This window comes from Pseudoxanthobacter soli DSM 19599 (genome assembly GCF_900148505.1).
GTDB classification, from domain to species: Bacteria; Pseudomonadota; Alphaproteobacteria; order Rhizobiales; family Segnochrobactraceae; genus Pseudoxanthobacter; species Pseudoxanthobacter soli.
Genome location: NZ_FRXO01000003.1, coordinates 398,437 through 456,107, shown reverse-complemented (window position 1 = coordinate 456,107; position 57,671 = coordinate 398,437). Strand labels below are relative to the sequence as shown.

The window sequence follows — 57,671 nt, the reverse complement described above, 5'->3', positions numbered from 1 at the left end:
CGATCTCGGCGGCTACCCCGTGACCGTTGCGGATACGGCCGGCCTGCGGGAGACGGCGGGCGAGGCCGAGCGCGAAGGCATCCGCCGCGCCCTGAGCCGCGGCCGCGATGCGGATCTCGTGGTGTGGCTCGACCCGCCGGACGAAACGGCGCTGGAGCCACCGGGGGAGCTCGGGGGATCACTCTGGCGGATCCGGACCAAGGCGGACCTGGAACCGGGCCATGAGCTTCGGTCCCCCGTAGAGGGATCATCGGCGGACGGCGCGGCTGGCGTTCCCGGGCGGATCTCCGTCAGCAGCGGGGAGGGGATCGGCGATCTCGTTGCCGCGATCGGCGCGGCGGCCGCGCAGAGCCTGAAGGGCGGCGAGGACGCGTTGGTCACCCGCGCGCGCCACCGTGCTGCGATCGAGGATGCCGTGGCCTGTCTCGACCGGGCGACGATGGCCGGCTTCATTGCGCCCGAACTGCGCGCCGAGGAACTGCGCCGCGCCGGGGATGCGCTTGGCCGCGTGGTCGGCGCCGTCGGCGTCGAGGCGGTGCTCGGGCGGATCTTCTCGTCGTTCTGCATCGGAAAGTGAAGGCGGGTCCGGACGATTGTCAGGAACACGTTAAGGGACCATTCACCAAGGTGCGGTGTTTGCCCCGATGTTTCACGTGAAACAATCCGTCTCGCCGATGCGGACTGTACGTCATGTTTCACGTGAAACACACGCGCCTCCGCGGCGCAGGGAAAACGGCGTCGCGCTTTGGCCGCCGATGCTGTAAGACGAAGCCATGCAGAACATCGAGGATGCGGAGGTCGCCGTGCAGCGACGGTACGATGTCGTGGTGATTGGTGGCGGGCACGCCGGCTCGGAGGCCGCCGCGGCCGCCGCGCGGGTGGGCGCCCGGGTGGCTCTCGTCACGCAGGATGCGGCGACCATCGGCGTGATGTCGTGCAACCCGGCGATCGGCGGTCTTGGCAAGGGCCATCTCGTCCGCGAGATCGATGCGCTGGACGGCCTCATGGCACGCGTCGCGGACCAGGGCGGCATCCAGTTCCGCGTTCTCAATCGCCGTAAAGGGCCGGCCGTCCAAGGGCCGCGCGCACAGGCCGATCGCAAGCTCTACCGCGCGGCGATGCAGGCGGCGATCACGGCCGTGTCCGGGCTCGAGATCGTTCAGGGCGAAGCCGTCGATCTCGTGGTTTCCCAAGGTCGTCTTTCCGCCGTGGTGTTGCGTGATGGCCGGACGCTGACGACCGGCGCGGCTGTCGTGACCACGGGCACGTTCCTCGACGGACTGATCCACATCGGCGACGTCAAGATGCCGGCGGGCCGGATGGGCGAGCCGCCGGCTATCGGGCTCGGCGATGCCCTCGGCCGCATCGGCCTGCGTCTCGGCCGGCTGAAGACCGGCACGCCGCCGCGCATCGATGGCCGCACCATCGACAAGGCCGGTCTCGACGTCCAGCCGGGCGACGATCCTCCGGAGCCGTTCTCGGCCCTGACGGCGTCGATCACCACGCCTCAGGTCGTCTGCCACGTCACCCGCACGACGGCCGAGACCCATTCGGTCATCCGCACTCATCTGCATCGCTCGGCGATGTACTCGGGCGAGATTTCCAGCCGCGGGCCCCGCTACTGCCCGTCCATCGAAGACAAGATCGTGCGTTTCGGCGATCGCGACGGCCACCAGATCTTTCTCGAGCCCGAAGGCCTCGACGACCATACGGTCTATCCGAACGGCATCTCGACCTCGCTGCCGGAAGATGCCCAGCGGGCGCTGATCGCCACGATCCCCGGGCTGGAGCGGGCGGAGATCCTGCGGCCCGGCTATGCCATCGAATATACCCACGTCGATCCGACGGAGCTGACGCCCGCTCTTGAGACCAAGCGCTGCGCCGGGCTGTTCCTGGCGGGGCAGATCAACGGCACTACGGGTTATGAGGAGGCGGCGGCGCAGGGTCTGCTGGCGGGCCTCAACGCCGCCCGTGTGGCGGGCGGGTCTGATCCTGTGGTCATCGGCCGGGAGGACGCCTATCTCGGCGTCATGGTCGATGATCTCGTTACCCGCGGCATCACCGAGCCCTACCGCATGTTTACCTCGCGGGCGGAGTTCCGGCTGAAACTCCGGGCGGATAATGCCGACGAGCGGCTGACCCCGCTCGGCCTCCGGACCGGGCTCGTCGGCACGGAACGTGCCGCGGCCTTCGATCGCCGCCGCGCCGCGTTGGAGGCGGCGCGGGTCTGGCTGAAGTCCCTCAGCCTGACGCCCCAGGAAGCGGCGCGTCACGGGCTCGCGCTCAATCATGATGGCGTGCGCCGCACAGCGTTCGATCTCCTGAGCTTCCCCGATATCGATTTGGCACGGCTCGTTGCCGTCTGGCCGGAGCTCGGCGATCTGCCGCCTGCCATCGCTGCCACGGTCGAGACCGATGCGCGCTACGCCGTCTATCTCGATCGTCAGGCCGCGGACGTCGCGGCGCTGAAGCGCGACGCCGGCGTCGCGTTGCCGGTCGACCTCGATTATGCGGCGATCACGGGCCTCTCGAACGAGGTGAAGCAGAGGCTGGCGAGCGTTCGTCCCCAGACTCTGTCGCAGGCCGGGCGGGTGGAAGGCGTCACGCCTGCCGCGCTCACGCTGTTGCTGGCCTATCTGCGCCGGCGCCCGGAAGGGGGCCGCGATGCCGCCTGAGCCGAAGCAGAAGACAAGTGCGCCGGGGGAGGGGCCGGAGGCTCTTCTCGCGCTGCGGCCCGTCGCTCCTGCCGCGATGGATCGGCTCACGCGCTACGTGGCGTTGCTGCGGACATGGCAGAAGGCCAAGAACCTTGTCGGGCCGGGTACGCTCGATCATGTCTGGACCCGCCACGTCGCCGACAGCGCGGCGGTGCTCGACGCCGCGCCGGAGGCGCGCCGCTGGGTGGATCTCGGATCGGGCGCCGGCTTCCCCGGCATCGTGGTGGCGATCCTGCTCGCCGACGTGCCCGGCGCGCACGTCCATCTCGTGGAATCGAACGGCCGCAAGGCCGCCTTCCTCAAGGCCGCCATCCGCGAAACCGGCGCTCCGGCGACGGTCTCGGCGGCGCGCATCGAGGACGTGGTCACAAGGCCGGACGTTGTCGCAGGTGGGCCGGTCGAGGCGGTTTCGGCCCGCGCGCTGGCACCGCTCGACAAGCTGCTGGCGCTTGCCGCGCCGCTTTTCGAGGCCGGTGCGGTGGGCGTTTTCCACAAAGGGCGGGATCTCCGCCGGGAAGTCGCCGATGCCCGTGCCCATTGGAGCTTCGATCTGGTAGAACATCCGAGTGGGTCCGATCCGGACGGCCGGATCGCCCTCGTGCGCAGTCTCGCACCACGGCGTCCGGGAGTGCCTGAGCCATGAGTGTCTCCGCCAGCAATCATCTCGATCCCCGTCCGGCCGCCTCACGCGGCGGCTCCGCCCCGATGCCTCGGGTGCTGGTGGTCGCCAACCAGAAGGGTGGGGTCGGCAAGACGACGACGGCCATCAATCTTGGCACCGCGCTCGCCGCAATCGGCGAGAGCGTGCTGATCGTCGATCTCGATCCCCAGGGCAATGCCTCGACCGGCCTCGGCGTCGAGCGCAAGGACCGCCGGGTCTCGACCTACGACGTGCTGGTGGGCGAGGCGCCGCTCGGCGACGCCATCATCGAAACGGCGATCCCGCGGCTCCATCTCGCCGCTTCGACGCTCGATCTGCTCGGTCTCGAACTCGAAATCGCCAACGAGCGGGATCGCACCTTCAGATTGCGGAATGCCATTGCCGCCCACGCCGCCCAGGCGACCGGCAAGTTCGCCTATTCTTACGTGCTGGTGGATTGCCCGCCTTCACTGAACCTGCTCACCATCAACGCCATGAGTGCCGCCCATGGCGTGCTGGTGCCGCTGCAGTGCGAGTTCTTCGCGCTGGAGGGTCTCAGCCAGCTGCTTCAGACCGTGGATCAGGTCAAGCAGGCGCTGAACGCCGAACTCGCCATTCATGGCATCGTTCTCACCATGTACGATGCGCGCAACAATCTCGCCAATCAGGTCGTGGCCGACGTGCGCGAGACCATGGGCGACACGGTTTATGAAACCGTGATTCCGCGCAACGTCAGGTTGAGCGAGGCGCCGTCCTACGGCAAGCCAGCGCTGCTTTACGATATCCGCTGCTCCGGCAGCCAGGCCTATCTGCGGCTCGCCTCGGAGATCATCCAGCGCGAGAAGCGGTTCCGTGCCGTTGCCGCCTGACCGTTCGGTCACAGGCGGCCTATCCTGCGGCCGACGAATTTAGAGGACGTGAGACGATGGCGGAGGAGCAGGGACGCAAGCGGCTGGGCCGCGGGCTCGCCGCATTGATGGGCGATGTTTCCACGGATGCCGGCTTCACCGATCGCGGCGACCGCGGACGTGGCTTGAAGCGGGTGCCGACGGCGTTCGTAAAGCCCAATCCGCGCAATCCCCGGCGTCAGTTCTCCGAGGAGGATCTGGAAGATCTGACCAACTCGATCCGTGAGCGGGGCATCTTCCAGCCCATTCTGGTGCGCGCGGTGGCCGGCCAGGCGGACGCCTACGAGATCATCGCCGGCGAGCGCCGGTGGCGGGCCGCCCAGCGGGCCGGCCTGCACGAAGTCCCGGTTCTCGTGCGCGATGTCTCCGATCGCGAGGCGCTCGAGATCGCCATCGTCGAGAACGTCCAGCGTGCCGATCTCAATGCGGTCGAGGAAGCGGCCGGCTACCAGCAGCTCATCGCCGAGTTCGGCTACACCCAGAACGACCTCGCCGGCGTCATCGGCAAGAGCCGCAGCCATGTCGCCAACACGATGCGCCTCCTGAAGCTGCCCGATGCCGTGAAAGACCATGTGGTGGCCGGCCGGCTGTCGGCCGGTCACGCCCGTGCCATCCTGATGGCGCCCGATCCGGAGGCACTTGCCCGCCGCGTCATCGCCGAGGATTTGACCGTGCGCGATACCGAGGCCTTGGCTGCCTCACCGGTTGCCCAGGCCGTGGCAGCGGTCGGGCGCGCCGTCGCCGAGAAGGATGCCGATACGCGGGCGCTGGAGACGCGGCTTTCTGAGGTGCTGGGGCTGGCTGTGTCGCTGACCCATAAGCCGAACGGCGCCGGGGAACTGCGCATTCGCTACCGGTCGCTCGAGCAACTCGACGATATCAGCCGTCGGCTGGAAAATTCCTGACGAGGATACCCGGCACGGTTGGGGCGGAACCGCGCTTATGCGGCCCGACCGGGACGTCATGCGCTTTGCGCGAGCGGGTCGCCGGGCATAAGCGTGATCTGGCCGCCGGACACGATGCTGTCGAGCGGGGCGGGGCGGCCGAGCAGGTAGCCCTGAGCCTCGTCGCAGCCTTCCGCCCTCAATAGCGCGAGCTGGGCATCCGTCTCGATGCCTTCGGCGAGCACGGGAATCTTCAGGCTGCTGCCGAGCGCCAGGATGGCGCGGATGATGGCCCTCGCCGTGGGGCTGTCCTCCACTTCCCGCATGAACGACCGGTCGAGCTTGATCTTGTCGAACGGAAACGACCGCAGGATATCGAGCGACGAATAGCCCGTGCCGAAATCGTCGAGCGCGATTGAGACACCGAGACGCTTGATCTCCCGCAGCATGTGAAGCGAGCGCTCCCGATCGACGAAGATGGTCGATTCCGTCAGTTCGAGTTCCAGCCGTTCCGCATCGAGCCCGGTTTCTCTCAGGGTGCGCCGGATCAGGTCCGGCAGGCCGGCGGTGCCGAACTGGATCGGCGACAGGTTTACGGCGATCTTGTACGGCGGCGACCAGGTCGCAGCGGTCGCACAGGCGGTCCGAAGCACCCATTCGCCGATCGGCAGGATCAGGCCGCTTTCCTCGGCGATGGGAATGAAGTCGGACGGCGGCACCAGCCCTCGGACAGGATGCCGCCAGCGGACCAGCGCCTCGTATCCGCGGATTTCGCCTGTCAGGACGGATGTCTGAACCTGATAGTGCAGGTCGAGCTGGCCTTTCTCCAACGCTTCCCTCAATTCGGCGGCGAGCTTGCGCCGGGTGCGAACGAAATCGTCCATCGACGGCTCGTAGAAGCAGATCGACCGGCTGACATCCCCTTTCGCGCGGTACATCGCGAGATCGGCGTTGCTGGCGAGCGTCGTGCGGGTGGTCGCGTCGTCCGGATAGAACGCAACGCCGATGCTGCCGCCGGCAACCACCTCGCCGTCGTCGAGGGTCATCGGCTTCGACAGCACCGTCTCTATCCGGCGAAGGAAAGCCTGAAGCATTTCATCGCTTTCGACCCGCCGGAACGCAGCGAATTCGTCGCCGCCCATCCGCCCGATGACCTCGCCTCCACGCAGCACGCCCATCATGCGGCGCCCGAGGATCTTCAGCACTTCATCGCCGGCCGCGTGTCCGCGCCGGTCGTTGATCTCCTTGAAGCGGTCGAGATCGATCGCGATGAACGCGACGCGGGCGCCGACGGCATCGGCGGCGAGAAGCTCACGGTCGAGCCGCTCGTTGAAGCCGCTTCGGTTCGGCAGCCCGGTCAGCCCGTCATGGGTCGCGGCCTCGCGAAGCCGCTCGACGGATTCCGCACGCGTACTGCCGTCGATGAAATAGCTCGCGAAGCCGGCGGCCACGACCATCAGGGCGACGCAGGCCACGGCCAGTGCCAGGGTCCGCGCCGCTTCCGGATTCGTGGCCGCGTTGTCGATATCGAGCGGCGCGATCCGCAGCGCCGTCATGCCGGTAAAATGCAGGCTGAGAATGGCGAAAGCCAACAGCCCCGCTCCGACCAGCGCACGGTTTCTCAGGCGACCGCGGACGACGATAAAGGCAGCGAGGGCCGAAAACGCGACCGCGAGGCAGATCGAGGTGACGAGATAGGTCACGTCCCAGCTGACGATGCCGTTAACGCGGTAGGCGAGGATGCCGCTGTAGTGCATCACGCTGATCCCCAGGCCGACGATTCCGCCGCCGACGAGCGCGGCCGTCGTCGAGTTCCGGTCGGAGGCGACGACGAAGCCGAGCGCGGAACCGAAGAACGCGACGAGCAGCGACACGACCGTCAGGACCGGATCGAAGCCGTATGGGACACCGGGATCGTAGCCGAGAATGGCGATGAAATGGGTGCACCAGATGGTGGTGCCTGCGGCGGTGGCCGTCAGGACGTGCCAGCTCATCTTCTGAGCGCCCTTTGCCGAAAGGGAGCGGTTGAAGAGTTTGATCGTCGTCCAGGAGCCGACGGAGCATATCAGGCCAGCAATGAAGACGAGCCAGATGTTGTGCTGGTAGGCGATGCAAGCCGCGACGCTCATAACGAAGAGTCTCTCGGTCCCGATAACCATGAGGGAAGGGTCGTTCTGACGCCGACGTGGGTCAGAAAGCTATCATGCCCCCATGGATGCATGAAATTTGCTTTCGATTTCTGGTAAGAGGAATCGAGCTGAGGCGCCGACGAAAGGGCGGCTCGACCCCCGAACAGCGGACGAAAGGAACAAAATGCGCGAGAGGCGAATTCGATCCATCAATTGTACGGAATGGAGCAAAAAAGTTCCGCAGACGCGCCGCCGCGACCATTCGGGTCTCATACTGCGTTGATACGAACGGGCGGCGGCACCGGTTCACCCCGGGATGCTCCTTTGCCGAACGGCCGGTCCAGCCCGGTTTTCGATGTACAGCCTGCAACGAAAAAAGCCGCCGTCCCGACAGGGAGCGGCGGCTGACTCGTGCGCGCTTGATGCGCGCTTCATATGCACCTGATGGACGGTCCGGCTGCGCGTGCCGGCGCGCGTTGCGCGCCTGTCGCGCGCTCTTTTACCAGCCCTGGCGCCACGGCCGCGGACCCCAGCCGGGACCGCCGCGATAATAGGGGCCGGGCGTGACGTAGGTCTGGGACACTACGTAGCCGGCCGGCTCCTCGTAATAGACCGGCGGGGGCGGCGGCGGAGCATAGACCTGCACCGGAGCGGCGTAGACCGGCGGCGGGGGCGGGGCGTAGACGGGGGCCGGCGCGGCATAGACCGGCGCCGGCTGGGACGCGAAGGCGGCGCCGGCGAGCACGCCGACCGCAAGCCCGATGCCGGCCGCCGCAGCGGCGGCACCGTCATTGTTGTTCCAGCCGCCCGCTTCCGCGGTGGAGGGCATGAAGGCGCCGGCGGCGACGGTGAGCGCCATCGCGGCGGCGAGTGCCGGCAGCAGCCGGCGCGGATGGCGGGGAGCGGCGACGGGCTGCAGGCTGGCGGCCTCGGGCCGGGAAATCATCTGGACGGCGCTCGACATCGGCATGGTCCTGTCGTCGTGGAACCGCAAGCGGCGGTCCGTGGTGCCTCTTCGCCGCTGCCGTCTCCGAAAGGGGAGGGCTCGGCGTCGGGGACAGAAATAGGTCCCACCGGCTGAACCGCACATGAACGTGTGCAGGCCCCTTCGCTTTGACCGCGGGCGCCCTCGGAGCGGAGCCGATCGCGCCCCCGAACGTTGATGGGACCCGGGATGGCCTCCATGACGGGTCGCCGGTATACAGCCAGGGAGGAACCGATGGTTTCGGTCGCACGATCGTCTTCCGCGTCGCTTTCGACGCCTGTCCGCGCTTCCGTGCGGGGCCTCGCGCGCGCAGGCCGGTTCGCCGCGATCGCGGTGGCAATGGTCGCGCTTGCCCTCGGCACGACCGCGCCTGCCGTCGCCGGGGCGAAAAAGACCGCGGTTCCCGCCAGCCTGAAGCCGTGGGCCGGACGCTGGAACGGGCCGGAGGGGCTGTTCCTGGAGATCGCGCCCGCATCGAAGCCCGGCACGGTCCGCATCGTCCTGAAGGACACCCTCGACGATCAGGCGACCTATGTCGGGCGGCTCGACGGCGACGTCATCCGCTTCGTGCGCAATGGGACGGCGGAGGCGATCCGCCATGGAACCGGCGCCGAAACCGGGTTCAAATGGCTCGCGGGCAAGAAGAACTGCCTGATCGTCGTCGAGGACAAAGAAGGCTATTGCCGCTGACGCGGGTGGCGGCGCCGGAAACCGCTCCCTATCTGTTCGAAATGGGATCGGCGGAGCGCTCACGCGCCGTCCGCTCCCGGGAGAAGGACGCGGATTCCGGCGAAGGCCGGTTTTTCCTTGCCAATCCTGGGTTCGCGGGTCTATAGCATCGCCATTCCACCTTCTCGTTCGGATCCGGTTGGGCCGGGTGAGAGTGGGTCCCACCGGGGCCCGCTCCCGTCGGTGTTTGCCGATAGGCCTGCGGCGAGAGGGAACACGACCATTCTGAGGCGCCGGACAGCCGCCACCGTGACGTTCCCGTCACGGCACGCCGCGGGCCGATGCGCGATGTGGAGAACGGACGGGCAGTGAGCGATATCGCGGACCCGAACAACACCCGATCCCTCCCGGCCGAAGGCGCGGTGGAACCGCGGCTCGTGACCGAGAACGGCATCGATGCCCGCGTCGCGGCCATCGTCGAGCCGGTGATCGAGGATCTCGGCTACCGGCTCGTGCGGGTGCGCGTCACCGGCGAGAACGGCTGTACCCTGCAGATCATGGCTGAGCGGCCGGACGGCACCATGTCGGTCGAGGATTGCGAGGCGGTCAGCCGCGAAGTCTCGCCGGCGCTCGATGTCGACGATCCGATCGACAAGGCCTATCATCTCGAGGTGTCCTCGCCGGGCATCGACCGGCCGCTGGTGCGGCGGTCCGATTTCGAGCGTTGGTCCGGCCATGTCGCCAAGGTCGAGATGCGCGTGGCACAGGCCGGTCGCAAGCGTTTCCGCGGGATCCTGGCGGGCGTCGACGGCGATCTGTTCGGCCTGACGCTCGATGAAGGCAAGGCGGGCGCCAAGGGCGCCAGCAAGGGCTCCCGGCCGAAGATGATGAAGAAGGCGCCGCCGAAGGCCGCGAAGGCCCCGGTGGAAGAAGCGGCCTCGGATGCCCCGCCCGCGGAAACCGTGTGGCTGCCGCTCGACGATGTCGGCGAGGCCAAGCTGGTTCTGACCGACGCGCTCGTCACCGAGGCGCTCAGGGCCGAGAAGCGCGCCGCGCGCGGCGCCGAGGCAGATGCCGGCGACGGCAGCGAAACCGAATTGAACTGAACAGGAGGCGGTCCGCGAGGATCGCCATCCGGAGAGGAAAGCCATGGCTGTCAGCGCGAACAGGCTCGAGCTTCTGCAGATCGCGGATGCGGTGGCCCGCGAGAAGGTGATCGACCGCAACATCGTCATCGCGGCGATGGAGGACGCCATCCAGAAGGCGGCCCGCTCGCGCTACGGCTCGGAAACCGAGGTCCGCGCGGAGATCAATCCGCGGACCGGTGAAATCCGCCTGCAGCGCCTGCTTCAGGTGGTCGATGCCGTCGAGAACCCGGCGACCGAGATCGACGTCATCGACGCCAAGAACCGCAATCCGGCCGCCCAGGTCGGCGATTTCATCGCCGAGCCGCTGCCGCCGATGGATTTCGGCCGCATCGCCGCCCAGTCGGCCAAGCAGGTCATCGTGCAGAAGGTGCGCGAGGCCGAGCGCGACCGCCAGTACGACGAGTTCAAGAACCGCATCGGCGAAGTCGTCAACGGCGTCGTGAAGCGGGTCGAATACGGAAATGTGATCGTGGATCTCGGCCGTGGCGAAGCCATCGTGCGGCGCGACGAACTGATCCCGCGCGAGGTGTTCCGCAACGGCGACCGCATCCGCGCCTATATCTACGACGTGCGCCGGGAACAGCGCGGGCCGCAGATCTTCCTGTCGCGCACCCATCCGCAGTTCATGGCGAAGCTGTTCGCCCAGGAAGTGCCGGAAATCTACGACAACATCATCGAGGTGAAGTCGGTCGCCCGCGATCCGGGCTCCCGCGCCAAGATCGCGGTCTATTCGCGCGATTCCTCGATCGATCCCGTCGGCGCCTGCGTCGGCATGCGCGGTTCGCGCGTGCAGGCGGTGGTTCAGGAGCTGCAGGGCGAGAAGATCGACATCATCCCCTGGTCGAACGAGCCGGCGACGTTCATCGTCAACGCGCTGCAGCCGGCCGAGGTCGCCAAGGTGGTGCTCGACGAGGACGCCGAGCGCATCGAGGTGGTGGTGCCGGACGACCAGCTGTCGCTCGCCATCGGCCGCCGCGGCCAGAATGTCCGCCTCGCCTCCCAGCTCACGGGATGGGATATCGACATCCTGACCGAGCAGGAGGAGAGCGAGCGGCGCCAGAAGGAATTCGCCGAGCGCACCCAGCTCTTCGTCGACGCCCTCAATGTCGACGAGGTCGTCGGCCAGCTTCTGGCTTCGGAGGGCTTCTCCTCGGTCGAGGAAGTCGCGTTCGTGGAGCCGGAGGAAATCGCCTCGATCGAAGGGTTCGACGAGCAGACCGCCGAGGAAATCCAGGCGCGCGCCCGCGAGCATCTGGAAGAGATCGAGCGCCAGCTCGACGAGGAGCGCCGTGAACTCGGTGTCGACGACGCGCTGAAGACCATTCCGGGCGTGACGATGCCGATGCTGGTGTCGTTCGGCAAGGGCGGCATCAAGACGGTCGAGGATCTGGCCGATTGCGCCACCGACGACCTGCTGGGCTGGACCGAGCGCAAGAACGGCGAGACCGTGCGCCATGCGGGCGTGCTGTCGAGCGAGGAGCTTTCGCGCACCGAGGCGGAAGAGCTGATCATGGCCGCGCGCGTCGCCGCCGGCTGGATCGAGCCCGAGCCCGAGGTGGTCGAGGGCGATGACGAGACGGAGGCCGAGGCGGCGCACTGAGTTCGGTGCCCGTTCGGATGACGATGCCCCGCGAGGCCGCCTCCGCCACTCGTCAATGCCTGGTGAGCCGGGAGACGCTGCCGGCCGACGAGATGGTCCGGTTCGTGGTCGCCCCGGACGGCTCGGTCGTTCCGGACCTGCGCCGCGAGCTTCCGGGCCGCGGCGTGTGGGTGACGGCGACGCGGGCCGCGGTGGCCGAAGCCGAGCGCAAGCGGTTGTTCGCGCGCGGCTTCAAGCAGGCGGTCACGGTCGAGCCGGGGCTGGCCGAGCGCGTGGATGCCTTGATGGAGCGCGGCGCCCTGCAGGCGCTGTCGATCGCCCGCAAGGCGGGAACATTGGTGACGGGCTTCACCAAGGTCGAGACGGCCGTCAATCGCGGCGACGTCGCGGCCCTGGTGACCGCCCTGGATGCGGCGCCGGATGGCGTCAGGAAGATGCGGGCGGTGGTCCTGCGTCGGTTCGGGACGGTCGATACCGTCCCGGTGATAAGGATCTTCGCGTCGGCTCAATTGGATTTGGCATTGGGCTCGGCAAATGTGATACATGCTGCCCTCACCGCAGGGCGGGCCAGCGATGCGGTTATCGATCGCGTGCAACGATTGGCACGTTATCGCGGACTTGATGTCTCGGACGGCTTCGACGGCAATGCAACGGCGGACCTTGCGGCTCCGCAGGACTGAAGACGGTATGAACGATACGAATAATCCCGGCGACAAGACCCTGGGCGTCGACCGCAAGAAGACAACCTTGTCCTTGCGTCGTCCCTCCGTGGAACAAGGCACGGTCCGTCAGAGCTTCAGCCACGGACGGACCAAGACTGTCGTCGTGGAGAAGAAGAAGCGTCGCATCCTGATGCCGGGCGAGGCCGGGCAGGGCGAAGCCGCGGCGGAGAACCCGACGCCGGCTCAGGCCCCGAACGCGCGCGTCGCGGCGGTCGTCGCCGCTGCCGCCGCCCAGGCCGCTGCCGCAGCGCAGACGCCTGTGAGCCAGGCCGAGACCCCAGCCGCGAGCCCCGCTTCGGCGGAGCCCGAGCCGGCTGCTGCCGCGCCCGCCGCCGAGGCGACCGCCGAGCCAGTGGTTGCGGAAGCGCGCACCGCCGAGCCTGCCGAGACGACGGAGCCCGTGAAGGCGCCGGTCGCCGAGGCCCCGGCTGCGGCGCCCGCGACCGAGGCACCCCGGGCCCCCGCGCCGGCCGCCGCTACGGCGACCGCGACCGCGACCACGGTTGCGCCTCCGCGCCCCGCGGCGCCGCAGAATGCCCCGGTGCGCAGCAGCGTGCCGCAGGGTGCCGGCCACGGTTCGTCCGGCCGCACCTCGCAGGGCGGCCAGCCGCAGCGCAGCGGCCCCTCCCACGGTGCCGGCCAACGGTCCGGCCGTCCCGGCGACGGCCGTTCCTCCCATGGCGAGCGCGACCGCGACCGCCAGGGCAGCGGCAGCGGACGTCCGGACACGGCCGGCCGCAATCGCGGCGTCGTGCACCGCACGCTGACCCAGGACGAGATCGCCGCCCGCGCCCAGGCCATTGCCGGCGCCCGCGTCCGCGAGGCGGAAGACCGCCGCCGGGCGGAGGAGGAGGCGCGTCTCGAGCGCGAGCACATCGCCCGCCTTCACCGCGAGCGCGAGGAAGCCGAGAAGCGCCGCGTCGAAGAGGACGCGCGCAAGAAGATCGACGACGAACTGCGCCGCAAGGCGGAGGAAGAGGCACGCCTGCGCCGTCCGGCCGGCGGTGCCCCGGCTTCCGCGGCCGGCCGCAGCGCGACGGCGGCCACGCCGGCTGCGACCACCACGCCCGAGGTCCCCGGTGTCCGCCGCACCGCGGTCGACGACGACGACGACGATCTGAAGAAGGGCCGCAAGCCCGGTCCCGGCAGCAACAAGCGCCCGGTCGCCGCGCTCGCGCCGAAGGCCGCGCCGAAGACGGACGACCGCCGCAAGTCGAAGCTCACGATCGTCAAGGCGCTCGAAGGCGACGAAAGCCGGGGCCGTTCGCTGGCGGCGATGCGTCGTCGCGTCGAGAAGCACAAGCGCGCCCTGCAGACCGGCGTGCGTGAGAAGATCAGCCGCGAGGTCATCCTGCCGGAGACCATCTCCATCCAGGAGCTGGCCAACCGCATGGCCGAGCGTGGCGTCGACGTGATCAAGCTCCTGATGAAGCAGGGGCAGATGCACAAGATCACCGACATCATCGACGCCGATACCGCCCAGCTGGTCGCCGAGGAACTCGGCCACACCGTGAAGCGCGTGTCGGAAGCCGACGTCGAGGAAGGCCTGTTCGCCGGCACCGACGACACCGGCGCGCTGGCGCCGCGTCCGCCGGTCGTGACCATCATGGGCCACGTCGACCACGGCAAGACCTCGTTGCTCGACGCGATCCGCGAGGCGAACGTCGTGGCGGGCGAGGCCGGTGGCATCACCCAGCACATCGGCGCCTACCAGGTCGAGAAGAACGGCCAGAAGATCACGTTCATCGACACCCCCGGCCACGAGGCGTTCACCGCCATGCGTGCCCGCGGTGCCAAGTCGACCGACATCGTCATCCTCGTGGTGGCGGCGGACGACGGCGTGATGCCGCAGACCATCGAGGCCATCAACCACGCCCGTGCCGCGGGCGTGCCGATCATCGTGGCGATCAACAAGATCGACAAGCCCGGCGCCAATCCGGACCGGGTGCGCAACGACCTGCTGCGCTACGAGATCGTGGTGGAAGCCATGGGCGGCGAGACCCAGGAAGTGCTGGTCTCGGCCAAGGAGCGCACCAATCTCGACGGTCTGCTGGAGGCGATCCTGCTTCAGGCCGAAGTGCTGGAGCTCAAGGCCAATCCCGACCGTCCGGCGGAAGGCATGGTCATCGAGGCCAAGCTCGACAAGGGCCGCGGTCCGGTCGCCACGGTTCTGGTGCAGCGCGGAACGCTCAATGCGGGCGATATCCTGATCGCCGGCGCCGAATGGGGCCGCGTGCGCGCCCTGATCGACGACCATGGTGCGCAGGTGAAGTCGGCCGGCCCGTCCATGCCGGTGGAAGTGCTGGGCTTCCAGGCCACCCCGGAGGCGGGCGACCGCTTCGCCGTGGTGGAGAACGAGGCCCGCGCCCGCGAGATCACCGAATACCGCCAGCGCCAGAAGCGCGACAAGGCGGCGGCCCGTCCGGGCGCCCGCGGCTCGCTCGTCGAGATGATGAGCCAGCTCAAGGAAGCCGGTCGCAAGGAGTTCGTGCTGCTCGTCAAGGGCGACGTGCAGGGCTCGGTCGAGGCGATCATCGGCGCGCTCGACAAGCTCGGCACCGACGAGGTCAAGGCCCGCGTCATCCACTCGGGCGTCGGTGCGATCACCGAGTCCGACGTGACGCTCGCCGCCACCTCGAACGCGGCCATCGTCGGCTTCAACGTGCGCGCCAACAAGCAGGCGCGCGAGGCCGCCGAACGCGACGGCATCGAGATCCGCTACTACAACATCATCTACGACCTCGTGGATGACGTGAAGGCGGCGATGTCGGGCCTGCTGACGCCGGAACTGCGCGAGACCTTCCTCGGCAACGCGGAAATCCGCGAGATCTTCAACGTCACGAAGGTCGGCAAGGTCGCGGGCTGTCTCGTCACCGAGGGTGTCGTCGAGCGTGGCGCCAGCGTGCGCCTCATCCGCGACGGCGTCGTCATCCACGACGGCAAGCTCTCGCAGCTCAAGCGCTTCAAGGACGACGTCAAGGAAGTGCATTCCGGCCAGGAGTGCGGCATGGCGTTCGAAGGCTACCAGGACATGCGGGCCGGCGACGTCATCGAGTGCTTCCGCGTGGAAGAGATCGCCCGCACGCTCTGAGGCGTGCGCGGCCCTGCTTCGGCCCATCCCGGCCTCGCCGGGGTGGCAATGCCGTCCGGCATCGCCGGCATCGGCCCCGGTTCCGGAGCGCTTTCCGATCGGATGGACCCATCCGATCGACCAGAAATCGCTCCCAGTTCAAAGCCTGGAGCATATCCCCGTTCCGATCGCTTCGATCTGAACGAGGATATGCTCTGGTCCGGGGCGACGACTGATCGCGTGCCGGTGCGTGCGCTGCCCTCCGCGGCGCCCTTTTCCAGGTCTCGCGCCCCCTTTCCGGTCCAAGTCCGGTCGGGGCCATGAGGTGAACGACCATGAAACCAGCAAGACGTGAGCGGGAGGCCGCCGGGCCGTCCCAGAGGCAGCTGCGCGTGGGAGAAGCCGTGCGCCATGCCCTCGCCGAGGCGCTCGCCCGCGGCGAGACTCATCAGCCCGAGCTCGACGGCGTGTTCGTGACCATCCCCGAAGTGCGGATGAGCCCGGACCTGAAGGTCGCGACGGTGCTCGTGATGCCGCTCGGCGGGCTCAATGTGGAGACCTCGCTCGCGGCGCTCGACAACGCGCGCGGCCGGCTCAAGGGCCTCATCGGCCGCAAGGCGGGGCTGCGGTTCGCGCCCGATCTGCGGTTCCGGCTCGATACCCGCTACGAGGACGATATCCGCGTCGACTCGCTGCTCCACGAGCCCGAGGTCGCCCGCGATCTCTCGCCGAAGACAGACGACGAAGACGAGGGAGAGGCGCGATGAGCGTCGACGACATCGACAATGCCGGCGCCGACCTTCGCGACGACGGCGCGGCGGAAGGCCAGCAGGCCGGCCAGCAGGTTGGCGAGAGCCGTGACGGTGGCCGCGGCGGCCGTGGACGGCAGCAGCGCCGCCGCCCGCGCCGCGAAATCAACGGCTGGCTGATCCTCGACAAGCCGCTCGGCATGACCTCCACCGAGGCCGTCGGCGCGGTGAAGCGGTTCTACCAGGCCGCCAAGGCCGGCCATGCCGGCACGCTCGATCCGCTCGCCTCCGGCGCGCTGCCGATCGCCTTCGGCGAGGCGACCAAGACCGTGCCCTATGTGGTCGACGGCCGGAAGGTCTACCGCTTCACGGTGCGCTGGGGCATCGAGACCGATACCGACGACGCCGAAGGCCGGCCGGTCGCGACCTCCGACGCCCGCCCGACGCCGGCGGAGATCGAGGCGCTGCTGCCGGAATTCGTCGGCGAGATCCAGCAGGTTCCCCCGCAATATTCGGCGATCAAGATCGGCGGCGAGCGCGCCTACGACCTCGCCCGCGACGGCGAGGTCGTCGAGATCGCGGCGCGGACCGTGGAGATCCATCGCCTCGCCATCGTCGGCCTGCCCGATGCCGACCATGTCGAGATCGAGGCGGAGTGCGGCAAGGGCACCTATGTGCGCTCGCTGGCGCGCGATTTTGGCCGCCGGCTCGGCTGTCGCGGCCATGTGTCGGCGCTGCGGCGCCTCATGGTCGGACCGTTCGACGAGACCGATCTGGTGCCGTTCGACACCGTCGCCGCCGCGGCCGAATCCGAGGACCCCGCGGCGGCGCTCGCCGCGCTGCTGCGCCCGGTCGAGGACGGCCTTTCGGAGCTTCTGGAAGTCGCGATGTCGTCCGTCGACGCGAGCCGGCTGCGCCGGGGCCAGTCGGTGCTCCTGCGCGGACGCGGCGCGCCGGTCAAGACCGAGGCGGCCTACGCCACCTCCGCCGGCCGTCTCGTCGCGCTCGGCTCCATCGAGGCCGGCGAGTTCGTGCCGCGGCGGGTGTTCAACTACTCGACGCCCGAGCAGGGCCTTTCCCGGCGCTGATCGCGAAGGCTGCCGCGGGCTTTTCGGGCCCGCGTCCTGCAATTGGGCTGGAATTCCGGCGGCTTTTGTGGCCATAGTCCGCCCGCGTGCGGCGCCGGATGACCGGCGCCGCCGTTTCCTGCTGCCTCGACCGTGCTGGACGACATCCCGGCTCGGCCAAGGCGAGGAAAGGGAGCCTGGAGCGCTTTCCGATCGTATGGTCACATCCGATCGAGGAGAAATCGCTCCGGACTCAAAGCTCTGAGCATAGCCGTGTCGTTCAGCTCGGTTCGATCTGAACGGGATATGCCCCAGAGCTCCGCCCACGACGCGCGGATGCCCGTGCCCTCCCCAAGGGAGCGGCCGGGGCGCGGACCCTCGATCCCGATCGCAACGGATCGCTGCGGCTTGGCCGCACGCGCCCTCCGTTGCAGCACCGGGTTCGGCGTCCGCCGCGCACCACACCATCGGCGCCTTACGGCGCCATCATGAAAGGACCACCGATGTCGGTTACCGCCGAACGCAAGCAGGCGATCATCGCCGAATACGCCACCAAGCCGGGCGATACCGGTTCGCCCGAGGTGCAGGTTGCGATCCTCTCCGAGCGCATCGTCAACCTGACCGAGCACTTCAAGAGCCACGCCAAGGACAACCATTCCCGCCGCGGCCTCCTGAAGCTGGTCAGCCAGCGTCGCAGCCTCCTCGATCATCTGAAGAAGACCGAGCTTGCGCGCTACCAGACGCTGATCCAGCGCCTCGGCCTGCGCCGCTGATGCCATAGGGGCGCCGGGGAGCAGACCGCTTCCGGCGCCTCTGATTTTCAAGCGGCCGTGCGCGGCCGCGCCGGCACATGTTCCACGGGATCGAGACGACCCGCACGGAACGGGCGCCGGGGAAGCCGGGCCCAGCCGATCCGGCCGGGTCTGCCACTTCATCGGGTTCCGGCGGCGTCTGACGCACCGCGGCAATGGCCGGCGGTGCGGACAGGACGCCGGCGGCATCCAACACGCCACCAGCGGGACGCGACCGGGGAGGGCCATCAGGGCCGCCGGCGCCGCCCGCGAAGGGAGACCACGGGGCAGGATTGCCGGACGGCCGAAGACGGGGACCCGAACGGGACCGTCGCGCAGAAAGTGCATCGGTCCGGCCGTCTCGCCGTCTTGCCCGTGTCGACCTTCGCGGTCCCGCGACAGGAAGGAAGACATCCATGTTCCAGATCGAACGCGAACAGATCGAGTGGGCCGGCCGCACGCTGACCCTCGAGACCGGCCGCATCGCGCGCCAGGCCGACGGCGCCGTGCTCGCCACCTACGGCGAGACCGCCGTGCTCGCCACCGTCGTTTCCGAGAAGGCCCCGAAGCCGGGCCTCGACTTCTTTCCGCTGACCGTCCACTACCAGGAAAAGGCGTTCGCCGCCGGCAAGATCCCGGGTGGCTACTTCAAGCGCGAAGGCCGCCCGTCCGAGCACGAGGTGCTGACCTCGCGCCTGATCGACCGCCCGATCCGCCCGCTGTTCGCCGACGGCTACAAGTGCGAGACCCAGGTCATCGTGACCGTGCTCTCCCACGACCTCGAGAACGATCCGGACATCCTCGCGCTGGTCGCGGCGTCCGCCGCCCTGACGCTGTCCGGCGTGCCGTTCATGGGCCCGATCGGTGGCGCCCGCGTCGGCTACATCAACGGCCAGTACGTGCTGAACCCGGCTCATGACAGCCGCGCCGATTCCGACCTCGACCTCGTGGTCGCCGGCACGGGCGACGCGGTGCTGATGGTGGAATCGGAAGCCCGCGAGCTGTCCGAAGAGGTCATGCTCGGCGCGGTGATGTTCGGCCACACCGGCTTCCAGCCGGTGATCGACGCCATCATCCGCCTTGCCGAGAAGGCCGCCAAGGAGCCGCGTGCGCTGCCGGAGACCGGCAACGAGGCGCTCGCCGCCCGCGTCGCCGAGATCGCCTCCGAAGGCCTCGCCGCCGCCTACCGCATTCCGGCGAAGGCCGAGCGCCGCGAGCAGATCTCGGCGGTGAAGGCCAGCGTCGTCGCCGCGCTGGTGAACCCGGAAGATCCGGCCGCGCCGGCCCCGCAGCTCGTTTCCGAGCTGTTCAAGGAGCTGGAGGCCTCGACCGTCCGCAACCGCATCCTCGACGAGAAGGTGCGCATCGACGGCCGTGACCTCGTGACCGTCCGTCCGATCCTGTCGCAGGTCGGCGTGCTGCCGCGCGCCCACGGCTCGTCGCTGTTCACCCGCGGCGAGACCCAGGCCCTGGTCGTCGCCACCCTCGGCACCGGCGAGGACGAGCAGTTCATCGATTCGCTGGAAGGCACCTACAAGGAAAACTTCCTGCTGCACTACAACTTCCCGCCCTATTCCGTGGGCGAGACCGGCCGCATGGGTTCGCCCGGCCGCCGCGAAGTCGGCCACGGCAAGCTGGCGTGGCGCGCGGTGCACCCGATCCTGCCGCCGAAGCATGAGTTCCCCTACACCATCCGCGTCGTCTCCGAGATCACCGAGTCGAACGGCTCGTCCTCGATGGCGACGGTGTGCGGCTCCTCGCTGTCGCTGATGGATGCCGGCGTGCCGCTGAAGCGTCCGGTGGCGGGCATCGCCATGGGCCTCATCAAGGAAGGCGAGCGCTTCGCGGTGCTGTCCGACATCCTCGGTGACGAGGATCATCTCGGCGACATGGACTTCAAGGTCGCGGGCACCGAAGCCGGCGTGACCGCGCTGCAGATGGACATCAAGATCAACGGCATCACCGAGGAGATCATGAAGGTCGCCCTCGAGCAGGCCAAGGGCGGCCGTCTCCACATCCTCAACGAGATGTCGAAGGCGCTGACCGAGGCCCGTCCGGAGCTCGGCGAGTACGCGCCGCGCATCGAGGTGATGAAGATCCCGGTCGACAAGATCCGAGAAGTCATCGGTTCGGGCGGCAAGGTGATCCGCGAGATCGTGGAGAAGACCGGCGCCAAGATCGACATCGCCGACGACGGCACCATCAAGATCGCATCGTCCGACGGCAAGGCCATCAAGGCCGCGATGAACTGGATCAAGGGCATCGCCGCCGAGCCGGAAATGGGTGCGATCTACGAGGGCACGGTCGTGAAGTGCGTCGAGTTCGGCGCCTTCGTGAACTTCTTCGGTTCGCGCGACGGCCTCGTCCACATTTCGCAGCTCACCAACGGCCGGCCCCAGAAGGTCACCGACGTGGTGAAGGAAGGCGACAAGGTGTGGGTGAAGCTGCTCGGCTTCGACGAGCGCGGCAAGGTGCGCCTGTCCATGAAGGTCGTGGACCAGGAGACCGGGCAGGAGATCTCGGGCGAGGCCGCGTAAGCGCCAATCCGACATCCATGGGGGGCTAGAGCGCTTTCCGATCGGATGGACTCATCCGATCGACAAGAAATCCCCCCGGCTTCAAAAGCTTGAGCATATCCGTGTCGTTCAGATCGGTTCGATCTGAACGGGATATGCTCCAGGCGCCCGCCCTGAAATACCGACGGCCGGAGAGGGGAACCTCTCCGGCCGTTTTCGTCTGTGGTTGGTGAAGGGTGCGGTTTGTGGAGGGTGCGGTCGGCGATGGCGAAGGATGCCCCGGTGTTCAGGCGCAAGGCCCGGGCCGGCCCCGTCCGCCGGATCATGCCGGGGCCTGTCGAATCTGGTGCGAGGCCGTGAGACCGGATCAGGCCATCCGATCGCGAGGACCGGCTTACCGCCCGCCGAACGTCATCCGCCGCAGCAGGCGGTCCCGCAGGACGAACTGATGGAACAGCGCCGCCAGCGCATGGACGATGGCGAGCGCGATCAGGGCGTTGGCGGCGAGTTCGTGAACCTCGCGGATCGAGCGTGAGGTGTCGCGGGCGACCGGGTCCGTCAACAGTGCCGGGATTTCCATGAAGCCGAGGGGAATGCCGCGCGCCCGCGACTGCACGTAGGTCACGCCGAGGATGGTGACGGCCAGGAGCAGGAAATAGAGCAGGACGTGGGCGAGGCTGCCGATCCTGTCGAGGAACGGCCAGCCGCTCTGCGCCGCCGGCGGCGAGGCGGTGGACAGCCGGATGACGATGCGCGCGATCACCAGCACCAGCACGGTGAAGCCGAGGCCCATGTGCAGGTCCTTGACGAACGGAACATCCTCGTCCGGGACACCGTCCCAGACGTAGGTCAGCCCGTAGACCACCGCCACGAGGATGGCGATGAGCCAGTGCAGGGCGACGATGGCGGGATTGTAGCGCTGGGCGGTCGGGGAATGAGCCATGGATGCCACGTTCTGAGCCCGGAACATGCTCCGGTCGTTGCAGCGGGGATGCCTTCAGGTCGCCCCGACACGTCGGGCCGGCCGAGAAGCATTTTGGAACCGTTTCAGACTACAAAGCACGCGCACGGTTGGGAATGGCCGTTCTGCGTCCCGGCGATCGACAGGCGCGGCATCCCGAAGATCCTCCGGGCGATCGGCCGGTACGCGCGGGACGGCGACGGCCGGAACGGCATGCGCACGGAAGCCCGGCGCCGGACACAGCCCCGCCATCAAGCCCCGTCGTCCGGAGAGCCGGTCCGGCGGACTATTTTCGAGCTTTTGAGTCTGGAGCGTTTTCATGTCGGTCGGATGTTGCCATCCGATCGGAAAGCGCTCTAGCCGGCGTGGCGGCTGGCGTCGGCGCCGTAATAGTTGATGTAGCGCGTGTTGATCTCGTCGACCGGCAGCACGATCAGCACGTCCGTCGTGCCGAACTGGTGGTCGATCACCGCGCCGTCGCCGATCTTGGCGCCGAGCCGCAGATAGCCCTTGATCAGCGGCGGCAGCGCATGGAGCGCCGCCTTGGCGTTGATCGCCTCCTTCGGCATCCGGTTCATTTCCACGAAGCGGTCGGGCAGGGCCGAAGGCCGCAGGCCGTCTGGCGCGCGGCAGAAATGGTGCAGGAACGACAGCGGCATCGCCAGGAGATCCGGGTCGGTGCCCTCGAGGCTGGCGCAGCCGATCATCAGGTCGCAGCCGTGCTCCAGCGTGTAGGTCCATACCCCGTGCCAAAGCAGTTCCAGCGTGCGCTTGGAGCGGTAGGGCTCCAGCACGCACGACCGGCCGAGCTCCAGAATGCGGCGGTAGGGCCGCGCGTCGAGCAGGGGCGAGAGGTCGAACTCCGAGGTGGAATAGAAGCCGTCGTAGCGGTCGGCGATATCCCGGCGCAGCAGCCGGTAGGTGCCGACCACCTTCGGCTTGCGCCGCTGGAAGCGCTTGGCCGGCGCCTCGTGATCGATCACCAGCATGTGGTCGCAGATGTCGTCGAAGGCATCGACGTCGCGCCGGCTCATCATCGCCATCGCGTCGGCGATGGCCGACATCTCCTCGTAGAACACCTTGTAGCGGATCGACTGGGAGCGCTTGATCTCCTGCCGGGTGCGGGCGAGGCGCACCTCCAGCGGACCCAGGCGGCCGAGCGTCGGGGCGTTCGGATCGAGCGGCTCGCGGCGGCCGCCGGGAATGCGGATGCCCGCGGGCGCCAACGGCCTGAAGGGAAGCGCGGCCTCGCCGAACCGGGGGTTGGCGGACATCAGGGCGGTCATCGCCGTGCGCGCGACGCCGGCACCGGCATCGACGAGGCCGAGCGCGCCGGCCCGGCGGCTCGGGAACGCTTCGGCAAGGACATCGGAAGACGGCGGCGTCGATCGTCTCATGCTTCCTCCGATGGCGGCGGGCTTCACTGGTGGCCCGGCAGCCAACCCGGCGCCGGCCGTTCCGGCCCCGCGCTCACAACACCCTTTTCGTCGGGCGCCTGCGAACCGTTAACCGCCATCAGAAACATAGTTGCCCGACGGTAATGTGACAATGTTTGCGGACACCCCCGCCCTGCGGCGGCGACGGGGCGCGGAAGGCCCTGCTGTCGCCCGGCGCCGCGGCCGAATGACGTTCGCATGGCACCGAGGGCGTCCGGCCCGAAGGCCGGGTCGCCTGCAAGAGGCTGAACGGGCATGGGATTCCGCCGGTCCTTCAGCGGATGCGGGCCACAGGCCGCCGGCTGTCGCGATGGCGCGGGGTTGCGCAGGCGCGACCGCAGGCGCGCGGCGGAACACGAAAAATTGCCGGACTTTGCCGGCAAATCAGTTTCGCGCGGCCGTGTCAGCGCGCTTCGGGCAGGCGCAGCGCGAGTTCCGCATAGGAATCGATCAGCCCCACATCGAGCGGGCCGCCGCGCGTGCCCACCACCTGATCGGGCCGCACGAGCACCCAGCCGCCCGGATCGACAGTGTAGCGCCGCGCCGCCTCGCCATCGGGATCGGTGACGGCATCGAGCTGGACGATGCGCACCGCGGGGCCGAATTCCTCGACGGACAGCGCGATCGCCCGCGTCGCCGTGGCGTCGCCGAACAGGAGAAGCGTGTGCACGGGACCGTCGCTCTTGCCGGTCTCGCGGGCGTCGAGGCCGCAGAGCAGCGGCCAGAGCGAGCCGGCCTTGCCCGTCTCCGGGTCGTGATAGGGGGCATCGAGCGCCCGCTCGCCCACCGTCGGCGTTCCCGCCGTCACCATGCGCCGCAGGCCGGCGAGCGCGCCCTCGCGGTAGCTCGCCGCGCTGTCGGCGAGATCCGCCAGCATCCGCCGCCGCAGCGGCGCCAGCCGGGACAGCGCCTTGACCGCGACGTCCCGCGTGGTGCGGGCGACGATGCCGCCGGCGAAACCCGCGAGCAGCCGGACGAGCGAGCTTTCGATCACCGCCTTCGCGATCGGCCGCCGCTCGGCCTCGTAGCTGTCGGCGAGCGCCTGGACGTCGCCCCGCCCGCGCGCGATCTGGGCGAGCTTCCACGCGAGGTTGGCGGCATCCATGATACCCATGTTCAGCCCCTGCCCGCCGGTCGGCGACAGCACGTGCGCCGCGTCGCCGACGAGATAGCAGCGGCCGTCGCGATATCGCTCGGCGACGAACTCGCCGGCGCGATAGGCGGCGAGCCACGAGACCGATGCGATCGAGAGGCCCGGCGGGCCGCTCAAGGTGAGGTAATGCTGCATTTCCTCGCGCGTCGGCGGCGGTTCGGGCGGCGGTTCGCCAGTGGCCGCGCCGTCCGCATCCGGGCCGGGGTGGCTTCCGGACGGTGCCGGTGGGGGCGCGGCCTGGCGCCGCGCCGTCATCCGCCACGTCTCGCCGTCGATGGGCGACAGCGCGATGCTGCCGCCTTCGCCGGACCAGAGATAGAGCGTGCCGGGCTGCAGCGGACCCTCGATCCGGCCGTCGCAGAACACGTGGGTTTCCGGGTCGGAAAAATCCTCGGCCTCGATCTCGAGCAGGTGGCGCACCGCGCTGGCGCCGCCGTCGCAGCCGACCACGAACCCGGCGACCGCCCGTTCGGGCGTGTCCTCGCCGTGATGGAGCGTGGCGAACACCCGGTCGCGCTCCTGGTCGATGGCGACGAGCGCCACGCCGCGCTCGACCCGGACGCCGAGCGCCGCGAGGCGGTCTGCGAGGATCTGCTCGGTGCGCCATTGAGGCAGGATCACCGGCTGGGGGAACGGGCCGGCATGGTCCACGCCGGTTTCCTCGTCGAGCAGCACGCGCGCGCCGTCGCCGACCGTGACGCGGCCGATGGTGAGGCCTTCCGCGCGGATGTCCTCGGCGACGCCGACGGCCGACAGCGCCTCCAGGCTGCCGCTCCACACCGCGAGCGCGCGCGAGGTCCGGTCCGGCTCCGGATGGCGGTCGATCACCCGGACCGACAGCCCGAAGCGCCGGCAGTTGATGGCGAGGCTGAGCCCGGCCGGCCCGGCGCCGACGACGAGCACATCGGTGGCTTCTCCGGCGATGTCGTAGGGGTTCACGGCGGCGGACCTCGCGGTGGCAAGGAAGATCAGGAGACCGAGGACGGCGGGAGAACACGCGGAACGCGGGCACCGCGGCGCAGGCGCGCCGTGGCGATGGCACGGGACGGCATCGACGACGAAGATACGGGCAACCAGATTGCCCGACGCCAAGGGCTTTCGGCAACGGCGCGCGGGCGCCGCCGCCGCGACCGTCAGCCGCCGAACAATTGCTGGAAGAAGTCCTTCTTGCCGGCTTGCGGGCGGACGAGCCCGCTGCCGGTCTGTTGCTGGGCCGGCGCATATTGCGGCTGGGCCTGCTGCGGGTTCGGTGCGATCGGACCGTCATCCGGGATCGCCGCCGTGGAGGCCGCCGCCGCCTCGGCCGCGGCGCGCGCCCCCGGAAGCTCGGCCACCTGCATGCCCTTGTGGATGCCGGTCATCAGCTCGCCCCAGATCTTGGCCGGCAGCGTGCCGCCGGTCATGTTCTTGGTCGGCTTGCCGTCGTCGTTGCCGAGCCAGACGCCGGTGGTGAAGTAGCCGGTGTAGCCCATGAACCAGGCGTCGCGGTAGCTCTGGCTGGTGCCGCTCTTGCCGGCCGCCGGCCATCCCTTGATGCGGGCGCGCTGGCCCGTGCCCGAGAGGATGACCTCGGACATCATGGCGTTCATCTCGCCCACATATTGCGGCGCCACCACCTGGCGGGCGCCGCCGCTGCGGCGCTCGTAGAGCACCTTGCCGTCCGGCGTGGTGATGCGGCGGATGACGTGGGGCACGACGCCGATGCCGCCGTTGGAGAACGGCACATAGGCGGAGGTCAGCTCCAGCAGCGAGACTTCCGAGGTGCCGAGCGCGATCGAGGCGTTGGGCGTGAGCGCCGAGGTGATGCCGAGCCGGTGGGCGGTGTCGATCACGGCCTCCGGGCCGAACTTCAGCACGAGCTGCACCGAGATGGTGTTGAGCGAGTTGGCGATCGCCTGGGTCAGCGTCACCGCGCCGCGGTACTTGTGACCGTAGTTTTCCGGGTTCCAGCTGCCGATGCTCACGGGCTGGTCGACGACGACAGAACTCGGCGTCATGCCGTGCTCGAGCGCGGTGAGATAGACGAACGGCTTGAACGACGAGCCCGGCTGGCGTTTGGCGTTCACGGCGCGGTCGAACTGGCTCTCCGTATAATCGCGTCCGCCGACGAGGGCCTTCACCGCGCCGCCGGCGTCGAGGATGACCACCGCGCCCTGGCTGACGCCATATTTCTTGCCGTCGGTGTCGAGACCCTTCTTCAGCGTCACCTCGGCGGTGCGCTGGAGCGCGGAATCGATGGTGGTCTCGACGACCACGTCGGTATCGATCGCGCCGACATAGCCGGGAAGCTGGTCCATCACCCAGTCGGCGACGTAGCCGCCGCTGGCGACGAGGTCGCGCGCCACGGGCTTGGCCGGATTGGCGAGCGCGTCCTTGAGCTGGGCGTCCGTGATGTAGCCTTCCTCGCGCATGGCGCCGAGCACCACGGCGGCGCGGTTCTGCGACAGCGCGAGGTCGCGCGTCGGCGCGAATTTCGAGGGCGCCTTGAGGAGGCCGGCGATCATCGCCGCCTGCGGCAGGGTCAGGTCGCGGGCCGACACGCCGAAATAGCGCCGGGCCGCGGCATCGACGCCATAGGCGCCGGCGCCGAGATAGACCCGGTTCAGGTACATGTCGAGGATCTCGTCCTTGGAGTACTTCGCCTCCAGCCGGAACGAGAGGATGGCTTCCTGGATCTTGCGCTGGAGGGTGCGGTCGGGCTCCAGGAACAGGTTCTTGGCGAGCTGCTGGGTGAGCGTCGAGCCGCCCTGGACGAGGCCGCCAGCGGTTAGATTGGTGACGAAGGCGCGGGCGAGGCCGATCGGGTCGATGCCCCAGTGGTCGTAGAACCGCCGGTCCTCGATCGCGACCACGGCTTCCGGCATCACCTTCGGCATTTCGGCGAGCGGCACGCGCTCGCCGCCGGTATCGCCGCGATTGGCGATGATGTCGCCGGTCTCGGAGACGATGCGGACGTTCGGCGGGCGCTTCGGCACCGCCCACTCGTCGATCGGCGGCATGGTCGCGGCGTAGTAGCCGATGACGCCCGCGCCGGCGACCGCGCCCCAGAAGCCGATGACGAGGCACCACACGATGACGCGGCGGACGAGCCGGCCGAGGAACGAGCCGCGCTTGCGCCGCGCAGCCCTACCCCTGCCGCCGCCCGCGGATTTGGCCGCGGCCTTGCCGGATGCCTTCGGCTTTTCGGACCAGCCCTTCTCGGGCTTCGCCTTGGCCGCGACGGGAACCGGGCGGTCGCGGGGATCGGCGCGGAAGCCGCCGCCGTCCACATCCGAACCTCCCCCGTGGAAGCTCGGCTCCCTGCGTTCGCTCGGCCTGCGCGCCATGATCCGTTCGTCTCCCGTTCCGTCTCGACAGTGCCCGATGGACCGTCGATGTGGCGAATTTGAGGGGTGGCCCGGGTCCCTCGCCCGGACTGCCTGCACCGCCCCGGTCACGGAGAGCGGGCGACCCGCCCGCCCCGTCGCCGCGCGGCCGGCGGGGTGGAAAGACGACCGAGCGGCGGCAATCGCCGATGCCCGCTTTTCTCCGCCGTGCGGCGGTGGCATGGTCGCGGCCATGTCAGAACAGCCGCAATCCGCTCCGCCCGCCGCCACCCGTCACCCGGCCCCCATCGGCCCGGGCGACCACGTCTTTCTGGTCGACGGCTCATCATTCGTATTCCGCGCCTATTTCCAGTCCATGAATCAGGACCGGAAATACAACTATCGCTCCGACGGGCTGCCCACCGGCGCTGTCCGGCTGTTCTGCACCAAGCTTCTGCAATTCGTCCGCGAGGGGGCCGTCGGCATCCGTCCCACCCACCTCGCGATCATCTTCGACAAATCGGAGAATTCGTTCCGCAAGGCGATCTATCCGCCCTACAAGGCGAACCGGCCGGAGCCGCCAGCCGATCTCATCCCGCAATTCCCGCTGATGCGGGCGGCGGTTCGCGCCTTCGGGATGATTCCGGTCGAGCAGGACGTCTATGAGGCCGACGACCTGATCGCGACCTATGCGCGGCAGGCGAACGCGGCCGGGGCGGACGTCCTGATCATCTCGGCCGACAAGGACCTGATGCAGCTCATCCGCCCCGGCGTCGCCATGTACGATCCGGCGTCCGGCGAGGCCAAGCGCGGTTCGTTCCGCGCCGAGCGGCGCATCGGCTACGAGGAGGTTGTGGACTATTTCGGCGTGCCGCCGGACAAGGTGGTGGACGTGCAGGCGCTCGCCGGCGATTCCACCGACAACGTTCCGGGGGTGCCGGGCATCGGCATCAAGACCGCCGCCGGGCTGATCCTCGAATATGGCGATCTCGAAACCCTGCTGGAGCGCGCCGGCGAGATCAAGCAGCCCAAGCGGCGGGAGAACCTGCAGAACGCCCGCGAACTCGCGCTCGTCTCCAAGCAGCTCGTGAAGCTCGTCGACGACGTCGCCGTCGAGGTTCCGCTGGCCGATCTCGGCCTGGTGGAACCCGACGCCAAGGCGGTGACGGCCTTCCTGAAGGCGCTCGAGTTCACGACGCTGACGCGCCGCGTCGCCGACATGGGCGGCGTCGACGTTTCGCAGGTCGACCCGGACCCGGCCTTCGCCATCGGCCGTTACGGCCCCTCGGTGACGGCCGCGGCGGACGGCGGCGCCGGCCCGATGGCCGACAACATGGCCGACACCGGCGAGGCCGCGCTCCCCGTGCCGGTCGCCGCCGGTGCGGTGCCCGCGGTGCCCGCGCCGGCCGCCGCCGGAACACCGGCGTCCCTCGCCGCCGTCCGGGCGACGGAGGCGACGACGACGCCCTTCGACCGCGATGCCTACGAGACCGTGACGACCATCGACGCGCTGGACCGCTGGATCGACGAGGCGCGGGAGCAGGGGCTGGTGGCGCTCGACACCGAGACCAACGCGCTCGATGCCATGCAGGCCGATCTCGTCGGCTTCAGCCTTGCCACTGCACCGGGCCGGGCCTGCTACGTTCCGCTCGCCCACCGCAGCGCCGACGAGGGCCTGTTCGGCGGCGGGCCGGTGGCCGGCCAGATCCCGCTTGGCGAGGCGATCGCCCGGCTCAAGACCCTGGCCGAGGACCGCACGGTGCTCAAGATCGGCCAGAACCTGAAATATGACTGGCTGGTGCTGGTGCGCTACGGCATCGAGGTCGCGCCGTTCGACGACACCATGCTGATCTCCTACGCGCTGGACGCGGGCGACCGCAGCCACGGCATGGACGATCTTTCGGTGCGCCATCTCGGCCATACGCCGATCCCTTTCAAGGAGGTGGCCGGGTCCGGCAAGAACGCGGTGACGTTCGACCGGGTTCCGCTCGACAAGGCGACCGCCTACGCCGCCGAGGACGCGGACGTGACGCTGCGGCTTTGGCGGGTGCTGAAGCCCCGGCTCGCGGCGGAATCCATGACGACCGTCTACGAGCGGCTGGAGCGTCCGCTGCTTCCGGTGCTGGCGCGCATGGAGCGGCGCGGCGTGGCAATCGACCGCCAGATCCTGTCGCGGCTTTCCGGCGAGTTCGCCCAGGGCATGGCGCGGGCCGAGGCGGAGATCGCCGACCTTGCCGGCGAGCCGTTCAACGTCGCCTCGCCGAAGCAGCTCGGCGACATCCTGTTCGGCAAGATGGGCCTGCCGGGCGCCAAGAAGACCAAGACCGGGGCGTGGGCGACCGGCGCCGACGTGCTGGAGGAACTGGCGGCACAGGGCTACGCCCTGCCGGCCAAGATTCTCGAATGGCGCCAGCTCGCCAAGCTGAAATCGACCTATACCGACGCGCTGCCGGGCTATGTGAACCCGGAGACCGGGCGGGTCCACACCTCGTTCTCGCTGGCGTCCACCACCACGGGCCGCCTGTCCTCGTCGGAGCCGAACATCCAGAACATCCCGGTCCGCAACGAGGAGGGCCGCAAGATCCGCTCGGCCTTCATCGCCGAGCCGGGCCACCTGCTGCTTTCGGCCGACTATTCGCAGATCGAGCTGCGGGTGCTGGCGGAAATTGCGGACATTCCCCAGCTCAAAACGGCGTTCGAGAAGGGCATCGACATTCACGCCCTGACGGCATCCGAGATGTTCGGCGTGCCGGTCGAGGGGATGGACCCGGCGGTGCGGCGGCGGGCCAAGGCGATCAATTTCGGCATCATCTACGGCATTTCCGCCTTCGGCCTCGCCAACCAGCTCGGCATTCCCCGTGAGGAAGCCGGCGCCTATATCCGCCGCTATTTCGAGCGCTTCCCCGGCATCCGCGACTACATGGACGAGACCAAGGCGTTCGCGCGCGCCCACGGCTATGTCGAGACCCTGTTCGGGCGGCGGGCGCACTATCCCGAGATCACGTCCTCCAATCCCTCCATGCGCGCCTTCATGGAGCGCGCCGCCATCAACGCCCGCATCCAGGGTTCCGCCGCCGACATCATCCGCCGGGCCATGATCCGCATGGAACCCGCGCTTGCGGCTGCCGGACTTTCCGCGCGGATGCTGCTGCAGGTCCACGACGAACTGGTGTTCGAGGTGCCGGAGGCCGAGGTGGACGCCACCGCGAAGCTGGTTGTGGATGTCATGGAGGTCGCGCCGAAGCCGGCGGTCGACCTTTCAGTGCCGTTGAAAGTCGATGCGCGCGCCGCCCACAACTGGGACGAGGCGCACTGAAGCCGACGCCAGCAGGCCGGGAACCGCCCCGGTCGTTGCCTCGTCCATGGCGTTGCGGCGCGGCGTGATCTGGGCGAAATCCTCAGATTTACTGTCGCGCCGCAGCATTTTCGGCCCCGCCCACAATCCCCAGACAAGCTATCCGCTGGACAATATTGCCGCCCCTCAGGGGCGCGGTTTCACGGATATATGGGCGGATTTTTCATGCGGCTGAATATTGGTGCCAAGCTCGGGCTGAGCGCGGCGATCGGATTGCTGCTGGCCATTGGAACTGCTGCGGTGCAGTTGAACGTCGACGCGGAGATCGGGCAGGCCGTCGACGAGAACGCGGCTCAGGCCGAGATTCTCGAGATCTCCATGCGGGCGGCCAGCAATCTCCAGAAGCTGCGGGCCGACGAGCGCGATATCCGGGCGAGCTTCAATGCCGGCGAGATCGACCAACTGGTCGCCGGGATGCAGGCCTCGCTCAAGTCGACTTCGGCCGACCTCGCCCGAGCGGGACAAATGGCGCAATCGCCGGAGAACCGCCAGCGCCTGAAAGATCTGGCCTTGCAGACGACGCGCTATGTCGGGGCGGCGACGGCGATCGGCGACAAGCAGAAGGGTCTGGTCGAGGCCACCGCGAAGCTGGAAAAATTCACCAAGGACTGGGCCGCCCAGTACCAGTTCGCCCGATCCGATTTTTCCGCGGTCGGCGGCAACTACGCCAACGTGCTCGCAGGGGTGAACGCCCGCATCCAGGAGACGTCAATCGTCCTGTGGACCCTCGTCGCCACCGGAAACGCGACGGCGTCGTCGACCCTCGACGCCAAGCTGATGGCGACCCGGGACGATTTCAAGTCGATCCACCGCAATCTCGCCGACAACCCGGTTCTGGAACAGCTGAAGCCGCTGGAGGATCTGTTCAAGCAGTACACCGGCATCGTCAATTTCGTGGTCGCGCGCACGGTTTCGAAGGCCGAGATCGCCAATACCGACGCCGCGTCCGCCGCAGCGGCAGCCCTGGCGCTGTCGGACACGCTCGTCGCCGACGTCCGGAAGCGGACCGCCGAGGCCGCACAGACGACCGGGGTGGCGATCTCGAACGGCGAGACGCTGATGCTCTCGATGCTCGGCGGGCTTGTGCTGGTTCTGCTGGGATCCGCGGTGTACGCGGCCTTCGGTGTCGCGCGTCCGATCGCGCTGGTCACCAAGGCGATGGAGAAGATCGCGAAGGGCGATCTCGAGACGCCGATTCCTTATGAGAAGCGGTCGGACGAGCTGGGCGAACAGGCGCACGTTCTGGCGATTTTCCGCGACGATCTGGCGGAGACGGAGCGGATGCGCGAGGAGCAGGCCCGGCTCGAGGCGGAGATGGCCGAACAGCGCAAGCGGGACATGCACGAGCTTGCGAACCGGTTCGAGGGCGCGGTGGGCGAGATCGTGGAGATGGTGTCGTCGGCTGCGGCGGAACTGGAAGCGGCGGCGCAGACGCTGACGGCGACGGCGGAGGAGACGACCGCGCAGGCGGCGGCGGTGGCGGCGGCGGCGGAGCAGGCGGCGACCAATGTGCAGACGGTGGCGGCGGCGGTTGAGGAGCTTGCCTCGTCGTCGGCGGAGATCGGCAACCAGGTCTCGTATTCTACGTCGGTGACGGCGCAGGCGGTTTCGGAGGCGGACAGCACGAACTCGCGGATGGGCGGGCTGAAATCGGCTGCGGAGCAGGTTGGCGCCATCGTCGGGATGATCGGCGATATCGCGGCGCAGACGAACCTGCTGGCGCTGAACGCGACGATCGAATCCGCGCGTGCGGGCGAAGCGGGCCGCGGGTTCGCGGTGGTGGCGCAGGAGGTGAAGAGCCTGGCGGAGCAGACGTCGAAGGCGACGTCGCAGATTTCGGGGCAGATCAGCGGCATCCAGGGTTCGACGGGCGATGCGGTGACGGCGATCACGAGCGTCGGCCGGACGATCTCGGAGATCAACCAGGTGGCGGCGGCGATCGGGGCCGCGGTGGAGCAGCAGAACGCGACGACGGCGGAGATCGCGCGCAACGTTCAGCAGGCGGCGCAGGGAACGCAGGAGGTGACGCGCAACATCACCGGCGTGACGCACGCGGCGCAGGCGTCGTCGTCGGCCTCGGTGCAGGTGCTGTCGTCGGCGGGCAAGCTGAACCGTCAGGCCTCGAATCTCCGGCTGGAGGTGGAGAACTTCCTGACGACGGTGCGCGCCGCCTGAACCGGAGCCGAGCCGGGTGGGCGTGCTCGCCCGGCGGACCGGACCGCGCCGTCCCGGCATCGAGCCCGGCATCCCGCAGGATGCCGGGCTTTTCTGTTTGGGCCCTGCCGATCCGCCCCCTCGGCGTCGGTGCCCTCACGCCGCCATGCCGCCTGTTTTGCATGTGCTCTGTACGAATATTGCGTTGCAGTACGAAAGGCACGCAATCTTCGTGCAAGCCTCATCTCCTATCCCGACAATGGGAAGAAACGCGCAAATCCCATTAAGGGGAGGGGGCTGGCTACGATGCGCTTCAATATCGGCGTTAAACTCGGGCTGAGCGCGGCCGTCGGGGTGCTGCTCGCCGGCGGCCTGATCGCCGCTCAGATCAAGGCGGGGCAGGACGTGGAGGCGGCGAGCGAGGCGGCGCGGGCGCAAAGCGAGATCCTGACGCTCGCCCTGCGGGCGACCACGGCAGTGCGCAAGCTCGAATCCAACACCAAGGACATGCTCTTGTCCTACAAGCTTTCCGACATCAACGACCTGTCCGGCACGATTCCGATCGATGTCGGCGCGGCGAAGATCGACCTGTCGAGGGCGGTGAAGCTCACGCAGCTGCCGGAGAACGCCAAGCGCCTGCGGGATCTCTCCGACGACATCACGCGCTACGGCACGGCGGCGGAGGAGATCGCGACCGAACACATGGCGGCGGTCGTCAAACTGAAGGAGCTCAGCGACCTGTCGGCGGCCTGGGACAAGCTCTACCGCAGTGCCAAGCCGGATCTCGCCACCGGCGGTGAGGCCGCCGTCGGCGCCATTCGCACCGTCGACGGCTATTTCCGCGGGTCGAGCGGCGCGGTGTGGCGCTTCGTGGCGACCGGCGACAAGGGATCGCTCGCCAGCGTTGATTTCGCGGTCAAGGGCAATCGCGTCACGCTGTCGAACGTGCGCAGTGCGGTCTCCGCCACGAAGGCCGCCGACCGCATCACCGAGTTCGAGAAGATCTTCGACGACTACGACAAGGTGCTGCGCGAGCTGATCGTGCATCAGGACGCCAAGACCAAGATCGCGCGCGAGCAGGCCGAGCCGGCCGCCGCCGCGGCGCTCGGCCTCGCCGAGGCTGCCGTCTCCGTCGCCAGGGAGCGGTCGGTCACCGCCACAAAGGCGGCGGATGCGGCCATTGCGCGCTCGACCTCGCTACTGCTGGCGCTGACCGGCGGCCTTATCCTGGTTCTGCTGGGGTCCGCGCTGTATGCGGCGTTCTGGATCGCGCGTCCGATCGCGCTGATCACCAAGGCGATGGAGAAGATCGCGAAGGGCGATCTCGCGACGCCGATTCCTTATGAGAAGCGGTCGGACGAGCTGGGCGAACAGGCGCACGTGCTGGCGATCTTCCGCGACGATCTGGCGGAGACGGAGCGGATGCGCGAGGAGCAGGCGCGGCTCGAGGCGGAGATGGCCGAACAGCGCAAGCGGGACATGCACGAGCTTGCGAACCGGTTCGAGGGCGCGGTGGGCGAGATCGTGGAGATGGTGTCGTCGGCTGCGGCGGAACTGGAAGCCGCGGCGCAGACCCTGACGGCGACGGCGGAGGAGACGACCGCGCAGGCGGCGGCGGTCGCGGCGGCGGCCGAGCAGGCGGCGACCAACGTGCAGACGGTGGCGGCGGCGGTGGAGGAACTTGCCTCGTCGTCGGCGGAGATCGGCAACCAGGTCTCGTATTCGACCTCGGTGACGGCGCAGGCGGTTTCGGAGGCGGACAGCACGAACTCGCGGATGGGCGGGCTGAAATCGGCGGCGGAGCAGGTGGGGGCGATCGTCGGGATGATCGGCGACATCGCGGCGCAGACGAACCTGCTGGCGCTGAACGCGACGATCGAATCCGCGCGTGCGGGCGAAGCGGGCCGCGGGTTCGCGGTGGTCGCGCAGGAGGTGAAGAGCCTGGCGGAACAGACGTCGAAGGCGACGTCGCAGATTTCCGGGCAGATCAGCGGCATCCAGGGTTCGACCGGCGAGGCGGTGACGGCGATCACGAGCGTTGGCCGGACGATCTCGGAGATCAACCAGGTGGCGGCGGCGATCGGGGCCGCGGTGGAGCAGCAGAACGCGACGACGGCGGAAATCGCGCGCAACGTTCAGCAGGCCGCGCAGGGAACGCAGGAGGTGACGCGCAACATCACCGGCGTGACGCAGGCGGCGCAGGCGTCGTCGTCGGCCTCGGTGCAGGTGCTGTCGTCGGCGGGCAAGCTGAACCGTCAGGCCTCGAATCTCCGGCTGGAGGTGGAGAACTTCCTGACGACGGTGCGCGCCGCCTGAACCGGAGCCGCGGGCCGGGCCCTGCGCCCGGCGGACCGCAAACGGCCTTATCGCCCGGCATCCAGACGGATGCCGGGCTTTTTCTTGCTCCGGCGACAGGCGTTCCGTACCGGCCGGGCCGCGACGGCGGGCCGGCCGGAGGTCAGTCGCGGATGAGGCGGGCGGCGGCGGCGTCGATGGCACCCGGCGGCAGCACGATCAGGCGCGGGCCGGCGGTATAGAGCAGCGCGGCCTCGACCGCCCGGCCGGGAAACAGCCGGCGCACCAGCGCGCGATAGAGCGCGACCTGGGCGAGGTGCGTTTCCGGCACGTCCGACGCGCCGTCCGGCACGCGCCGGTCGGTCTTGAAGTCGACGACGACGACGCGGCCGTCCTCCACCACCAGCCGGTCGATGCGCGCCGACACCTCGATCGGCTCGCCGGACCGGGCGGTGAGGCGGCCGGCGAGCGTCACTTCCGAGCGCCCGGCGGCGGAGAACAGCGGGGCGAACGCCGGGTCCGCCGTCACGGCCAGGATCTCGTCGGCGATGCGACGGCGGTGTTCGACGGCCTCCGGGGCGTCGCCGGCAAGCGCCGGGTCCGCTTCCGCGAGCCGGTCGATCGCCGCGCGCATGGCGTCCCCGCCGGAGATGCCACCGGCTGCGATCAGCTCCATCGCGCGGTGGATCAGACGGCCCCGGGCGAGCGCCGCGGTCTCACCGGCGCCGGGCACCGCGACCGTGGGGAAGGGCGTGTCCTCGCCGTCCTCGGCATCGGCGAGCGAAAGGGCCGATGACGGTGTCACGGCGCGCGGCGCCGGCGGAACAGGCGGGGGGGCGGCGAGAAGCCATGGCGGCAGCGCGGCCGGTGCAGGGGTGGCGCCGTCGGCTGCGACGTCTTCTGCCGGCGGGATCGCGTCCACTGGACCATGTTCACGCCGCCCGGTGATCGGCTCCGGACCGGCCTGTCCCGGACCGGCATTTCCTTCGCCTCGCATCCACCCGTCTTCATCCGCGCCATCTGGCTTGCGCCAGCGCAGCACCTGGCGTCCGGCGTGATCGGTGGCGGCCACGGCGGCGGGTGCCAGCCCGCGCGCGACCATCGCCGTCCACGACTGCTCGGCCGGGCCGTTCTTCGGCGACCAGCCGCAGACATAGAGCCGGTCGGCCGCGCGGGTCATCGCGACATAGAGCAGGCGGCGATATTCGGCTGCCGCGCGCTCCCGCTCCTCGACGATGCGCCGTTCGACCGCCGCGGGCCGCAGCGCCTTCGACGGCGCCCAGACGAGACCGGGCGCGGCCTCGGCCTCAGGGGGCGCCAGCGGAACGGCGACGATCTTCGGATCGTGCTGGGCGTGAACCGGCGGGCCGCCACCATCGACCAGGAACACGACGGGCGCTTCCAGCCCCTTGGAACCGTGCACCGTCATCACCCGGACCTCGCGCGGGTTGGTCTCGGTCTCGCGCCGCACCCGGAAGGGCCGCGCGGTGAACCAGGCGAGGAAGCCCTCCAGCGTCGGCGGTTCCGTGGACTCGTGAGACAGCGCGGCGGACAGGAAGGCGTCGAGCACGTCGTCCGCCTCCGGACCGAGGCGGGCGAGGAACGCAGCCCGGCCGCCGTCCCGGCCGAGCACGCCGGCATAGAGTTCGAACGGCCGTATCCGGTCGAGCCGGGCGCGCCAGCCTTCGAGCCGTTCCAGGATCGCGGCGGCCGCGGCATCATTCGCGGCGCGCGCCGCGAGCGCGGCCCACAGCGTGCCGGTCCGGCCATGGGCCAGTTCGAACAGGGTGGTTTCGTCGACGCCGAACAGTGGACCCTTCAGCACCGCGGCGAGGTTGAGATCGTCGGCCGGCAGCAGCAGCACCCGGCCGAGGGCGACGAGATCCATCACCGCGATATGGTCGGAGAGCACGATCTGGTCGGCGCCGGCGACCGGCACGCCGCGGCGCTTCAGGGCGCGGCTCACCGCCTCCACGAACGGCCCGCGCTTGCGCACGAGCACGAGGATGTCGCCCGGTGCGATCCGCCGGCCGTTCGAAAGCCGTTCGCCGCGTTCCATCCAGCGGGCGATTGTATCGGCGATGCGCTCGGCGACGATGGCCTGGGGGCTCGCCGGGGAGAGCCGGTCGAGCGCCGCGAGCCAGTCGTCGTCCGCCTCCCGCTCCGCTGGCGCCACCGGCGGCCAGATCTCGACAAGGCCCGGTTCCGCCCGGCGGATCGCCTCGTGGACGGGGGGCAGGGACGGCGAGGTCAGGCCGGCATGGGCTGCGGGGTCGGCGAACACGGCATCGACGGCGGCGAGCACGTCGGGCGTCGAGCGGAAGGAGAGGTGCAGCTCGACATTGTGGAAGGGCAGCGCCGCGCCTTCCGAACGGGCACGGAAATCGCGCCGCATCCGCGCGAATTCCTCGGGCGCCGCGCCCTGGAAGCCGTAGATCGACTGCTTCTCGTCGCCGACCGCGAACATGGTGCGACGGCCGCCGAACGCGCTTTCGCCGGCGAAGAATTCCTCGGCGAGGCTGCGCACCACGCGCCATTGCAGCGGGCTGGTATCCTGCGCCTCGTCGACGAGGATGTGCTCGACGCCGCGGTCGAGCTTGTAGCGCACCCAGGCGGCGGCATCCGTGCGGGTCAGAAGGTCCGCCGCCCGCGCCACCTGGTCGGAATAGTCGATCAGGCCGCGGCGGCGCTTCTCGCCCTCGACATGGTCGAGCACGGCATCCGCCAGCGTCACCAGCGCGCGGGTGGACTCCATCGCCCGCGCGGCGGTGAGCCGGTCCAGAAGGTCGGTGACGCGGGCCTGTTCGGCCTCGAAGGCCGGAGCGAGATCGGCGACCTTCGCGGCGACCGGCTTCGTCAGGGCCGCCTCGAAGCCGCGGGGCAGGCCCTTGGAATCGAACAGCATCCGCATCCATGCCGTCTGCCGCGCGCCGGCCTCCACCGCCGGATCGCGATAGAGCGTGAGGTCGGCGAGCCGGTCGCCTGCGCGCTTGCCACCGGAGGCGAGCGCCTCGCCGAGGCGGGTCAGCGCCTCGAAGGGGATCGCGCAGCCGTCGCAGAACGCCCGGACGAGGCTGTCGAGGCTGTCGCCCGGCCGAAGCCCCAGCGCCGGCGCCAGCGCTCCGACCGCGCCTTCGACGCCGCCGCTCTCCCTGAGCCACGCCCGCAGGATCTCGCGGCGGGCGACGAGTTCGCCCACCATCTCGCGCAGGCTGCCGTCGGTGAGGCGGCCGACGAGGAGATTCAGCATCCGGCCGAGGTCGCCTTCCGGCTCGGCGGCAACCCGGCGCAGCACGACCGCGAGGCCGGCTTCCACCAGTTCGGCCGCCATCTGGTCGTCGATCACGGTGAAGCGGCCGGCGACGTTGGCCTCCAGCGGAAACTGGGCCAGCAGCGAGGCGCAGAAGGCGTGGATGGTCTGGATCTTCAGGCCGCCCGGCGTCTCCAGCGCGCGGGCGAACAGCCGGCGCGCGCTGGCGAGCCCGTTGGCGTCCGGTACCCGGCCCTCGATCTTCTCCAGCGCGAGGGCGAGGTCCGCGTCGCCGAGCACCGCGAACTTCGCCAGCTGGTCGAACACGCGCTGCGCCATGTTGGCGGCGGCGGCGGTGGTGTAGGTGAGGCAGAGGATGCGCCCGGGGTCGGTGCCGGCCAGCAGCAGGCGCACCACGCGGCCGACCAGGACGTAGGTCTTGCCCGAGCCGGCATTGGCCGACACCCAGGCGGAGGCCAGGGGATCGGTGGCATTGGCCTGCGCCGCGCGGGTGTGGGGCGGAATATCCGGTGCCGGGGAGGGCGAGGCGGGCGCGCTCATGAATCCTCTCCTCCGCCGAGCGACCACTCGCGCACCCTGGCGAGGTGATCGTAATCACCGGCGAACTCGCGCTCGAACGCGATGGCGGTGCGCGAGGGATAGCCGCTGCCGGGGGAGCGGTAGCGGCCGAGAAGCGCCACGAGCCGCTCGAACGCCCGCCCGGCGAGTTCGTCGATGGTGCCTTCCTTCGGCGCGACCGGTGTCACGGTCACCGGCGGCGTGCCGCCGCGGAGGCCGACATAGGCGAGTTCCTCCACGCTTCCGCCCGCCGCCACGCCCTCGAACGCGCCGCGCTTCGCCATCGCCGCCTCAAGCGGCAGCTGGGGCGCGAGCAGCGAGGCGACCTGCTTGGCCGTCGGGGCGTAGCCGGTCTTGTAGTCGAGCACGGACAACGCGCCGCCGGGGAATTCGTCGATGCGGTCGGCGCGACCGGTGAGAGTGAACCCGGCCCCGCTGACCGGGATCGACAGTTCGCCCTTGCGCTCGTTGTGGCGGCGGAGCGGGCGGGGCCGCTTCGCCTCTTCCGCCACCAGCGCCGCGGCCACCCGCTCGAAGCGCGGCCACCACAACGCGACGACTTCCGGATAGGCCTCTATGGCGCGGAAGGCCGTCCGGCCGGCCTCCACCAGACGCGCAACCGCGGCCTCGTCGAACCGGTCGGGGGCGGTTTCGAAGAAGGCCGCGACGGCCTCGTGGATCATCGTGCCGCGCTCGGCGCCGCCGGGATCGTCGGCGACGGGTTCGAGCGGCTTCAGATTCAGGATGCGCCTGGCATAGATCGCGTAGGGATCGCGGATCAGCGTCTCGATCTCGGTGACGCTGAGGCGCGCCGGCCGCGCTTCCAGAGGCGGCACCGGGTTCGGACGCTCCGCCGGAACGGGCGGACCGGCAGGCCGGTCGAGCGCACGGGCGAGGTCGAGCCAGCGCGCGCCCCGCGCCCGCGCTGTCTGCCACGGCCCCTCGCCCGCGACCGCCTTCAGCCGCAGCAGCCAGCGCGAGGCGACCGTGGGCGTGGTGCCGATCCGCTCGGCGCGGGCGATGACGACGCGGGCGGCGCCGAACGACTGGGTGACGTCGTGGGCCGACAGGCCGATGCGCCGCTCCGGCGGCTCCAGGCCGAGCCGGGTGCGCATCGAGCGGGTGAGCCACGGGTCGGCTTCGGCGAGGCGCGGCCAGACGCCTTCATTGAGGCCGGAGAGGATGACGAGATCGGCCCGCTGCAGGCGTGCTTCCAGCGCGCCCCAGATGTGGATGCGGGGGTCGCCGGCGCCTGCCGGCCGCACCGCCGCGTCGCCCACGAGCGCCGTGAACAGCGCGGGCCATTCGTCGGACCGCAGTTGCGGGCCGCCCGCTTCTTCCGCCGCGATGCGTTCGAGCGCGGCGACGAGCGTTCGCCACGCGCGGTCGGCGGCAAGCGCCGGAGGAACGGCGGCGGCGGGATCTGTGGCGGCTGATTCCCCTGCGGCGGTCGACGGCGCCGGCTCGCCACCGACGACGGCCTGCAGCGCCAGAAGGTGGGCCGCGGCGAAGGCGGCGGCCGTGGCGCTTCCCTCGCGGGCGAGCGCCGCCAGCGGCTCCAGCGCCTCGGCGGCCCGCCGGGCGATGGCGGCCGCGCCGGCATCCTTTCCCGCCGCGGCCGCGATGACCGGTTCGAAGCCGGGCGCGAGCCGGGGGCCGCGCATGACGGCGAGTTCCAGCCGCTCGGCAGCGGCGCGCGCCGCGCCGGGACCGAGCCCCAGCCCGGTGAGCGGGTGCTTCAGAAGCGCCAGAATGGCGTGCGGGTCTTCGGCCACCACGCCGACCTCGGCGACGAGACGGGCGAGAATGCCCGCGGGCGTCTGGCTGAGGGGGATGCCGGCGGAATCGTCCACCTTCAGCGACCAGCGCGCGAGCTCGCTCTGGACGCGACGGGCGATGGCGCGATCCGGCGCGACGAGGGCGACCGTCTCGCCACGCTCCACCGCCTCGCGCATGGCGATGGCGACCGCGAGCGCTTCCTCGCGGTCGTTGGCGGCTTCGATCAGCGAAATGCCGTCGAGCGCGGCCTCGACCGCCGCAGGACCGCCGAGCCGGTCCGTGACGCCGGCCCAGCCGTCGGTGGTTTCCGCCGGCCGGAAGGCCTCCGACACGAGCCGGCCCCGGATCGCGATGGCGGACGGCCGGGCGGCGTCCGAGGACGGTTCCTTGGCAAGATCTTCGGCGGACGCGCCGAGCACGGCCACCGTCTCGCGCGGGATGCCGATGCGGTCGATCAGCCGGGCGAGGCCGAATTGCGGGTGGCTCGGCGCGCCGTCGCCCTCGGTGATCCTGCGCCACGACGTTTCGTCGAGGCCCTGGTCGAGGCCCGGCAGCACCACGGCGCCGCGCGGCAGGCGGGCGATCAGCGCGAGCAGGGCGGCCGTCGCCGGGACGGAGCCCGTCGAGCCGGCGGCGATGACCGGCGCCTGCGGCGGCGTGCGTTCCAGCCGCGCCGCCTCGGCCTTGAGAAGGGCGATGCGGCGGGCGACGGGATCGGCAAGCCCGCGCTCGGCGAGGATATCGGGCCACGCCCGCGTCGCGACCGACAGGAAGGCGGTGGTGATCTGCCAGTAATCGGCGAGGTCTTCCGGCACGAGATCGGCGAGGCCGTCCCAGGAGGCTTCCTCCGTGGTGACCTGATCCATCAGCCGCAGCAGATCGTCGGCGAGGCGGGCGGCGTCGGCGGCCGAGGTCGGCACGGCGATGGTCTCGCCGCGGAAGAACGCCCGCGAGCGGTCCGACAGCGCCCGCGACCAGCCGAGGACGAGTTCCGTCATTGCGAGGCGGCGGCCCAGAGCATCCGCGGCCGGCGTGGACGGATGCCGGCCGTCCGCGGGCCCGTCGAGCGCGATCAGGTCTTCCTCGACATCGCCCAGGGGACGGATCGCCGGCAGGATCGCGGCCTCGCCGCCCAGCCGGTCGACGAGCGCCTGACCGAGCGCACGGGCGGCGCGGCGGGTCGGGACGTAGACCGTGGCATCCGCGAGCGCCAGCGGGTCCGTCGCGGGGCCGGCCAGCGTGCCATCGATCAGGGCATCGGCCAGCGTTTCCACGAACGGCCGGGCCGGGGGAATGGTGAAGACGCGCGCGGGCCGGGACAGGAAGGCGGGGGCCGGATTGTCGGATGGCGGGATGGCGCTTCCTCCGTCACGCGGGGCCGCGGCCATCGCCGGCCGGATGGGCCCGTCCGGCGGACCCATGCCAGGCGGATCCATGCCGGGCCGTCCGGATTGTCAGGCCGCACTATAGAAGAAGGCGCGCTCCGCGTCGCGGATGGCGGACGGCGTGCCGACGTGCAGCCACGTGCCTTCCATCCTGACGCCGAAGAGCCGGCCGGCTTCCAGCGCCCGGTCGAACAGCCTGTTGAGCGAGAACGCGCCTTGCGGCGCGCCTTCGAACAGGCGCGGATGCAGGATCGCGGCGCCGGCATAGGCGAACGGCACGATCCCCTTCGGCGGCCGGCGCTTCAGGAGCCCGACGCTGTCGGCGGAGAAGTCGCCGCGGCCTTCGTAGCCGGACGAGCCGACGGTGGGGGCGAGCAGCAGGAGGCCGTCCATGCGGGCGTCGTCGAAGGTCTCGATCATCAGGTCGAGATTGGGACGCACGCCCTCGATCCAGAAGCTGTCGGCGTTTAAGAGCACGAACGGGTCGGGACCGAGCAGCGGGAGGGCCTTGACGATGCCGCCGCCGGTATCCAGCAGCTCCTTGCGCTCGTCGGAGATGGCGATGGCCATGTCCTTGCGGCGGTGGACGTGAACTTCGACGAGATCGGCCAGATAGTGGACGTTGACGACGACGTCGGTGACGCCGGCGGCGGCGAGCCGGTCGAGGCCGTAGTCGATCAGCGACCGCCGCGCGACCTCGATCAGCGGCTTCGGCGTGGTCGCCGTCAGCGGCCGCATCCGTTTGCCGAGCCCGGCCGCGAGCACCATTGCCCGCGTCGGTCTAAACGCGCCTTCTGCCATCTGACCCTGTCCGCCCGTCCATTGCAGCCGCTGTCATCCGTCGGAGCCGCGCGCGAAGGGAGGCGGCGCGCTCAGTCGTCCGTCCGGAAAATGCCGGCGGTCTCATACCAGACCCGAAGGTCGGACAGAACAGGGTGCGACACCGCTTTCCGCAGATAGTGGCGAATCCGCCCCAGATGCCGCAGATAGTGGGGTTTGCCGTCGCGGCGGTCGAGGCGAACGAACACGCCGAGGATCTTGGTGGCGCGCTGCGCCTCCATCACCGCGAGGTCGGCGCGGAAGCCGTCTTCGTCGAAGGCGGGATCGGCCTCTCGCCGGGCCGCGACATAGCGCGCGACGAGCGCGTCGTGCAGATCGTCGGGCACCGTGACGCGGGCATCCTGCACCAGCGAGGCGACGTCGTAGGCGGGCGATCCCACCACGGTGTCCTGCAGGTCGATCAGCCCGATGCGGGCGACACCCTCGCGATCGGCCATCCAGATCAGGTTCGGCGAGTGGAAATCGCGCAGCACCCAGTGGACGGGACGGCCTTCCAGCGCGGCGAAACGGACGAGCCAAAGCGCCTGGAAGCGGTCGATATCGGCGGCGGCCATCGCTTCCGTGCCGAGCGAAGGAAGATACCAAGCCGGCAAAAGATCGACTTCGATGGCGAGCGCGTCGGTGTCGTAGGGCGGCGGCACGTAGAGTTCGCCGGCCTCGCCGACCGGGACGGGGGGCGGCATCGCGTCGGAATGAAAGTCCGCCAGGAGGTCGATGGCGGCCTCGTAGCGCTCTGGGATTGGCTCCGGCTCGCCGTCCGCACCGGTCCGCACCACGCCGTCCCGGCCGAGATCCTCGACGAGGAGGAAGCCGCTTTCGAAGTCGGCGGCGTGGATGTCCGGCGCGGAATAGCCGTGCGCCTTCAACGCGGCGGCGACCGCGACGAACGGCTCCGCCCGCTCGGCGATCCGGGCGATCTGGCGGTAGCTCCGGCCGTCGCGTACCACGGTTTCGTCGCGCCGCAGCGGCCAGTTCATCAGGACGGCGGCACGTTCGCCGCTCGCCACCCGCTCGAAGGTGCGCGCGGAGGCATCGCCCGCCAGATGCCGACGCGTGGCGCCGGCAAAGCCGGACTGGTCGAGAAAGCCGCGCAGGCCGAGCGTGCGCGCGAGCCGGCTCGCCCAGCTCCCGGCGTCCACCGTGAGGACGGCGACGCGGCTGTCCTCATCCGGCCCGGGGGCGAGTTCGAGCGACAGGGTGGTGTCCGGCAGCCGGTCGCCGGCGCGCTCGGGCCACTCCACCAGCGCCGCGCCGGTGGCGACGAACTCGTCGAAGCCGAGCTCGTCGAGTTCGGACGGATCGCCGATGCGGTAGAGATCGAGATGGGCGACGGCGAGGCGGGGCAGCTCGTAGGGCTGCACCAGCGTGTAGGTCGGGCTCGGAACCTCCAGCGCCGGATCGTCGGCGAGCGCGCGAAGCAGCGCGCGGGCGAAGGTGGTCTTGCCGGCGCCGAGATCGCCATGGAGCGCGATGACATCGCCGGGCTTCAGGATCGCGGCGATGTCCTCGGCGAGGGCCACGGTCGCGGCCTCGTCCGGCAGCGCCAGCGTCAGGCGCGGTGCCCCGGCCGGGGCGACGGCGTTCGCGTCGGTGGGTTCGCCTGCGGTCATGGCCTGCCGTATTCCGGATTCACGTGTGTTGAGCCTGTTGTGTCCAGCTTGTTCAGGTGCCGGCGCGGCGATGGGGTCCGTGGTCGCCGCTGCGGGCGACGGCGGCGGGATCGGGCCGGGCCGGGAAGCGGCAGATCACCGTGGTGCCGACGCCTTCCTTGGAATCGATGCGCACGCTGCCGCCGTGCAGTTCCACGAAGCTCTTGACGATCGAAAGCCCGAGCCCGGCATTGCCGCGCCCGTCGGAGACGAACCGCTCGAACACCTGGTCCAGCCGGTCCGCCGGAATGCCGGTGCCGGTGTCCTTCACCGCGATGCGCACGCCTTCGCCTTCCCGCGCGCAGGCGATCTCGATGCGCCCGCCGCCGCGGGAATGGCTGATGGCGTTGGACACCAGATTGAACAGCACCTGCCGGACGCGCTTCTCGTCGCCGACGAAGGTGCCGACATCCGGCGGCACGCGGATCTCAAGCGAGAGCTTCGCCTCGCGCAGCCGGTCGCGCAAGCCTTCCACCGCCGCCTCGATGGTGCGCGCGACGTCGACAGGGCCGAGATCCAGTTCCATCACGCCGGCATCGATGGTGGCGAGATCGAGGATATGGTCGATGATCGCGAGCAGCGAGGCGGCCGAGGACTGGATGTATTCGGTGTATTCGCGCTGCTTCTCGTTGAGGTCGCCAATGCGCACCTCGGCGAGCATCTGGGCGAAGCCGATGACGTTGGTCAGCGGCGAGCGCAGCTCGTAGGAGACGTGCTGGATGAAGGTGTCCTTCAGCCGGTCTGCCTCGACCAGCGCCTCGTTGCGCTCCATCAGCGCGCGCTCGACCTTCACGGAATCGGTGACGTTGACGAAGGTGGCGAGCGTCGCCCCGTCCGGCAGCGGCACGGTGGCGTAGTCGACGACGAGCCCGTCCGGCCGTTCGAGCCGGCCGGAGACGCGGGTGCGGCTGTCGGCGAGGCCGGTGACGGCGGCGGCGATCGCCGGCCACGCGCGCGCGCCGGGATCGAGCCGGCCGCACGAGCGCGCGACATCGGCGACGTGGGGCTTGTCGGCGAGCGACGACAGCGCGAGCCCCCAGATCGAGGCGAACGACGGGTTCCACAGCCGCAGACGGCCATCGGAGCCGAACACCACCACGCCCTCGGCGAGATGGTCGAGGGTCTCGCCCTGCACGCGGATGAGATTGTTGTAGCGGCTTTCGAGATCGAGCCGCTCGGTCACGTTCTCGTAGATATAGGTGACGCCGCCCTGGGGATGGGGATTGGCGATGACGCGCAGCGTCTGGCCGTCCGGCAGGTGCCACCAGTGCTCGTGAGCCTCGACGGCGCGATAGACCGCCTGGATCTCGGTCTTCCAGGCGCGGAAATTCGCCTGCTCGGGTAGCCGCCGGGCCGCGCGCAGCGCATCGAGCACGGCGCCGTCTTCCGGCCCGCTTTCGAGGAAGGCGGTATCGAGGCCCCAAAGGGAGCGGTAGGCGGCGTTGTAGAAGGTCAGGCGCCGGTCGGCGCCGAAGATCGCGACGGCGGTGGCGAGGCCGTCGAGGGTGCGGGTGTGGAAGTCGAGCGTGCGCTTCAGCGCGCCGTGGGTGCGTTCGAGTTCGCTGACGTCGACGGCGATGCCGCCGGACCCGCGCCCGCCACCTTCGAGCCCGCCGCCTTCGAGCCCGCCGGTCCTCGCGGCGGGTCCAGTTCGGCCATCGCCCTCTGGCTCGTGGCCGACGGTCCCGTTCGAGCGGCCGGCGCCGATCTCCACGACGTCGAACATCCGCCGCTCGCCCGCACTGATGGCGGCGAGCCGCACGCGCGCCTCCTCTCCCTCGGCATGGGCGCGGGCGGTCGCGACGGCGTGGCGGCCCTGGGTATCGAGCAGTTCGGCACCGGCGGCGACCGCGGCCGCCGGATCGGGGCTTTCCACCGCCCGGGCGTAGGCGGTGTTGACCCACGTCAGCCGGCCGTTGCCGTCGCGCACCCACATCGGATGCGGCAGGCTTTCCACCAGCGTCCGCAGCGCGGCCGTCTCCTCCTCGAGCCGGTCGTTGCGGACGGCGAGATCGTCGAGGCGCCGTCGCTCGTCCGCCCCGTCGCGGAAGCGCACGAGGACGCCGTCCGGACCGGCGCGGCCGGCGGCCTCGACGACGCTGCCGATGAGGGTGACGAGCGTCAGGTCGAACCGCCCGTGGTTGCGGCGCAACTCGACGACGCCGGCTTCGAGGCGGTCGGCGGCCTCCCGCCCGAGCCAGCCGGCAAAGTCGAGGAAGGCGTCGGCGCCATCCGGCGCGCCGGTCCCCGGCGGCAGGCGGCCGAGCACGCTGGGTGCCGCGCCGGGCCGATAGAGCACGAGCCGCTGGTCGTCGATGCCGAGGGCGGTTGCCGCCGGCGCGCCCTGTTGCGTCGCGGCATGAAGCGCGTCTTCGAGCGCACCCAGACGGGCGGCCGACGCGGTGCGATGACGGGCATAGGCGACGGCCGCCGTGACCGCGAACGCCAGCGAGCCGACCATGGTGGCGGCCGCGATCACGGTCTGGGGCGACAGAGCGGAGGCGGGGTCGAATGCAGGCAGCGCACCGGGTCCGATCGCGGAACCGACTTCCGCCGCGACGGCGCGGCCGCCGGCCGACAGCGTTCCGGCCAGCGCGAGGCCGGCGGCGCCCGGTCGCGCCCAATCACGCAGGCGCAAGGCATACAGACTCAAGGCATGCTGGCTCAAGGCATGCCGGCCGAAGCCCGGCCGCCTCATCTGCGGACCTGACCGCATCGCGCGCATGTCTCCCGTCGGGACAGGAGCGAGCCGTGGCGGCGTCGCGTCCTGCTCATCGAATCAGCACCATCACCATAGCCCGGCCGGTGACCGCGCCAGAAGGGGAAGCACCGTGCAATCGTGTGCAGGAAGGGTTTACGAACGGTTTACCGTAACCGGCGGAGGCGTCGAAGGCGGCAGCGGCAAACTGCGACGGCTCATTTCTCGCAGGTGCGAAAGCGTACCATTGACAGTGTCGAGAAGCTGGGCAGATACTGAGAAGTTAGGTCCCGGCAAGCATAAGGTAGGCATATTGAATAGCATTCAATATGATGCGCCTGCGAAATGTATGCAATCGACGGCGCTGATCGCTTTTCCCAAACCGGATTCCTGGCCACCGTGCCTTTGTGATGTCTGATTAGTCATTGGACATGACCAAATGATGACTTTCTAAGCCCGCGACATGACGGGCATACGACGGAGCGGCCTGTATTCGTCGCCGTTTTTCGCCGTGCTAAAAAGAGAAAGACCGGGAGGAGAGGAGAGAAAAACAATACCTTCATCGGAGGCGGGGTGAACATGGCTGAGGTGACCTATCAACCGGAGCGGATTCTTGAACTCACGGAACGGATAAGCCGGACGGCGAAGGAGAAGATTTCCGATATTGCGACGGTGGCGAGCCAGACGAAGCTGCTGGCGCTCAACGCGCTGATCGAGGCTGCTCGCGCCGGCGATTCCGGGCGCGGCTTCTCTGTCGTCGCCGGCGAGGTGAAGGCGGTTTCGGAGAGGGTGACCGCGATCACCGGGGCGCTGCAGGGCGAGGTGCAGGCCGACCTGACCGAACTGGAGCGCGTCGGCAGCGTCATCATCGACCTCATCAACGGGCAGCGGCTGGCGGACCTGTCGCTGAACGCGATTGAAATCATCGACCGCAATCTCTACGAGCGCACCTGCGACGTGCGCTGGTGGGCGACGGATTCGGCGGTGGTGCAGTGCTCCGCAAGCCCGACGCCGGATGCCTGCCGCTACGCGCAGGAGCGGCTCGGCATCATCCTCGATGCCTACACGGTCTATCTGGATCTCTGGATCTGCGATTCCAGCGGACGTGTCGTCGCCAACGGCCGGCCGGGCCGCTATCCCGGCGTGATCGGCCATTCCGTGGCCGGGCAGTCGTGGTTCCGCGAGGCGCTCTCCGGAGGCGGTCCCGACGGCTACAGCGTCGCCGACATCCAGCGCCTGCCGCAGCTCGAAGGCGCGCCGGTCGCCACCTACGCGGCGCCGATCACCAAGGACGGTACCCACAACGCGCCGATCACCGGCGTGCTCGGCATTCATTTCGACTGGGGGCCGCAGGCAAGGACGGTGGTGGAAGGGGTGCGCCTCACGGCGGAGGAGCGCAAGTCCGCCCGGGTGATGCTGCTCGACCAGAATTTCCAGATTCTGGCCGACTCGACCGACCGGGGGGTGCTGAGCGACCGCTTCCCGCTGAACGTCGACAAGACGCAGAGCATGGGCAGCTACGCCGACAAGGGCCGCATCATCGGCTATGCGCGCACGCCCGGCTACGAGACCTATCGCGGCCTCGGCTGGTTCGGCTGCGTGGTCCGCGACGCCGATCCGGCGACCTGATCGGGCTGCGGCGCCGCTCCGGCCGCGCCGCGCCCATCTTCCACGAGGACGGCGGCATCACGCCACCGGACCCCTTCGACGAGCAGGCGGCGACTGCGCCGCCCGTGGCGTTGTGGCATTGTCGCCTCCTGCCGAGACCCATCAAAGCCGGAGCGCGCTGTCATGCCGGATTTCCCCGCCGCCTATCAGGCCACCGAAGGCTCGCCGCTGAATGTCGACCGGGCGTTCTACGGCCGGCTGGCGGAAGAGACCGGGACACGGCGCCTCGTCGAAAGCTTCACCATCCCGATCCGGACCGGCCGGGCCTGGACGGTGCCGGCCGGGAATGTGTTCCGCATCGTGACCCAGGAGGGGCCGCAGGTCGGGGACCTCAATATCTGGAACCTGCACAATCCCCGCGAGCGGCTTTGGGCCTCGCGCACCCGGCAGCTCCAGGCGGCCCACGTCACCACCTTCGACCGGCTGTGGTCGAACCTGCCCTATCTGAGGCCGCTGGTGACGATCATCGCCGACAGTCTCGCGGATTACGGCATCGACGCCTATGGCGGGCGCGTCCACGACCTGCTCGGCACGCGCTGCGATCCCTACGTGAACCGCATGCTGACCGGCGAGGACTTCGATTTCTGCTGCCACTCGAACCTGACGCGGGCGGTGGCGCCGCACGGGCTGACCGAACTCGACGTGCACGACGTGCTGAACGTGTTCCAGTGCACGGGCCTCAATTCCGAAGACAAGTACTTCATGCGCGACTGCCCGGCGAAGCCGGGCGATCACCTGGAGTTCTTCGCCGAGATCGACCTTCTGTGCGCGCTTTCGACGTGTCCCGGGGGCGACCTCTCCGTGCCGCTTTGGGGCCCGGAGGCGCGTGATCCGCTGGAGGTCTGCCGCCCGCTCGGCATCGAGGTCTACGCGGTCGATCCGGACCTGCTCGAAGGCTGGTCGCCGCCGGAGGTCGCCCGCTATGGCGGCGCCCACGGCATGCGGCTGGAGACGCCGCCGTGGGCGAAGTGAGGCCTGGAGCGCTTTCCGATCTGATGGACTCATCAGATCGACAGGAAATCGCTTCAGAGTCAAAAGCTTGAGCATATCCTTATCGTTCAGATCGATCCGATCTGAACTCTATATGCTCAAGCGGATCAGGAGCCCGGCAGGATGCCGGCGCCGCGCAGGAAATCGACGATCCTGTCCGCGATCTCCGCGTGAAGCTCCGCCCGTGACCGGCTGCCGCCGTCGATGCAGATCACGGCATCGTCGGGATTGTCCGCCGCGATGAGGGCGCCGCCGCCCGGCTTGCATTCCCGCAGGAAGCTGAAGTGCGCGGCGCCCTCGATCGCCGCATGGGTCGTCGTCACCGACGGCAGGTGAGCGGCGAGGAAGCCGGATTCGAGCTGGGCCGGGATGCCGTCGGTGTCGTTGCCGGCGGCGAGCACCAGAACCGGAATGCGGATCGCGGCGAGGCTCGCCGGATCGAACCCGCGCGCGAGGCCGACATCGAGCGAGACGGCGGCCTTGAGTCTGGCATCGGCCCGGGAAACGGCGAGGGCCGCGCGCTCGGCCGGGTCGCGCCCCGCGCCGAGCGAGGCGTAGACCCGGCAGGCGGCGAGTTCGGGGTGTCCGGTGCAATCGGCATCCAGCCGCTCCGGATCCAGACGGGCGCCGGCGAGGCTGAGGGCGGTCCAGCCACCGAGGGAATGGCCGACGACGGCGATCCGCGCGGGATCGACGTGCGGGCTGAAGCGCGGGTCGGCCAGAAGCGCGTCGATCGCGCGCGAGATGTCCTGCGGCCGTTGCCACAGCTTGCGGCCCTTGGCCTCGTCCATGTCCCGCGTCGTGGTGCCGGGATGGTCGGGCGCCGCCACGATGGCGCCGGCCGCCACGAGCCGCACCGCGAGCCACGCCTGGTTCGTCCAGTTGCCGCCGAAGCCGTGGGACAGCATCACCACGGGATGGCGGCCGGGTTCCGGCGTCGCATTCTCGACGGCGCTGAAGCCGACGAGGGCGGCATTGTCGGCGATGAGAGCGGGTTGCGGCCCGGGCACGGCCGGATACCACACATGGACGGTGAGGGGGCGCCCGCCGGAATCGGGGACGGACAGGGTGGCGAGACCCGGCGGCGGTTCCGCCGGCACCGCCTTGGCACCGGAACAGAGCGCGATGGCGATGGCGGCAGCGGCTGCGAGCGCGGGCAGCGGGGACGGGCGGCGACACCCGCGCCGGCCGGAGCGGGAGGAGGAAAGCGGCATGGGAAATCCGGGGGCGATGATGGTGGAAGCCATGATGGTCGAAGTCTGATGGTTGACGTCTTGCTGGTCGAAGGCTTGATGGTTGAAGGCTTGCCGGCTGCTATAAGGAGGCCGCTATCGCCTGCCCATCCGGCCGGGGCCCCGGGGCGGTCCTCGATCGCGATCAAGGCCAGGTCCCTCCGGATCGTCTTCGGGTTCGCGGCCGGCTCTGGAATCCGGGTGGCCGTGGGATCGGGCGATGCCCCCTGACGGCAGGGCGCGGGTGCGAGCCGGGGACGTGAGCCCATGTCTGCCCGCGGGGTCGCGTCGATCTGAACGGAATGCTTCAGCCGGGAACCACCGTTGTTTTCGCTCCCGATCCCCTTCCTGACCGCCGCCCTGTCCGCCGTGATGCTGGTGCGGATTTCTGCCGCCTCGGTCGGCAATGGCCGGTTCCGGTTCTGGCTCGCGCTGCTGTTCGCCGCGATCATGCTGCAGGCGACGCTGGTCGGCCTGCGGTTCGGATACGGCTTCGACGGGGCGATCCTGGTCCAGCGGGTGCTGCCGCTTTCGGTCGGTCCGCTCGCCTATCTCGCCTTCCGTTCGCTCGTCGCGGAGGGCGGCGGCGGTGGGTCGCGGGAGGCCGTTCGCCATCTCGGCCCGGCGCTCGTCGCCGCAGCGGCGGGCTTCGCGATCCCGCCGCCCTATCCCGCGGTCGACATCCTGATCGCGGCGAGCTTCGCGTTCTATATCGCGCTGCTCGCCCGGCTGTGGCGGCGCGGGCCGGCGGCGTTCGAGGCCGTTCCGTTCGGCTCCGAAGGCGAGGCGCGAAACTGGCTGGCGGCGGTGATCGCGGCGATGGCAGTGGTCGGGATCACCGATGTGGCGATCGCGGCGGATTTCACGGTCTATGGCGGCCGTCACGCGGCGTCGATCATCGGTGTGATCAGCCTCGGCGCGGTCGGGTTGCTGCTGGTCGCGGCGATGCTGTTTCCGCGCTCGGGCGGCCGGCCCGTCGCGGCCGTTCCCGCCGATGCGCCCGGCGACAGGCCGGCCCCTGAGGACGTGGCTGAGCCGTCATCGGACGCGCCGTCGCCGCCCGATGCCGAGGAGACGGCGCTTCTCGCGGCGCTCGACGCCGTGATGCGGGAACGGCGGCTCTATCGCGACGCGGATCTCACCCTCGCCCGGCTGGCACGCCGGCTCGGCGTTCCCGCCCGCCGGCTTTCCACGGCCATCAACCGCCGCCACGGCATGAGCGTCTCGCTCTATGTGAACGCGCTCAGGGTGGAGGAGGCCGCAGAGGCGCTCGCCGGCAGCGACCGCGCGGTGGGGGACATCATGGCGGAGGCCGGCTTCCGCACGAAATCGAACTTCAACCGCGCCTTCCAGGAGCGCCACGGCATGAGCCCGACCGCCTATCGCGCGGCGCGGCGCGGGGCGCCGGCGGGGTGACGCCCGGCGCCGGAAACGCAAACGGCCGGAGCGCGGAAGCGCCCCGGCCGAAAGCAGGCCGACAGGATCCGGCGGACCGGATCAGTACTTGTAGTGCTCGGACTTGAACGGACCGGCCTTGGAGACGCCGATATAGGCGGCCTGGTCGTCGGTCAGCTCCGTCAGCGTCACGCCGAGCTTGGCGAGGTGCAGGCGGGCGACCTTCTCGTCGAGGTGCTTCGGCAGCACGTAGACCTTGTTCTCGTACTCGCTGCCGCGGGTCCAGAGCTCGATCTGTGCCAGGGTCTGGTTGGTGAACGACGCCGACATCACGAAGCTCGGGTGGCCGGTGGCGTTGCCGAGATTGACGAGCCGGCCCTCGGACAGAAGGATGATCCGCTTCGAGTCCGGGAACTCGATGAGATCCACCTGCGGCTTCACGTTCTTCCACTTGAAGTTCTTGAGCGCGGCGACCTGAATCTCGTTATCGAAGTGGCCGATGTTGCACACGATCGCCATGTCCTTCATGGCGCGCATGTGGTCGAGGGTGATGATGTCGCGGTTGCCGGTGGTGGTGACGAAGATATCCGCCTCACCGACGGCCTGCTCGAGGGTCTTCACCTCGAAGCCGTCCATCGCCGCCTGCAGCGCGCAGATCGGGTCGATCTCGGTGACGATCACGCGGGCGCCGGAGCCCGACAGCGACTGGGCCGAGCCCTTGCCGACGTCGCCGTAGCCGCAGACGAGGGCCACCTTGCCGGCCATCATCACGTCGGTGCCGCGGCGGATGGCGTCCACCAGGCTCTCGCGGCAGCCGTACTTGTTGTCGAACTTCGACTTCGTGACGGAGTCGTTGACGTTGATCGCCGGGAAGGGCAGCTCGCCCTTCTTCTGCAGCTCGTAAAGGCGATGCACGCCCGTGGTGGTCTCCTCGGAGACGCCGCGGATGTTGGCCTTCACCTTCGAGTACCAGCCGGGATTGGCGGCGAGCCGGCGCTTGATGGTGGCGAAGAAGATCTCTTCTTCCTCGTTCGACGGATTGTCGAGCACCGAGGGATCGGTCTCGGCCTTGGAGCCGATCAGGACGAGCATGGTGGCGTCACCACCGTCGTCCAGGATCATGTTGGCGGTCTGGCCGTTGCCCCAGTCGAACAGGCGGTCGGTATAGGACCAGTACTCCTCCAGCGTCTCGCCCTTCACGGCGAACACCGGGATGCCGCGGGCGGCGATGGCGGCGGCGGCGTGGTCCTGGGTCGAGAAGATGTTGCACGAGGCCCAGCGCACTTCGGCGCCGAGTTCGACCAGCGTCTCGATCAGCGCGGCGGTCTGGATGGTCATGTGCAGGGAGCCGGCGATGCGGGCGCCCTTGAGCGGCTTCGACGGACCGTATTCGGCGCGCGTCGCCATCAGGCCGGGCATCTCGGTCTCGGCGATGTCGAGTTCGGTGCGGCCCCACTCGGCGAGCGAGATGTCCTTGACGACGTAGTCGGTGAAAGCGGTCATGCGGAAAGCTCCCGGATCGCGGAAAGTCGAAGGCGGCGAGCCCGACGGGGCACCAGCGGCCCGGCCGGGCACAGCCCAGTCTGCGCCCCTTATAGGGCGACGGCCGCGACCGATCAATAAGGATATAAGGATTTCTTTATATGATGCGCCGGCTTGCTGTTGCGACTGCATTCCGCGCGCGGCGGGCGGCACGCGAACGGCATTCCGGATTCGGGCGGACGCGGGAAACGGGGCTCATCCGGCACGTGGGCCGAGCGGTCACGCCGCGGCGGATCCGAGGGCCGCGCGCAGGGTTTCGACCAGCGCATCGCGCTTCGCCGTGTCCCAGGGGGCGGCGGGGTGACGGCCCCAGATCGGCCCCGGCCACGCGGGATCACCCTCGAACCGGGCGACGACATGGACGTGAAGCTGCGCCACGACGTTGCCGAGCGCGCCGACATTGAGCTTGTGGCAGCGGGTAGCGTCGCGCAGGGCGGCGGAGACGGCGGCGATCTCGTCCATCAGCGCGAGCCGGTCGTCCCGGTCGAGATCGACGATCTCGACGGCGCCCGGCCTCATCGGCACGAGAATGGTCCAGGGATAGTTGCCGTCGCGCGAGAGCAGGACCCGGCAGAGCACGAGGTCGATCACGAAGACGGTATCGGCCGCGAGGCGCGGATCGAGCTGGAACGAGGGGTCCGGCATGGCCCGGCTTTCGGCGGAACGGGCGATGGCGCCGCGTTCGGGACGGGAGCGGCCGCACGCTGCGGCCGCGTCTGTCGGTGTAGTGTCGGTGTCGGTCGCGCCGTCAGGCGGCGAGATCGGTCACGACGTTCAGCCGGGCGGCCAGCGCATCGGAGGCGATCGAGATGATGTCGCCGTCGGGATCGGTCCACTGCACGCCGCGGCCGTCGGCCGAGACGGAGACCTTCGCGAAGGCGGTCTCCCGCGAGAGGAAGGCGAACACGCCGCCGCGGGCGATGATGCCCTTCAGATCGACGAGGCCGCTGGTGCCATCGGCCCAACGCACCTGAAGCACACCGTGACGCACCACGTCAGCCGACGCAATACGAAGACCTTCAGTCATGGAACTCTACCTTTGACCTGGGGGTCAATCTCCCCGGCCGGCTCTCAAGCACCCAAATCCTGGTGACATTATGGCCGGGCGGGTGCGTGCCCGTTCATAAGCACTCCAACAATCCCGCGATCCCATTCGGCCACAGGAGAGTTGAAACATCGTTGACGGCGCGAGCTTGTGCCAGCGGCCCGAAAACAGATCAACCCCGGAAACCGGGGTTGAGCCATGCCGTCACAGATGGACGCGAAGCCGTGTCGCGGCGGCAACAAGGGCCGGAATGCCGGCCCCTGCAACGCTCAGAGGTCGAGCACGAGGCGCTGCGGGTCCTCGATGGCTTCCTTCACCCGCACAAGGAAGGTCACGGCTTCCTTGCCGTCGACGATGCGGTGGTCGTAGGACAGCGCGAGATACATCATCGGCCGGATCACGATCTGGCCGCCGCGCACCACCGGCCGCTCCTCGATGCGGTGCATGCCGAGAATGCCCGACTGCGGCGCGTTGAGGATCGGGGTCGACATCAGCGAACCGTAGACGCCGCCGTTGGAGATGGTGAAGGTGCCGCCCTGCATCTCCTCGATGCCGAGCTTGCCGTCGCGGGCGCGCTTGCCGAAATCGTTGATCTTCTTCTCGATGCCGGCGATCGAGAGCTCGTCCGCATCGCGCACGACGGGAACGACGAGGCCCTTCTCGGTGCCCACGGCGACGCCGATATGGTAGAAGTTCTTGTAGACGAGATCGGTGCCGTCGATTTCGGCGTTGACCGCCGGCACGTCGCGCAGCGCCTGGATCACGGCCTTTACGAAGAAGCCCATGAAGCCGATGCGCACGCCGTGCTTCTTCTCGAACAGATCCTTGTAGGTCTTGCGCAGCTCCATCACCGCGCTCATGTCGACGTCGTTGAACGTCGTCAGCATGGCGGCATTCGACTGGGCGTCCTTCAGGCGGCGCGCGATGGTCTGGCGCAGCTTGGACATGCGCACGCGCTCCTCGCGCGCGGCGTCGGCCGCGGGCGAAGCCGGGCGCGGCGCTGCGGCGGGCGCAGCCGCCGGAGCCGGCGCGGAGATCGTCTCCATGGCGGCGAGCACGTCGCCCTTGGTCAGGCGGCCGTCCTTGCCGGTGCCGGAGATGGCGCCGGGATCGAGCTTGTTCTCGGTGACGAGCTTCTGCACGGAGGGGGCGAGCGGCGCGTCGGCCGGTGCGGCCTTGGCGGGCGCGGCGGCAGGCTGGGGCGCCGGAGCGGCCGGGGCTGCGACCGGAGCCGGAGCGGCCGGCGCGGCGGCCTTCGGTTCGGCTGCCTTGGGCGCGGCGGCAGCGGCGCCGGCGCTGTCGAGGGTGCCGAGCAGCGCGCCGACGGCGACCGTCTCGCCATCCTTCGCCAGGATTTCGGCCAGCACGCCGGCGGCCGGGGCCGGAACTTCGATCGTGACCTTGTCGGTCTCGAGTTCGACCAGGGGCTCATCGACCGCGACCGCATCGCCCGGCTTCTTGAACCACTGACCGATCGTCGCCTCGCTGACCGATTCGCCGAGGGTCGGAACGCGGATTTCCGTCGCCATGGTGGCCTCTTTCTCCGATTGGCCCGCGTGGGCCGTCTCCGGCCTCAGTCGCGCGCAGGGTCTTGTTCGTGCTTGCGTTTGGCTGGCTTGCGTTTGACTTGAAAGCCGCCGGCCGCGGGGACCGGGGACGGCGGCCTTTCCATGTCGGTGCTCAGACCCGCAGCGCCTCGTCGAGGAACGCCTTGAGCTGGGCGAGGTGGGTGGACATCAGGCCGGTGGCGGTCGCCGCCGACGCGGGACGGCCCGCATAGCTCGGCCGGCCGGACTTGAGGCCGGCCTGCTCGACCGCCCATTCCAGATAGGTCTGGACGAAGCTCCACGAGCCCATGTTCTTCGGCTCTTCCTGGCACCAAACGACGTCGGCGTTCGGGAAGCGCTGCAGATAGCCGACCACCGACTTGCTCGGGAACGGATAGATCTGCTCGACGCGCAGCAGGAACACGTCGTCGATGCCCCGCTTCTCGCGCTCCTCCAGAAGGTCGTAATAGACCTTGCCGGAGCACAGCACGACGCGGCGGATCTTCTCGTTCGGCACCAGCTTGACGGTCGTCAGGCCGCTGCCGTTCTCGGCATCGTCCGGCAGCAGGCGGTGGAAGCTCGAGTCCGGCCCGAACTCCTCCAACCTGGAAACCGCCCGCTTGTGGCGCAGCAGCGACTTCGGCGTCATCAGCACCAAGGGCTTGCGGAACTCGCGGCGCAGCTGCCGGCGCAGGATGTGGAAGTAGTTCGCCGGCGTCGTGCAGTTGGCGACCTGCATGTTGTCCTCGGCGCACATCTGCAGATAGCGCTCCAGACGGGCGGAGGAATGCTCCGGCCCCTGGCCTTCATAGCCGTGG

General features: G+C 69.5%; 37 protein-coding genes (2 of these 37 only partly in view). 20 read left to right on the top strand and 17 right to left on the bottom strand.

Annotation, left to right across the window (positions count from 1 at the left end; translation table 11 throughout):
- The 5 genes from mnmE to BUF17_RS09565 all read left to right on the top strand — a co-directional run.
- Positions 1 to 577: the 3' end of a tRNA uridine-5-carboxymethylaminomethyl(34) synthesis GTPase MnmE gene (mnmE, locus tag BUF17_RS09585; RefSeq protein WP_073627931.1), read on the top strand. The gene continues 812 nt to the left of window position 1, outside the view; 577 of the gene's 1,389 nt are visible here — the last part of the coding sequence; its start codon lies beyond the left edge, outside the window; it ends in the stop codon at positions 575 to 577.
- A gap of 196 nt (positions 578 to 773) precedes the next feature.
- Positions 774 to 2,675 carry a tRNA uridine-5-carboxymethylaminomethyl(34) synthesis enzyme MnmG gene (gene mnmG, locus BUF17_RS09580; protein WP_073627929.1) on the top strand — a complete coding sequence of 634 codons (1,902 nt, stop codon included), beginning with the start codon at positions 774 to 776 and terminating at the stop codon, positions 2,673 to 2,675.
- Entirely contained in the window at positions 2,665 to 3,360 is a 696-nt protein-coding gene (rsmG, locus tag BUF17_RS09575) for a 16S rRNA (guanine(527)-N(7))-methyltransferase RsmG (RefSeq protein ID WP_073627927.1), read from the top strand. The genes mnmG and rsmG overlap by 11 nt, the downstream gene beginning before the upstream one ends.
- Before the next feature lie 62 nt (positions 3,361 to 3,422).
- Positions 3,423 to 4,226, top strand: a complete 804-nt coding sequence (locus BUF17_RS09570; RefSeq protein ID WP_073628310.1) for a ParA family protein — start codon at positions 3,423 to 3,425, stop codon at positions 4,224 to 4,226.
- A gap of 56 nt (positions 4,227 to 4,282) precedes the next feature.
- Complete coding sequence (locus BUF17_RS09565) at positions 4,283 to 5,170, top strand: ParB/RepB/Spo0J family partition protein (RefSeq protein WP_073627925.1); 888 nt, start codon at positions 4,283 to 4,285, stop codon at positions 5,168 to 5,170.
- A 56-nt stretch (positions 5,171 to 5,226) separates the two neighbouring features.
- On the opposite strand, the gene BUF17_RS09560 is transcribed toward BUF17_RS09565, so the two are convergent.
- Both BUF17_RS09560 and BUF17_RS09555 read right to left on the bottom strand, forming a co-directional pair.
- Positions 5,227 to 7,278 carry a putative bifunctional diguanylate cyclase/phosphodiesterase gene (locus BUF17_RS09560; RefSeq protein WP_073627923.1) on the bottom strand — a complete coding sequence of 684 codons (2,052 nt, stop codon included), beginning with the start codon at positions 7,276 to 7,278 and terminating at the stop codon, positions 5,227 to 5,229.
- Positions 7,279 to 7,777: 499 nt separating this feature from the next.
- A complete protein-coding gene (locus tag BUF17_RS09555) occupies positions 7,778 to 8,242 on the bottom strand; it encodes a hypothetical protein (RefSeq protein ID WP_139282482.1) in 465 nt (154 codons plus the stop codon).
- A gap of 255 nt (positions 8,243 to 8,497) precedes the next feature.
- Here BUF17_RS09555 and BUF17_RS09550 point away from each other — a divergent pair, with 255 nt between their 5' ends.
- The 9 genes from BUF17_RS09550 (at position 8,498) to pnp (ending at position 20,616) form a co-directional block, all read left to right on the top strand.
- On the top strand, positions 8,498 to 8,953 hold the full coding sequence (locus BUF17_RS09550; protein WP_084564342.1) for a hypothetical protein: 456 nt from the start codon (positions 8,498 to 8,500) through the stop codon (positions 8,951 to 8,953).
- 347 nt (positions 8,954 to 9,300) lie between these two features.
- Positions 9,301 to 10,038: a ribosome maturation factor RimP gene (rimP, locus tag BUF17_RS09545; RefSeq protein ID WP_428977638.1), complete on the top strand. Its 738-nt coding sequence runs from the start codon at positions 9,301 to 9,303 to the stop codon at positions 10,036 to 10,038.
- A 43-nt stretch (positions 10,039 to 10,081) separates the two neighbouring features.
- A complete protein-coding gene (gene nusA, locus BUF17_RS09540; protein ID WP_073627921.1) occupies positions 10,082 to 11,680 on the top strand; it encodes a transcription termination factor NusA in 1,599 nt (532 codons plus the stop codon).
- 17 nt (positions 11,681 to 11,697) lie between these two features.
- Complete coding sequence (locus tag BUF17_RS09535) at positions 11,698 to 12,360, top strand: RNA-binding protein (protein ID WP_342185900.1); 663 nt, start codon at positions 11,698 to 11,700, stop codon at positions 12,358 to 12,360.
- Positions 12,361 to 12,367: 7 nt separating this feature from the next.
- Positions 12,368 to 15,493 carry a translation initiation factor IF-2 gene (gene infB, locus BUF17_RS09530; protein ID WP_073627919.1) on the top strand — a complete coding sequence of 1,042 codons (3,126 nt, stop codon included), beginning with the start codon at positions 12,368 to 12,370 and terminating at the stop codon, positions 15,491 to 15,493.
- Between the two features lie 314 nt (positions 15,494 to 15,807).
- Positions 15,808 to 16,239, top strand: a complete 432-nt coding sequence (rbfA, locus tag BUF17_RS09525) for a 30S ribosome-binding factor RbfA (RefSeq protein ID WP_073627917.1) — start codon at positions 15,808 to 15,810, stop codon at positions 16,237 to 16,239.
- Positions 16,236 to 17,309 (top strand): tRNA pseudouridine(55) synthase TruB, encoded by a 1,074-nt coding sequence (truB, locus tag BUF17_RS09520; RefSeq protein WP_073627915.1) that lies wholly within the window; start codon positions 16,236 to 16,238, stop codon positions 17,307 to 17,309. Before rbfA ends, truB begins: the two co-directional genes overlap by 4 nt.
- Positions 17,310 to 17,716: 407 nt before the next feature.
- Positions 17,717 to 18,061 carry a 30S ribosomal protein S15 gene (rpsO, locus tag BUF17_RS09515; RefSeq protein ID WP_428977637.1) on the top strand — a complete coding sequence of 115 codons (345 nt, stop codon included), beginning with the start codon at positions 17,717 to 17,719 and terminating at the stop codon, positions 18,059 to 18,061.
- Positions 18,062 to 18,495: 434 nt separating this feature from the next.
- Complete coding sequence (pnp, locus tag BUF17_RS09510; protein WP_073627911.1) at positions 18,496 to 20,616, top strand: polyribonucleotide nucleotidyltransferase; 2,121 nt, start codon at positions 18,496 to 18,498, stop codon at positions 20,614 to 20,616.
- 373 nt (positions 20,617 to 20,989) lie between these two features.
- On the opposite strand, the gene BUF17_RS09505 is transcribed toward pnp, so the two are convergent.
- From BUF17_RS09505 to BUF17_RS09485, 4 genes are all read right to left on the bottom strand, one after another.
- Complete coding sequence (locus BUF17_RS09505; protein ID WP_073627909.1) at positions 20,990 to 21,538, bottom strand: cytochrome b; 549 nt, start codon at positions 21,536 to 21,538, stop codon at positions 20,990 to 20,992.
- A 374-nt stretch (positions 21,539 to 21,912) separates the two neighbouring features.
- Positions 21,913 to 22,830 (bottom strand): l-ornithine N(alpha)-acyltransferase, encoded by a 918-nt coding sequence (gene olsB / locus BUF17_RS09495; protein ID WP_084564428.1) that lies wholly within the window; start codon positions 22,828 to 22,830, stop codon positions 21,913 to 21,915.
- Between the two features lie 565 nt (positions 22,831 to 23,395).
- Complete coding sequence (locus tag BUF17_RS09490) at positions 23,396 to 25,084, bottom strand: FAD-dependent monooxygenase (protein WP_175563662.1); 1,689 nt, start codon at positions 25,082 to 25,084, stop codon at positions 23,396 to 23,398.
- 194 nt (positions 25,085 to 25,278) lie between these two features.
- On the bottom strand, positions 25,279 to 27,471 hold the full coding sequence (locus tag BUF17_RS09485) for a transglycosylase domain-containing protein (protein WP_084564334.1): 2,193 nt from the start codon (positions 27,469 to 27,471) through the stop codon (positions 25,279 to 25,281).
- Positions 27,472 to 27,703: 232 nt separating this feature from the next.
- Between BUF17_RS09485 and polA the strand changes: the two genes are divergently transcribed.
- From polA to BUF17_RS23380, 3 genes are all read left to right on the top strand, one after another.
- The gene (gene polA, locus BUF17_RS09480; protein ID WP_073628294.1) at positions 27,704 to 30,766 is read left to right on the top strand and encodes a DNA polymerase I; all 3,063 of its coding nucleotides are present in this window, start codon (positions 27,704 to 27,706) and stop codon (positions 30,764 to 30,766) included.
- 204 nt (positions 30,767 to 30,970) lie between these two features.
- Positions 30,971 to 32,980, top strand: a complete 2,010-nt coding sequence (locus BUF17_RS23095) for a methyl-accepting chemotaxis protein (RefSeq protein WP_210215420.1) — start codon at positions 30,971 to 30,973, stop codon at positions 32,978 to 32,980.
- A gap of 285 nt (positions 32,981 to 33,265) precedes the next feature.
- Positions 33,266 to 35,275: a methyl-accepting chemotaxis protein gene (locus BUF17_RS23380; RefSeq protein ID WP_073627901.1), complete on the top strand. Its 2,010-nt coding sequence runs from the start codon at positions 33,266 to 33,268 to the stop codon at positions 35,273 to 35,275.
- Positions 35,276 to 35,417: 142 nt separating this feature from the next.
- Here the strand turns inward: BUF17_RS23380 and addA are convergent, their stop codons facing one another.
- The 5 genes from addA to BUF17_RS23085 form a co-directional block, all read right to left on the bottom strand.
- Positions 35,418 to 39,065 carry a double-strand break repair helicase AddA gene (addA, locus tag BUF17_RS09465; protein ID WP_073627899.1) on the bottom strand — a complete coding sequence of 1,216 codons (3,648 nt, stop codon included), beginning with the start codon at positions 39,063 to 39,065 and terminating at the stop codon, positions 35,418 to 35,420.
- Positions 39,062 to 42,283, bottom strand: a complete 3,222-nt coding sequence (addB, locus tag BUF17_RS09460; protein WP_244530826.1) for a double-strand break repair protein AddB — start codon at positions 42,281 to 42,283, stop codon at positions 39,062 to 39,064. Before addB ends, addA begins: the two co-directional genes overlap by 4 nt.
- A 33-nt stretch (positions 42,284 to 42,316) precedes the next feature.
- Positions 42,317 to 43,048 carry a nucleotidyltransferase family protein gene (locus BUF17_RS09455; RefSeq protein WP_073627897.1) on the bottom strand — a complete coding sequence of 244 codons (732 nt, stop codon included), beginning with the start codon at positions 43,046 to 43,048 and terminating at the stop codon, positions 42,317 to 42,319.
- A 71-nt stretch (positions 43,049 to 43,119) separates the two neighbouring features.
- Complete coding sequence (tsaE, locus tag BUF17_RS09450) at positions 43,120 to 44,697, bottom strand: tRNA (adenosine(37)-N6)-threonylcarbamoyltransferase complex ATPase subunit type 1 TsaE (protein WP_073627895.1); 1,578 nt, start codon at positions 44,695 to 44,697, stop codon at positions 43,120 to 43,122.
- Between the two features lie 52 nt (positions 44,698 to 44,749).
- Positions 44,750 to 47,374, bottom strand: coding sequence for a PAS domain-containing sensor histidine kinase (locus BUF17_RS23085; protein ID WP_139282481.1), 2,625 nt, complete (start codon positions 47,372 to 47,374; stop codon positions 44,750 to 44,752).
- A gap of 639 nt (positions 47,375 to 48,013) precedes the next feature.
- On the opposite strand from BUF17_RS23085, the gene BUF17_RS23375 reads away from it, so the two are divergent.
- Together BUF17_RS23375 and BUF17_RS09435 are read left to right on the top strand one after the other, a co-directional pair.
- Positions 48,014 to 49,063 carry a cache domain-containing protein gene (locus BUF17_RS23375; protein WP_084564330.1) on the top strand — a complete coding sequence of 350 codons (1,050 nt, stop codon included), beginning with the start codon at positions 48,014 to 48,016 and terminating at the stop codon, positions 49,061 to 49,063.
- A 162-nt stretch (positions 49,064 to 49,225) separates the two neighbouring features.
- A complete protein-coding gene (locus BUF17_RS09435; protein WP_073627891.1) occupies positions 49,226 to 50,074 on the top strand; it encodes an urea carboxylase-associated family protein in 849 nt (282 codons plus the stop codon).
- A 125-nt stretch (positions 50,075 to 50,199) separates the two neighbouring features.
- On the opposite strand, the gene BUF17_RS09430 is transcribed toward BUF17_RS09435, so the two are convergent.
- A complete protein-coding gene (locus tag BUF17_RS09430; protein WP_139282480.1) occupies positions 50,200 to 51,339 on the bottom strand; it encodes an alpha/beta hydrolase family protein in 1,140 nt (379 codons plus the stop codon).
- Between the two features lie 309 nt (positions 51,340 to 51,648).
- Between BUF17_RS09430 and BUF17_RS09420 the strand changes: the two genes are divergently transcribed.
- Positions 51,649 to 52,740 carry a helix-turn-helix domain-containing protein gene (locus BUF17_RS09420; protein ID WP_073627887.1) on the top strand — a complete coding sequence of 364 codons (1,092 nt, stop codon included), beginning with the start codon at positions 51,649 to 51,651 and terminating at the stop codon, positions 52,738 to 52,740.
- 81 nt (positions 52,741 to 52,821) lie between these two features.
- Here BUF17_RS09420 and ahcY read toward each other — a convergent pair whose 3' ends face one another.
- The 5 genes from ahcY to BUF17_RS09395 form a co-directional block, all read right to left on the bottom strand.
- The gene (ahcY, locus tag BUF17_RS09415; RefSeq protein ID WP_073627885.1) at positions 52,822 to 54,222 is read right to left on the bottom strand and encodes an adenosylhomocysteinase; all 1,401 of its coding nucleotides are present in this window, start codon (positions 54,220 to 54,222) and stop codon (positions 52,822 to 52,824) included.
- A 258-nt stretch (positions 54,223 to 54,480) separates the two neighbouring features.
- Positions 54,481 to 54,906 carry an HIT family protein gene (locus BUF17_RS09410; protein ID WP_073627883.1) on the bottom strand — a complete coding sequence of 142 codons (426 nt, stop codon included), beginning with the start codon at positions 54,904 to 54,906 and terminating at the stop codon, positions 54,481 to 54,483.
- Positions 54,907 to 55,009: 103 nt separating this feature from the next.
- Positions 55,010 to 55,288: a DUF2442 domain-containing protein gene (locus BUF17_RS09405; RefSeq protein ID WP_084564328.1), complete on the bottom strand. Its 279-nt coding sequence runs from the start codon at positions 55,286 to 55,288 to the stop codon at positions 55,010 to 55,012.
- Between the two features lie 287 nt (positions 55,289 to 55,575).
- Positions 55,576 to 56,835, bottom strand: coding sequence for a 2-oxoglutarate dehydrogenase complex dihydrolipoyllysine-residue succinyltransferase (odhB, locus tag BUF17_RS09400; RefSeq protein WP_073627879.1), 1,260 nt, complete (start codon positions 56,833 to 56,835; stop codon positions 55,576 to 55,578).
- 151 nt (positions 56,836 to 56,986) lie between these two features.
- Positions 56,987 to 57,671 carry the 3' end of a 2-oxoglutarate dehydrogenase E1 component gene (locus BUF17_RS09395; protein WP_073627877.1) on the bottom strand. The gene runs 2,291 nt beyond the window's last position, so the window shows 685 of its 2,976 coding nt (coding positions 2,292-2,976); the start codon falls outside the window, past its right edge; the stop codon is at positions 56,987 to 56,989.

Coding starts and splice junctions, on each gene's coding strand:
- mnmG (WP_073627929.1), top strand. CDS start 774: ATGCAGAACATCGAGGATGCGGAGGTCGCCGTGCAGCGACGGTACGAT.
- rsmG (WP_073627927.1), top strand. CDS start 2,665: ATGCCGCCTGAGCCGAAGCAGAAGACAAGTGCGCCGGGGGAGGGGCCG.
- BUF17_RS09570 (WP_073628310.1), top strand. CDS start 3,423: ATGCCTCGGGTGCTGGTGGTCGCCAACCAGAAGGGTGGGGTCGGCAAG.
- BUF17_RS09565 (WP_073627925.1), top strand. CDS start 4,283: ATGGCGGAGGAGCAGGGACGCAAGCGGCTGGGCCGCGGGCTCGCCGCA.
- BUF17_RS09560 (WP_073627923.1), bottom strand. CDS start 7,278: ATGAGCGTCGCGGCTTGCATCGCCTACCAGCACAACATCTGGCTCGTC.
- BUF17_RS09555 (WP_139282482.1), bottom strand. CDS start 8,242: ATGTCGAGCGCCGTCCAGATGATTTCCCGGCCCGAGGCCGCCAGCCTG.
- BUF17_RS09550 (WP_084564342.1), top strand. CDS start 8,498: ATGGTTTCGGTCGCACGATCGTCTTCCGCGTCGCTTTCGACGCCTGTC.
- nusA (WP_073627921.1), top strand. CDS start 10,082: ATGGCTGTCAGCGCGAACAGGCTCGAGCTTCTGCAGATCGCGGATGCG.
- BUF17_RS09535 (WP_342185900.1), top strand. CDS start 11,698: ATGACGATGCCCCGCGAGGCCGCCTCCGCCACTCGTCAATGCCTGGTG.
- infB (WP_073627919.1), top strand. CDS start 12,368: ATGAACGATACGAATAATCCCGGCGACAAGACCCTGGGCGTCGACCGC.
- rbfA (WP_073627917.1), top strand. CDS start 15,808: ATGAAACCAGCAAGACGTGAGCGGGAGGCCGCCGGGCCGTCCCAGAGG.
- truB (WP_073627915.1), top strand. CDS start 16,236: ATGAGCGTCGACGACATCGACAATGCCGGCGCCGACCTTCGCGACGAC.
- pnp (WP_073627911.1), top strand. CDS start 18,496: ATGTTCCAGATCGAACGCGAACAGATCGAGTGGGCCGGCCGCACGCTG.
- BUF17_RS09505 (WP_073627909.1), bottom strand. CDS start 21,538: ATGGCTCATTCCCCGACCGCCCAGCGCTACAATCCCGCCATCGTCGCC.
- olsB (WP_084564428.1), bottom strand. CDS start 22,830: ATGTCCGCCAACCCCCGGTTCGGCGAGGCCGCGCTTCCCTTCAGGCCG.
- BUF17_RS09485 (WP_084564334.1), bottom strand. CDS start 27,471: ATGGCGCGCAGGCCGAGCGAACGCAGGGAGCCGAGCTTCCACGGGGGA.
- polA (WP_073628294.1), top strand. CDS start 27,704: ATGTCAGAACAGCCGCAATCCGCTCCGCCCGCCGCCACCCGTCACCCG.
- BUF17_RS23095 (WP_210215420.1), top strand. CDS start 30,971: ATGCGGCTGAATATTGGTGCCAAGCTCGGGCTGAGCGCGGCGATCGGA.
- BUF17_RS23380 (WP_073627901.1), top strand. CDS start 33,266: ATGCGCTTCAATATCGGCGTTAAACTCGGGCTGAGCGCGGCCGTCGGG.
- addA (WP_073627899.1), bottom strand. CDS start 39,065: ATGAGCGCGCCCGCCTCGCCCTCCCCGGCACCGGATATTCCGCCCCAC.
- addB (WP_244530826.1), bottom strand. CDS start 42,283: ATGGGTCCGCCGGACGGGCCCATCCGGCCGGCGATGGCCGCGGCCCCG.
- BUF17_RS09455 (WP_073627897.1), bottom strand. CDS start 43,048: ATGGCAGAAGGCGCGTTTAGACCGACGCGGGCAATGGTGCTCGCGGCC.
- tsaE (WP_073627895.1), bottom strand. CDS start 44,697: ATGACCGCAGGCGAACCCACCGACGCGAACGCCGTCGCCCCGGCCGGG.
- BUF17_RS23375 (WP_084564330.1), top strand. CDS start 48,014: ATGGCTGAGGTGACCTATCAACCGGAGCGGATTCTTGAACTCACGGAA.
- BUF17_RS09435 (WP_073627891.1), top strand. CDS start 49,226: ATGCCGGATTTCCCCGCCGCCTATCAGGCCACCGAAGGCTCGCCGCTG.
- BUF17_RS09430 (WP_139282480.1), bottom strand. CDS start 51,339: ATGGCTTCCACCATCATCGCCCCCGGATTTCCCATGCCGCTTTCCTCC.
- ahcY (WP_073627885.1), bottom strand. CDS start 54,222: ATGACCGCTTTCACCGACTACGTCGTCAAGGACATCTCGCTCGCCGAG.
- BUF17_RS09410 (WP_073627883.1), bottom strand. CDS start 54,906: ATGCCGGACCCCTCGTTCCAGCTCGATCCGCGCCTCGCGGCCGATACC.
- BUF17_RS09405 (WP_084564328.1), bottom strand. CDS start 55,288: ATGACTGAAGGTCTTCGTATTGCGTCGGCTGACGTGGTGCGTCACGGT.
- odhB (WP_073627879.1), bottom strand. CDS start 56,835: ATGGCGACGGAAATCCGCGTTCCGACCCTCGGCGAATCGGTCAGCGAG.